Raw genomic sequence first — 57,671 nt, 5'->3', positions numbered from 1 at the left:
TACGAGATAATATTAAGGTAAAGAACGATACTGGCCAGGTGTAACTCCTTCATGTTTCTTAAATACTTTAATAAATGTGTTTGCATTAACGAAGCCAACTTGCTCTGCTATTGCTTGTACGGGCTCTTCCGTACTTCTCAAAACCAATTTCGCTTGTTCGATTCTACGAATATTCACGAAATCCACAAACTTCATCCCAGTTATTTCTTTGAACTTGCTGCTGAGATAAGTCGGTGACATCTTAAGCTCCTTCCCTAATTGGGGAAGCGATAATTCCTGATGATAGTGCTGCTCGACATATTCACGAATGTTGGCAAACAACTTCTCATATTGATTTTCTGTACGGTTTTGAATATAGCTTTGAATAGATTCAAATGCCTTAATTAAAACTTGGCGCTTCTCCTCTACCATACTCCTGCTATCGATAACCTCATATACACTGGAGTCTGAGCCAAGTACTTCCTCCATAGTCGCCCCAATCTCATAAATTGTACGCACTGCAGTTCCAGCCAATGCCCTGAACAATTGTTGAATAAGCTCGGGTGATGATGACTCCTTACCAAGATTATTGAATAAAATACGATCAAGAGATTTACAAGACTCTCCAATATCGGACGTTTTCAATTGATTAATCAACTGCTTCTCCATATCCAGCGAGTAGTTCAAAGTGGTTGGTGGATTGACGGGCACCTCATCTACGAAAATAATTTCTCCTTGGCCTTTTACAACTTTAAAACGCAGTGCGCTCAATGCTTCTAAATACGAATGTGGAATATTAGAATGGGTGTCGTGCGCCCGACCGATGCCTACTGTGAATTTTTTGTAGTACAACCTTTCAAAAGTAGCATTTACATGATTAGCAAACTCAAAAATTTTCTCAGGATCACTCGTCTCTATATCTATATTCACAATGACCACAATCATATTGTTATGTTTGGGAACATAATGAATCGATAAACCTACTGCAGCAAATCTTGAGTAGGCTTCATCAAAAGCTTCCAAAATCGTCTCTCCACTGCTGACAATTTGATCTAACGAGAAATCCGTCGTCTCAAAAACGATGAGTTGAAATGATGTGTAGGGCAAGTCCAGTTGAATGGACGTCATCGTTTCTTCCCATTTCGCCGAGTACGCCCTGCCTTCAATGAGATCGTTCAAGAATTTCTGACGGAGAGCCGGCACCTGCTTATCAAAAGTATTCTTAAGACTTTCGTAGCGGTGATGTACCGTATCTATCAGTTGATTAATAAATACAAATTCATTTTGCTTGTTGCCGCGATTCTGACTGTTTTTACCTCCGACGCCAATTACATTTATGTATTGAATTATGCGATTAATCGGTTCATAAATTCTCCTAGTCAACATGTAAGACACAATAAGGCCACAGACTAGACAAATTAGAACGGCAACAACCGTAATACTTTGAATCCGACGTGATTTCTCAGTAATTGTTGTAATAGGCACCATACTGATATAATTCCAGTCGTTCACTTTAGATGAAGTATACACAACGAGATACTCTTTCCCATTCGCAATATGGGTATGAAGGGTTCCATGATCTTGCTGATTGTCATTCACTATTTTAGTGTTAGTACTTTTCAGTATTTCCTCTAGTTTCTCTTCATCTCTTACCTTGAAACGATTGTTCTTTAGGACAATTTCCCCCAATGAATCGGTTACAAAAATACCAGTATCGTCCCCAAGCATAGAACTATTGATTCCGTTTAAAAACTCAGAAACATCCACGCTTACATATATAACACCTCGAAATACCGTTTCTTCAATCGGAGCTGGTCTACCAAAAAGTAGTTGTTGCTTATCATTAACCCAAACCATCCCCAGATATGTGATACCAAATTGGCTTCGGTTTTGTTTAAACCTATTGATATCAGGTTGGAAGGGAAAAATGCTGCTGTAAAAAAAATTCTTCTCATATTTAGCATCGTTGCTAATTGTGAACAGATCCTTTGTAGGGTCTAGCCAAAGGTTAGCTACAAGTGGATTCGACATTTTCACACTGCTAAGATATTTCACCAATTCCGCATAGAGCGGTTCATTATTCGTTTCTCCTGTGGAGAATTGATAGATCGCCCGACGTGTGTTCGGTTGCAAAGCAATTTGCTGTGTCATGCTTTCCAGAACTAGGATTTCTTTATCTGTGTTATCTCTAGCCTGCTCCAAATAAACACTGCTCGAGTGTTCAGATTCTTCGATAAGCAGCGATGAGGAAGTCAAATAAGAAATGCTACCCACTGTAACAATTGAAATTAAAATAACAACATTCAAAATGAGCAGCCATTTTACAAAAATACTATGTTGACGAAAAAAAGCTAAACTTTTAGGTAACATCTGCAGAACCTCTTTTCTCTTTGATTCAATTATACAGCGGACTGCAACCGATACCCAAAGGAAAAGAAAGGAGAGTGGACTTCTCACTCTCCTGTGAATTACATATAGGTTAATCGATCAATAATGATCGTTTGCTTTGGCTGCATATGAACGACAATGATATTCCCCTCAAGATGAAAGGCTAGTAAGTTTCCTTCTAAATCCGTAATATTAAACTGTTTAACCGAAATGAGGCGAATCAGGCAGTTTCCTTCAATATCCGCTGTAATTGACGCTTTATTAAGCTTTCCTTCCTTCCATTCGATATCAACCTCATATCCGCCTCTAGCCCGTAATCCACGAACAAATCCTTGCTTCCAGCGCGAAGGAAGCGCAGGCAGCAGATGCAGCTCGCCACGATGGCTTTGCAACAGCATCTCAGCAATACCAGCTGTCCCCCCAAAATTGCCGTCGATTTGAAAAGGTGGGTGATTATCAAACAGGTTAGGCAGCGTTGAGTGCCGCAGCAGTTCCTCGAAGTGATGATACGCTTCGTCTCCATCCAAAAGTCTAGCCCAGAAGTTTATGATCCAAGCACGACTCCAGCCTGTATGTCCGCCGCCATTGTGGAGTCTTCGCTCTAATGTTACTTTGGCAGCGGCGGCAAGGTCTGGCGTTGTATTCGGACTGATTTTTGTCCCGGGATGCAAGGCGAATAGATGGGAAATATGCCGATGCCCCGGCTCCGCTTCCTCATAATCTTCGAGCCATTCTTGAATTTGACCGAACTTGCCGATGCGAGTTGTGGGCATCCGATCCATGATTAGATTGAGTTCATCACGAAACGATTCGTCCACGCCAAGTATCTGAGCTGCAGCGACACAACCTTCGAATAGCTCTGTTAAAATTTGAGCATCCATAGCCGGTCCATAGCATAGCGTTCCTGTTTCCCCTCCCGGCAGTATATATCGATTTTCTGGAGACACGGAAGGAGCCGTTACCAGCACACCTTCCGGGGATTCCGTGAGAAAATCCACGAAAAATAGCGCTGCCTCTTTCATTGTTTCATAAGCCTTAGCTAAGAAGGCGCTATCTTGTGTAAACAAATAATGCTCCCATAAATGTAAACATAACCATGCCGCACCCAGTGTCCAATACGTTGACGGAGGATAAATATCCTGTGGAGCGGTATCAGCCCAAATGTCCGTGTTATGATGAGCCATGAAGCCACGGCAGCCATACATGACCGAAGCGGTCCGTCTCCCCGGTTCACGCATTCGCTCGATCAAATCGAACAAAGGTTCGTGGCATTCGGACAGATTGCAAGTTTCCGCGTGCCAATAGTTCATTTGAGTATTGATGTTAATGGTAAATTTGCTGTCCCACGGAGGAAGCATTTCGTCATTCCAAATGCCTTGTAAGTTTGCTGGCAGGCTGCCCTGCCTACTGCAGGCTATCAGCAAATATCGGCCGAACTGAAAATACAATCCCATTAGTGCCAAGTCATCATAGCCTAATTTCATTCGTTCCAATCTTTCAGGTGTAGAAAGAGCAGATATCTCTTCGCTACGCTCATCCTGCAATTGCAGAGATACTCGCTGGAACAGCTTACCGTGATCGGCGGTATGACGAGTCAACAACTCCGAATAGGATAATGGCGAAGCAAGATCCAACAATTGATGACAAGCTTGCTCTGCATTTACATAACGAAACGTTGTTGCGACAGCAACCCTGAATTCCACACTTCCAGCGCCTTTCACAACCAAATGCTCGCCGATGGTTTTCAAAGTTCCTGTATCCGTATGGGCATGAACCATAACCGCATAGTCGTTTCCATCTGTACCGTAACAGCTATTACTCATCACAAGACTGTTATTTCCTCGTTTGGCACTAAAATCTACGTACTTCCCCTTTTTCCTATCGAAACGTACGCGCAGAGACATCCCCTCAGGGCAATCCGTTTCCATCCTAATGACAAGGAGGCCGTCTGGGTAACTGACAAATGCCTCACGTCGATAACGATGACCAGATTGCTCATATGAAGTAACAGCAACTCCGCGCTCCATATCTAGGTGTCTGGAATAATGAGATACTTCACCTTCCTTTTCCCCAATTAGAAGCAAATCACCTGCTGGCATATAATGCCTTTGACTGCATGGCGTGCCAGAGAAAGCGGTTTCAGCCAATTGATGAGCTTCCTTCAATTTACCTTCAAAAAGCAAGCCTCGAATGACGGAAAGATGTGCTAACGCATCCGTATTATTCCTTTCTTGCGGTCCCCCGTACCAAATAGAATCTTCGTTTATTTGAATTCTTTCTTTCAATGGATCCCCAAAAATCATTGCCCCAATTCGACCATTACCGATAGGAATAGCCTCATTCCAATTTGCAGCAGGCTGCTTAAACCATATAAGATTATCCATGTTCGTCTCCATAATATATGATTGATTAATGATTACCTAAGTATAAGCAACATCTGCTACAATCAACAATCGTTGATTTTTACGATCCATCGTCCATTTTTCAGAAACCCTGACAAGCTAAAAGAGCTATCTCCACACTTTATTAATCCTTAAAACAGTAATGGCCTGTGACTAGTAGTTACTTCCCCGAGCCTGACGGCCCCATGATCGCGACAAATTCCCCTTGCTCAATTTCCAAAGACACATCATCCAACGCGCGAATCGTTTCCCCGCCCATCACATATTGCTTACAGACATGATCATCCTTTTCAATTGTGTATTCAATATTAACGACAAATTACTATATTCGTCTTATTTAGGAACTTCGCAAATTATCCATCGAAATATTCTGCAAAGTGATCACATAATCCCGCCCGTTAGGTGAGCAAAGGCTGCCGATTATGCTGGCAACCTTTGATAATGTTGCTTATTGAACAAACGTTCATCCGTTAGTTGAGCGGCTGTTCATAAATCGCCGAGAATTACAGGAAGCTGCTCATTAATTTCGGCTAACCAAGTCATTTCCTCAGCAAATCTTGCCTGAATATCATTATGATGTTACATATTCGCGTTAATCCACCATACTGACTCCAAATACCATAGCATTTTTAAGGAGCTAACTAATTTCCCAGAGGGATATTCTCAACTACAGAGGATTGAAAAAGAAGCCAAAGACGTTTTTGAACGTATCCCCTATTCAGGCAAAAACCTTGCCATTACTGGAATAAGTGCAATTACTCTAGCTGGTGTTTTAGGAGAGTCTGGAGATCTTAGAGGTTATGCGCACGGGAACGCTCTACTCCGTCACGCTGGCCTTAATTTGACCGAAGCAAGCTCAGGTAAATGGAAGGGACAAATGACGCTCAGTAAACGAGGCCCTCCACGCCTGCGTCATTTTCTCTATTTAATTACGATGTGCATGGTCATGAGTAACCAAGAATTTAAAGCCTTACATCACTACAATGTTCAGGTGAAAAAGCTTAAAAAGATTAAGTCTATCATGAAGTTATGTGGAAAGTTAGCTCGACTCTTAGTCGGAATGGCTCGACGTAATGAAGCCTACAACCCAACGAAAATCTTTACATTGGCAGCTTAAAAACGAAACCTGACCTCAAGCAAGTTGGCGTATTCGCAGGATGACAAAGAAAGCACAGAGTATCGGGATACGTTAAACAAAAGGGCTCCAACCCATTCCGTTAGAAAGACCGACCTCCACCCCATTAGAAAGGGCTATGACCCGTTGAGACATGGGAGTGAAAATCGCTAAGGGCGCTGTGGAGAATAAGTGCAGCATTTGGAATGAATTGGGTGATTCAACTCCACCTCTATTCCCGCATGCCTTTTTAACGACACTTCCTAATATATCTCGTTCTCTTTCACTCATCATCGAAATCTAAAGGATGAAATCCTGCGAATAGACGAGCTTGCGTGAGGAAATCAAATCATATCGAGGGAGTTTAAAACCTTCAATAAGATTTTATGCCAAACTTATCCATGAGTATTTCTTTGAATAAGTTTTTGTCAATTTCTTTTTTATCTTCTTTTCCATCAATCCATTCGGTGAACGAGGTATCCGTTAGAATTATGTTTCCTCGTTGATTTTGCCTAGTGATTAATGGTCTCTTATTAAAACGAGATTCTGGATGCTCCGCTATTATCCTCTGTACCTCATTCAGTTCCGAAAGATCCTTAACTACAACTGTGGAATCAAACACATACCCTAGTTTCCAACAATCATGTTTATGTTTCAACCTCATATACAAAAAGTAATCACCGTACTCACTGTCCGCTTTTTCTACTTTAAATTTACCATTATTGGATATAACAATGTCCCCATTTAATGGGACTGGCTTTAACGGTAAGTTCCCTCCAAATCCGGTGTCGACCAAATATTGTTGCCCATCGTAAGTTATGATATTGAGTACATGCGTTCTTCCTGTCGCGCTCCATCGTTGTCCAATATGGTCATAAGTAATACCTCTAACCAGGGTTGAATTAAAGAAATTTTCAATTAAAAATAAATATAAAATAGAATTTAGCTCATAACAAAGCCCTCCCTCATTTCTTTTGATTATTTTGTCGATTAGATTCTCTTTTGTAATGTCAGTGGTTCTATTTTCAATTACGCATAAATTTTCAAATGGGATTTCTATTGCAGTCTTTTCAAGAACAATGTCTAAGTTTTCAAAAGTTATTATTTCGTTTTTTAAGATACCTATTCTATGACGAAATAGCATATCTAACTTGTCCATTAATCATTTACCTCCCAGAGAATTGAAGTAGTCTCATATCACAAAAAGGATCTACTTAGATTATCTTGATCGATACCATTGTACGAATGGTATCTCCGCCGGCTACAAAAGTAAATATTACTACTATAATTACACCTAACAAACTGTGTACGAATAATTTTAACATGAACTGAATAAGACTGCCGTTCATTTTTCGCGGCAGCCTTAGTTTGGAGTTGTTTAGCTTAGCTCAACGGCATTATTTTAACGCTTTTCTCCGTTAGCACAACTTCATCTTTTTCCTTTAATACCTCTGGGTTGTTCTACGAATATCATTACACGCGACACTTGATTACTCTTTTGCGTTAAGGGCTGCTCGTTTCCTCTTTCATCAATCGAGCGTGCCATCACACATTATTCTCCCACAGATCTTGGACACCAGTTTAGGACGAATCGCTACCATTCCATATTCTCGCGCGGTTCAACACTTGCTTCTTCCCAAGTTTCTCCTCCGGCGGGGGCTATGCCGGCCTAACACAGGTTATAGTCATTAACGGCACCAAGAAGAGAGTGATGCTTGCTGACACGGATGAACCGATGAATGTTGGAACAGAACAGAATCCTGCGATTCAAGTGATCGAGCCGACTCTGTATATTTAATAACGCAATCGAACATGACATTTGATAACGACGCAATACGCTATAATTGACAATCTATTTAAAAACACGAATTCTGTCGCAACAAAATATAAAGATGTCTCGGGTAAATTTGATTATAACGCTGCCCTTGCCCCTCACGCTCCAAAACATTCTGCAGAATTAGAAATAATGATAAGGAGTTCGAGTTATCTATAATCGGACTGACTAATTCTTGTCCACTAAAGGAAGAATAAGATAAAAGAGGGCTGCCCCCACTTTACCTCATCGCCTTATTAAATTCATGGTACTTAATACACCAAGCGCCCATCCCTAAACCTCACAACCCGCTTCGCCTGCTCCGCAACCTGCTGATCATGCGTTATCAATATAATCGTCCGCCCCTGCTCGTTCAATCGTCTGAAAATATCCATAATCTCCACGCCCGTCTTCGATTCCAACGCCCCCGTCGGCTCATCTGCCAAGATAATTGGTGGATCTCCCGCAAGCGTCCTCGCTATCGCCACACGCTGTTGCTGTCCACCAGATAGCTCCGATGGTAAGTGCCTTCTGCGATCTAACAGATCAACAGCTTCCAACTCTTTTGAAACCAGAGGCTCCCGCTGTTTTCTCGATAATCCTCGATAAATTAGCGGCAATTCCACATTCTCATAAGCGTTTAATCTCGGTAGCAGGTTAAAGCTTTGGAATACAAATCCGATCTTCGTATTCCGAATTTCCGCTAACTTGGTGTCTTTAAGCGCGTGAATCTGCTTTCCATCTAGCACATAATGGCCTTCGTCCGAAACGTCCAAACAGCCGATGATGTTCATCAGCGTGGACTTTCCAGAACCTGACGGCCCCATTATAGCGACAAATTCTCCTTGCGCGATATCCAGCGTTATATCATCCAACGCCCGAATCGTTTCTCCACCCATATGGTAAAATTTGCTAACATGCTCAATTTGGATTAAGGCTGTCATTGTCTTCGCCCCCCATTATCTGATGCCAAATAAATGAAGTCTGCGATTCATCAACTAGATGACCCTACCTCTTCGCCTTATAAAATTCATGATAGAGCTTCATGAGTGCCCGCTTCTCAATCCGCGAACATACGAACGCGAAATCCCCAACTCCTTTGCAATCTCCCGCTGCGTCCGCTCTTCGCCTCCAAGCTCCAAGCCAAACCTACCTACCACAACTTCCTTCTCGCGGTCATCCAAAATCTCCAGATTCCGATAAATCTTCGACTTCTCGATTTGGTTGTGGTGCAAACCTCTAATTCATGATAACGTATCTGATAATGAAGTCATGGGATGGAGCAAGTTGCTATGGAAACCAAATTGAATTTATTTAAATGGAAGCAGTATGAATCAGCAATCATTTTACTAACAGTGCGATGGTATTTAAAATATAGTTTAAGCTATCGAGACATCGTAGAAATAATGAGCGAGCGGGGATTAGCGATTTCCCATACCACGATCATGAGATGGGGCCATGAATTTGGGCCCGAAATAGACAAACGAATCCGCCCCTATTTAATACCCACAAATGATTCGTACAGAACGGACGAAACATACATCAAAGTCAAAGGTCAATGGAAGTATTTATATAGAGCAGTTGATTCTAAGGGGAATACGATTGATTTTATGCTATCTGAAAATCGAGATATGCCGGCAGCTAAGCGTTTCTTTACCAAAGCATTGACCTCACCACATAATCAATTACCACGTGTGATTACTTTGGACAAAAACCCGGCATATCCACCAGCCATACAAGAATTAATAAATGAAAAAGTCCTGCCAAAAGAAACTTTGGTTAGACAGACAAAGTATTTAAACAACATTGTGGAACAAGATCATCGATTCATAAAGAAAATCACAAAACCAATGCTTGGTTTCAAAACGTTTCACACTGCAGAACAGACGTTGAAGGGAATCGAGGCCATGCATATGATAAGTAAAGGACAGGCGAAAAATAATTCGTCTGTCCTAACTGATGTTGAATGGATCAATAAAATATTTGGTATTGTGGCATAGTTAAATTACAATTTGTTGGGTTTTTGCTATCCATTTTTATTCTTGCACCACAACCATTTTTATCGTAAGGCCGATATCATTCATATTAATGAACCAATCTTCCATCCCGAAATCGCACAACCCGCTTCGCCTGCTCCGCAACCTGCCGGTCATGTGTAATCACAATGATCGTCCTGCCCTGCTCATTCAATCGCCTGAATATAGCCATGATCTCCACACCCGTTTTCGAATCCAGCGCCCCCGTTGGCTCATCTGCCAAAATGATTGGTGGATCTCCTGCCAACGTCCGCGCAATAGCAACACGCTGTTGCTGCCCGCCAGATAATTCTGATGGAAAATGCTTCTTGCGATCCAATAAATCAACCGATTCCAGTGCATAAAAGACGAGCGGTTCTCTTTCCTTTTTGCTCATCCCCCGATAAATCAAAGGCAACTCCACATTCTCATAGGCACTTAATCTCGGTAGCAAATTGAAGCTTTGAAAAACAAAGCCAATCTTCTGATTACGAATCTCAGCAAGCCCAGAATCCTTAAGCACGTTTATTGCTTGACCATCCAGGTAATAGATACCTTTATCTACTATATCTAAACACCCGATGATGTTCATCAGTGTGGACTTGCCGGAACCCGATGGTCCCATAATGGCTACGAACTCTCCTTGATCAATATCTAACGAGACGTCATCTAACGCTTTAATCGTTTCCTCGCCCATCGTATAGTATTTACTGGCTTTCTCGATATGGATTAATGACATAACCTTCACCTCCATTACTTGATAGTGAAGTATGCGATTCATAGCCCTTACCTTTTCGCCTTATAAAACTCATGATAAAGCTTCATCAGCGCCCGCTTCTCAATCCGCGATACGTAGGACCTCGATATCCCCAGCTCCTTCGCAATCTCTCGCTGCGTCCGTTCCTCGCCGCCAAGTTCTAAACCAAACCGACCGACAACAACTTCCTTCTCGCGGTCGTCCAATATCTCTAGATTCCGATAGATTTTGCTCTTCTCAATCTTAAGTTGCACTGCATCCACCACATCGTCCGCCTCGCTGCCGAGTATGTCGATGAGTGTAATTTCGTTCCCCTCTTTGTCCGTTCCAATGGGATCATGAAGTGATACATCTTTACGCGTTTTCTTCAATGAGCGCAGATGCATCAGGATCTCATTCTCAATACAACGTGCTGCAAAAGTCGCCAGCTTTGTCCCTTTGTTTGGAGAGAAAGATTCGATAGCTTTGATCAAACCGATCGTCCCTATCGAAATTAAATCTTCTAAATCTTCCCCCGTATTGTCGAATTTTTTGAGGTTGTGGACACGAAGCAACGTAGATTCCGATATAAGAACTTCCTTTAAAACACATCGTTACCCGTTAGCGCAATGATCTAGCTTTTCTATATGATACGGTTCTCCTCGCTGTCAATAACAGCAAGTTTTTAAGACCATCCTTTTGAGATGACCCTTTCTTATTAGATGATTAACCTGCATTCAACCCAGTGTATATCCGGTGAGGCATGGTTATACTTGGACATAACACAAGACAGTTCCCAGGCAAGTACCAGAAAATCGTCCTGTGTCACATTTTAGTGGATATGTTTCATTTCTCAGATATGCTTCATAATAAATCGGGGCATGATATCACACGCTCTATCTGTCTCCGGTCCTGGATTCAGTGTAAAGCCATGAGGGAGGTTGGGGAAAATCATGAAACTCAACCGAAACACCGGCTTGTCTTAGCATTTCAACATAACGCCCCCCTTCATCGTGGAGCGAATCCCCTCCAGCTACAATCACAAGCGCCGATGAAAGTTGATCAAGCTGCTCTTTTGTATCAAATACAGGAGATAACAGAGGATTCAGTGCGCGCCACCTTAACTGAAACCGAACCTTTCGGCTAGGTAGGTTAATTCCTCTGCGTCTATAGCTTTTCTTTAATAGATGAATATAAACCTAAACACCTAGCTGATCATGCTGATATCCAGGTGTTACTATTTAGAAGGTTTTTAAAAATATCACTCTAAACATCCCTCCTTTTTTATACGTATTTAAAACATTGATTTCCTTGTCAATTCGCATGAATTATCTTTATTTTCATAGTGAAATCAAGTATCATATTTATATGCCAAATGAATTGATTTATTTTAAAATACGAGCTTTTGAGGTGTATATATGAAACCACAAATTCTTCATTTCATAGCTCCACCTATTCCTTATTTCCTTGATTGCGGAAGCGCTTTCTATCAAGTTGGAGAACGTCATATAAATCGCAATAATATCGGTACATTTGATCTTATTGTTGTAAAACAAGGAGCCATTTTCATAGGTGAAGGATCCAATGAATGGCATGTTAAGCAACACGAAGCCATCATTCTGAGACCCGATCTTAATCACTATGGAACAATACCCTGTGAAAAAGAAACCGAGATTATCTGGATCCATTTTCATACTTATGGTGCTTGGGAAGAATACATGGATATGAGCTCTTGCCTAGAAAATCAAGCATCCTTAATTGAGAATCACAAAAAAAGCGCTTTTCTGAATCATGCTGAGGTGAACTCAATCTTCATACCAAAGTACATAAAACTTACGAGTAAAGGATTAGAAATTTTAGAATATTTTTTTGAATTAGAACAGGAGTCTCGTTCACAGCGCAACTGGCGAAAGCAGAACACCTTTCAGCTATTCATGCAGCACATAAATCGAGAATTAATTTCTACAACTGATGTGACGGCCTTTCATTTAGCTGAAAAAGTTGAATTATTTATTCGTCAAAACTACACAAAAAAAATTTCTAATACCATGCTGCAGGAACATCTTAATTATCATCCTAATTATATTGCTAAATGTATGTTAAAAGTATTTGGCATGACACCCAATGACTATCTTCTCTATTATCGGATTGAGCAATCCAAAAAACTCTTGATTCAAACGAATTGGTCGATGACGAGAGTAGCGGAAGAAAGCGGCTTTCAGCATGCCTCTTATTTTTCTTATTGTTTTTCTAATAAGGAAGGCATTTCACCGCTAAATTTCCGAAAAAACTTCACAGGGTTCTCCTAAAGAAACAGCAAAGATCCTATGACCTGCACTTGCAGGTCATAGGATCTCTGTTAACTACTAGGAATTTCTTACTTTAACCCAAACCATCATTTCCCCTATTCCTCGGTTCCCCCAAGCGTAATAAGGAATGAAAGTTGAATTCGCCGGTTTCAAGTTCCACTGTTTGTTTCTATAATACAATGATTCTTCACCATTGGAACTTCGGCGCGTAAGGCAGACGCGGTAATTATATGCATTCCACCCAATAATTCCATATCATATTCCACATCGAACGCACCATCACTATGAATATTCAACAAATGAAGGTTACTCCCATTATCGATTTCTTCCATACAATAGATAAAAGGCCCTCGCTGTAAAGCAATTTTCCCGGCATTTTGACGAATTAATGGGTGTCCGTGAATAGGTTTAACCGGCATATCCAAGCTTAGTTCGATAATATCGCCTACTCGCCATGTACGCGTGATCTTGCCATATCCGTCCAAGATGACATCAAAGGCAACCACATCGCCATTCAGTGCACAGGCCACCTGCTCACACCATTCAGGAACTCTGAAAGCCAGCGTAAATGTAACAGGTTCCGCCCCTGACCGGACTTCAAAAGTAACTTTTCCATCCATCGTGTACTCGGATTTTTGCACTACCTTCACCGATTGTCCATCGAGAACAAAATCGACTTCTCCGCCTATATACAGATGGGTGTACAGCGTCTTATCCTTAAAGGTATATACATATTGATTTAGGGAGGCAATCAAACGAGCGATATTCGATGGACAACAAGAGCACCCAAACCATTGCTGACGCTGCAATTTAACATGTTCATAAATCTTGTTCGTCTGATTGGCTTTAGGATAGACTTATAGAGGGTTTACGTAAAAAAAGCGTTTCCCATTTTTTGCCATACCACTAATGACCGTATTGTACAACGCTCTCTCCAACACATCGGCATATTCGCTCTTCGGCTCAATTTCCAACATGCGATGTGCGAAAAATATCAGCCCGATAGAAGCACGAGTTTCTCCATAAAAGGTACCATTTGGCAAATTATAGTCAGATGTAAACGCCTCACCATAAGCCATCGCACCAATTGCTCCAGTGACATAAATCTTGCGTGACCGCGGCGACGTGTGCCATCCCTGTACACATATACACGACTCGCACTGCGTGTCCAACAGCTACAGCTTGTTTACGCACTGGCAAATGAGCTTGACTGTACACAAGGTCATGGGCAATATCAAGTTCCGGAAAATGAACCTTTTTCTCACGTCGATCATACTCCTTCTAATGATCCTGTCCCCCCTTATTCAAAGTTAGCCTTAGTTTCATATGAATGCTGCAATGGGTGTTCTTACAAACCTATCATATATAAATTAGTTGCCTTTTACTTTAAGATTCACAGCATATTTTTTAAAAATATTAACCAAGCCTAACATCCATTTACAGCATGCAGACAGCTCAGAAAAAAAACCCAAGACAAGTCTAATGGAATCATCACTTACCTACATATTGGAAGAATTATTGTAATCTCCGTACCGGGTTCCGACCAAGATTGAATACTTACCCCGTAGGATTCACCATAAAGCAGCTTGATTCGAGTCTGTACATTCATGATACCAACACCCTTGGTACACGCTTGCAAGATCGCTGCTACAGTTCTTTCGTCCATATCTAGTCCATTATCCCGAATGTGAATCAAGTCATTAACGTAATTCTAATCAATAATACTGTGAATATTTACGACCGCAAAAGAACTGAAGGAAAGCCTAGTAGCTTGTGCAAATAAGCGCAAAGAAATGCTTCAAATTTATATTAGCTGGATAAAAAATAGCCTAAAATCGTCTGATTTTAGGCTAAGAATTGATTCAAGCTGTGGCAAAGACTTCAAGTACATTGTTCAGTGCTTTCCACAAAAAAGGAATCGTTTCCAGGACGATCCGCGGGAACGAGCGCGATCGGATCCCATCTTCGCATTGCTTCCTCAATTAACAGGCATCCGGACTAACTTTTCATTCCGGTCATCGTGATTCCCTCTACAAAATACTTTTGACCAATCAGGTAGAAAATGACGCCTGGAGCAAAGGACAGGCACGTGGCTGCCATCGTCAACGACCAATCTTGCTTTAATTGACCTTTAAAATTGGTAAGCCCCAACGCTATAGTGAATTTATCGCTCGAATTAATGTAAATCATCTGTTGGAGCAGGTCATTCCATAAACCGATGAAAATAAACAATGCAACGACAATCATAGCGGGTTTGATCGCCGGCATAATAATGCTGAACAAAATGCGGAAGTACCCGGCGCCGTCAATTGTTGCCGCTTGGTCGAGTTCTCTCGGTATGGAAAGAATGAACTGTCGAATCAAAAAGATATTAAAAGCGCCGCCGCCGCAAAAATATGGCAGAATCAATGGCAGATAGCTGTCATGGAGCCCCAGCCCCCGTGTCCATCCAATATATAGGGGAATGAGCGTAACCATGGCAGGCAAGAGCATAGAACCGACGCATAGGATCCAGATCAATTGTTTGCCCCTAAACCGCAACCTCGCAAAGGCATATCCGCACAAGGTGGCCGTGAACGTTCCCCCCAAGCAGGAAGGAACGATAATTACCATCGTATTCCACAAATATTTCCAAAATTTAAATATATTCAATGTTTTTTCATAATTGGAAAACAACCAATTTTTCGGTAAGAGAGACGGCGGATATTTGTAGATTTCGGGATTCGTCATCAGAGACGTACGGAATATCCACCAGATCGGGAAGAGCACGATGAGGGCAAATACAATCACAACTATAAGCGTAAGCACGTTCATCATTCGTTCACTGCGTTTCTTGCTTTTAAATCTGGAATATGCGACTTCGCTCATTTATCGTCGTCTCCTTCGGAAAAGATCCACCGTTTCGACGTCTTGAACAAAACGGCAGTAAAAGCGGCAAGAATGGCGAAAATAATAAAGGTCGTCGCGCAGGCATAGCCCAGCTTGTAATTGACAAAAGCCTGATCATACATCAGATAAGTCATGAAACGGGAAGAGTTGCCCGGACCGCCATTGGTCAGAGCAAGGGCCGGCGTAACGACTTGAAGATTGGCAATCAGGCTCAGCAACAAGTTGTAAAAGATGATCGGCGTCATACAAGGCAAGGTGATATGCAGGAAGCGATTCCATCCGTTTGCGCCATCCATTTCAGCTGCTTCATGATAAACGTTCGGAACACTTTGAAGCCCAGCCAAAAAAATAACGATTAAGTTCCCTGACAGCCAGACTGCAATCAATGAAAGAGATGGGACTACGTAATTAGAATCCGCGATAAAGAGAACTTTGTTCAATCCGATTTCGGAGAGGAGAAAGTTGAAGAACCCAAAATTTGCCTCGTAAAGCCAGGACCATCCTACGTATATAGCAGCAGCAGGCAAAACGAAAGGCACATAGAATACAGCTCTGAAAAAACCTCTTGCTGGAATTTTACGGTTCAACAGCATCGCGATGAAAAGTGAATAAATCATGCTTCCAGCTACGGATAAAAATGCGAAGTAGAGCGTCGCTATAATTGAATCTTTAATATAAGGATCGGTGGTAAATACCGTGATATAATTGCTGAAGCCGATGAATTCAGGGTTTTTTAGCCCAGTCCAATTCGTCATACTGATTCCCAATACGCCAAGAAGAGGCAGATAGGTAAGGAAGATCAGTCCAAGTATTGCTGGAATCAAGCATATATAAGCAACGCTTGCCTCGCTTGAATGAAGGCGGGAACGGCGTTGCTGGGGTTTATTAAAGGTTTCCATATCTTACTCCCCACCTCATATTTGAAGGATGACCGCCGCTTGCTTGTTCTTGGCGGTCATCCTTCCTATACGCTATTTTTTGCCTTTATTGGCTGCTTTCAAAGCTTCGAGATTTTTGGAAATGGCATCCTTGGCGGTAGCCTTTCCGGTCCATACATCCCCCAAAGTCGATCCCAGCAAGGTGTTAAAGTCCGTCGTATGATTCGTATAGAACCAGGAAGCGGGTCTCGCAGCTGAGGATTGCGCATAATCGACTACAGCGGACTTGTATTCGTTATACGGAGGGAAATTTTTATTGTCGACCCATTTATGAGTCAGAGTTTCGTCCGTATACCACTTTTTCAAAGTTGGCATCCAAATGCCCGATGAGATGAGTCCCCAGTTGTTTTCTTCGGCAGTGTACCATTTGAGCCATTCCATTGCTTCTTTCGGATGCTTTGTCTGGGAGAACACGACATTGGCACCACCCGTGTTGAGAGTAACCTTTTCCTTAAAGTACGGTAATACGGCAACGCCATATTTCAGTCCTGCATCCTTCGCCGCATTCAAGCTGGTTCCTACGTTCCACGCGCCGTTCGTGGCCATGGCGACCGTTCCTGCGATTATGGTACGCTGAATGCCATCATCGGTCTGTCCAACAGATAACGGGGCAACATGGTCTTTCAAGTACAGATCCGCGACTTTCTGAATCGCTTCCATACTGGCGTCTTCCCCAATTCTCACCGCTGTACCGTCACCCGAATAGAAACCACCGCCATTGCTAAGCGCCCAGGCTTCCAACTGCCATGCCAGATTTTCGACGGATGCGCCATACTGAACGATGCTCTGCGGATTAAAGCCAGCCTCGTCAGGATGTTTGCCATTCTTGTCGACCGTCAGCTTCTTAGCCGATGCTACGAATTCGTCCCATGTCCATGCTTTATCCAGCGCAGATGGAGGATAAGGTACCTTTGCTTTGTCGAACATGTCTTTGTTGTAATAAAGAAGGAGGATTTCATTGGCAGCGGCATAGGCTACGGTTTTGCCTTGATATTTGTAGGCCAAGCTATCCAGGGGCTTGCTGTCACTTCCCGAGTACATAGCACTTACATCACTCAGCATGCCATCGGAGGACCACTGGATGACGCCATCCTCCTTTAAAATCCCCGTATCCGGCAATTGACCTGCCGTTGCCTGCGTATTCAGTTTGGTCATGTAGTTTTCCCAAGGAATCGCTTGCACTTTTACTTCAATTTTGTTTTGGGAAGCATTAAATTTGTCCGCCGCTTCCTGGGTTTTGTTTCCTTCAGCCTCGCTTCCCCACATCGAATAGGTAATCTTAACCCTTTCCGTGGAAGGAGTCGTCGTCGTCACCGGTGCTTTTGAAGCCGCTTCTCCCGTTGGCGATGCGCTTGGTTTATCGTTATTCGTGGAGCATCCAGCCATCATGCTTAAGATTAAGACCATAGACACGCTAAACATGAATCCTTTTTTCATTGTTTTCATATTAACCCCTCCATCATATATATTTCATTCTCATCCCTTATTTCCTCCCGCGTTGGCGGGGAATATTTCATCTGTCTATAAGACGGTTATCCTGTCGCTTGCTCCCTTCCCTCCTTGACCAGAGTCAACAATCGTTATTTATCCTTGCACCTCATGAGGGTAAAACCGTATTCTCTCTGATCCATACTCTCATCTCGCCGCTTCCCCGGTTCGCCCACGCAAAGTAAGGGATGAATCGGGCGGTCGTAGCTTCTAAGTGATCCTCGTCTTTTACGCGGTACAGTCGATCCTTCCAGCCCTCGTCTTGGATCCGATAGGCGGTCAAGTCGATGGTAAGTAATCCACCTAACAAATTTGCATCGAAACTAACTTGATCTTCGAAGCCAGGATGAATGATCAACTTATGCAGCCCTTTGCCATTGTCGGCTTCCTCCAGACAGTACACCATCGGCCCTCGCTGGATGGCGACCATGCCTACGGTCTCCCGAATTTCCGGATTGCCTTTCATCGGACTAACGTTCATCGGTAGTACCAAATGGACGTTATCGCCGGCTTTCCATTCCCGTTCAATATGAAGATAACCGTTAAACAGACGCATAGCGGATTCCGCTACTGGTTGCCCGTTAACCCTGACATCCCAAGACCCACACCAGCTTGGTATCCGAAGAGCCAGGGAGAAGATTTTGGGTTGATCCATCATCAGCTCGAATCTGATGTTACCGTTCCAAGGGAGCTCGGAATGCTGGATGAGCCCAACGAAGCTGCCATCCACCTCCACCGTGACTTGACTCCCAATATATAAGTGAGCATAAAGGGTTTGCCCATGGAACGAGTAGATATAGCTGCCGAGAGAGGCGAGCAGTCTAGCGATATTAGGCGGGCAACAAGCGCAACCGAACCATCGCTGCCTTCCCGTCTTCACGTGATCGAAATTCCGATTCTTACCGCTCGCTTCAGGCCAAGCTTCCAACGGATTCACATAGAAGAAGTGCTGTCCGTCGCGAGACATTCCGCCGATAACGGTGTTATAGAGCGCTCTCTCCATGACGTCCGCGTATTCGCTTCTCGGCTCGATCTGAAGCATGCGTTGGGCGAAGAAAATGAGACCGATCGATGCGCACGTCTCGGCGTAAGCCGTATCGTTCGGCAAATCGTAATCGAGTGTGAATGACTCGCCGTAAGACATCGAGCCGATCGATCCCGTAATGTACATCCGCTTGTTCACGATGTTATTCCAGAGCGCCTTGCATGCCTTCAACAACTCCTCGTCTCCGGTCGATGCCGCAACGTCGGCCATACCCGTGCACATATATACGACCCGCACCGCGTGACCTTCAGCCGTCTCCTGCTTTCGAATCGGGACGTGCGCTTGGCTGTAAGATTTGTCTTTGGCTATATTTAGCGCTTGGAAATGAATCTCGCCATTCCGGCGATCAAACTCCAAGTCGTAGAAGTGAGGACTCTGCCCTCTCTCGTCCAAGAAGAACTTCGCCAGTTTCATATATCGATCGTTCGAGGTGGCTCTGTAGAGCTTCATTAGCGCCAGCTCGACTTCTTGGTGCCCGTCATAACCTTTGAGCTTTCCATCCTCTGGCCCGAACGTCGCATCGATGCAGTCGGCCAGCTTGCAAGCCACTTCCAGAATCTTGCCCTTCCCCGTTGCCTTCTCATAGGCGACCGCCGCTTCGATCAGATGACCCGCGCAGTAGAGCTCATGGCACTCCGCGAGGTTCGTCCATCTGCCTGCCACTTCTTTGAGCGTAAAATAAGTATTCAAGTATCCGTCCGCATGCTGCGCCTGAGCGATCAGATCAACGACTTCGTCCGCTACCTTTTCCAGATCGGGATCAGGCATTTGCTCCAAAAGATAACCGACGGCTTCGAGCCACTTGGCCACGTCGCTATCTTGGAACACCATGCCGTAGAAGTCGCCCTGCTCCAATCCAGCAGCGATCTTGAAATTCTGGATGGCGTGACTCGGCTCGTTACCTTCGATTCGGTCATTAAGCGCCTCCCACTGGTAAGGTACGACAACATCGCGAATTAATGAAATATAAGGGGACCAGAAGTCATCCTTGATTAATACGTTCTTCAATTGAATTTGTGTAGAGATGGATAGATTACTCATCAAGTATGCTCCTTTATTTAAAAATTCCGCCTTTTAATGAAAGCGCTATTAATTATAATACATGTGATACCGTGGTATTAATTATGGATTTACAACCACTTTTTTAAAAATTACAACCAATAGAAAATATCCCAAATGAGCTCTCCGATCGGTTGTGGCGCAAAGCTCTAATTCATGATAACGTAATTGAAATTGAAGTCATGGGATGGAGTAAACATGTCGAACGCCTGTTTCGCCAGCGATAGTCAGACCATAGAGGTATGGGCGTCCGATAAATACCATTTTTGCCCCTAAGGCCAGAACTTTAAAGATATCCCCCTGTACCGGATCCCGCTGTCGAACATAACGGGAACGCGTGCCCCAACCACATCCACAATGGAAGGTAGTACCTCCAATGCTGCGATGGCTCCGTCCATATGTCGTCCACCATGGTTGGAAACGATAATTCCGTCGGTACCGTAATTTATCAACATTTTGGCGTCCTCCGAATGAAGGACCCCTTTCACAATAATTAGAAGTCTCGTTGTCATGTATTGGATTGTTTGAGATGTTAATGAGTGGCCGTATTTCTGCCTTACGATCGGGTCCGAGATGAAATTTCCAAGCCCGTAATGGAACATAAATGGGGAAACGCACAACGATAAATTCCAGGCTCTCCACCCTTCCTCCAGCCGGTCAAGCGAGGGGGTCAATGGCGGAAAACCTGGCTCTTTCCGCGCGCAGTGGACTGAACGTCGCTGATGAACAAAAAAATACTCCCCAAGACAGTGTCGCCTTAGGGAGTCTGTCATTGTTACGCCCACTTTGATACTCGCTCCTGATCGTTAAAGGTTTTTAAGTGATCGGATGTACTCTTTATCGACTTTCCTTTTTTATACTCATATGCTTTAACCATCAAAACAGCCATCTGCTCACGTGTGATTGCCTCGTCAGGTGCGAAGTTGTTTGCCGTAACACCGTTAATGATGTGTGGTCACACGGTTATTTTCTTTTGCTTTTGTGTCAAAACCCTCTGCTGTGAACCTGTCTTTCAGTTTCCGGTACTCTTCTTTAGGGATTCGTGATTCTCCAGACACTTACTTCTTATTTATTAGAGCTTGAGCATCTCGAAGCAGGTACGTTACAGCTTCACTTGAGACATGTTTACCTGCTTGCGCCTGTACCTCGTTCACAAAACTCTCCACATTGCCTTTATCCAATTTCTTTTGCAAGCTATTGGCAATTCCGGCATTATCAATCCAGTTATTCTTGGCAAAGCGAGTGATCAGTGCCTTTAAAGCGTCAATGCTTGTCGTCGTCTGAAACGTCACTGTTACGCTAGTCGCGTTCCCAGCCAAGTCGCTCGAAGCCACAATAAATGTATGCGAACCAAGCGGCAGCGTATAAAGCGGGATGGGCGTTCCTATCTGGAAAGAATAAGTATCCAGCGTTACAGTAGTCCTACTGCTGTCAACCCCCGACATGCCATCGTTCAGTAAAAACATAGGCGAGATATCCCCAGCATCGCTAAGATTACTATTTCCCACTAATCCAGAAATGCTGATTGTTGGTGCAACTACATCCAAGTTAAAGCTGACTGTCTTCGCGACTTCTACGTTGCCGACATTGTCTGACGAACGGTAGCTCACATTATATTTACCGTCCTGATTCATAGTAACGGGGGCCATATATGTTTGCCATGTTCCGCCACCATCTAGTTTGTACTCCGTCAGTAGTACACCAGACTGATTGTCGACAATAAGGTTTACCGTAACCGGATGTACGTACCATCCGTTCCGTCCATCCGGCTGAGTCGGTGTTAGAACGGCTCTAGTTGTAGGTATAAGGCTAGTGACCGTTACATTCGCTACGGCTTTCATTGATGTTCCATCCACTTTGCCATATACCTGAAATTCAACGGTTTGTGCATATTGCGATGGATCAATTGCATCCCAACTGACATCTGCTGTTCCCTGTCCTGCGTTTTCGTAGATGACCGAAACGGTACCAGGCAGCGTCGGAGCCGTGCCGATTGTAGTTGAAACCGCAACAGGCTGAACGCTTTGCACATCTTTACCGTCGTACAGCGCCTTTACTTGTTTAGCCGTCATCGTTCCGTTATAAATGCGGAAATCGTCTAACGTTGCGTTTAGCTGCGCTCCATTACCATATCCGGATACACCGATTTTCTTAATATCGGATGTAGCTGTTATGGAATTGAGATCACCATCGGTATCAATTTCTTGGGCGATACCGTTCTTATAAATCGCCGCTGTCTTAGATGCTGAATCGAAGGTGAAAACGACATTCGTCCATTCGTTCAGAGGAAGGAAATCATCCGGCCTTGCTTTTACAAAGAAGTTACCCGTACCATCAACCATTACCAAACTGGAGACATCACCATTATAAGTGACGAAAAATCCTTTAGCCGCATAGTCGTTCTCCGGTTTGAACCATAGTAATATGTTCTCATTGTCATTCATGCTTGTCGTCCGCTTGATCCAATAAGAGAGTGTAATCTTGCTCGGCTGCAAATCTCCGCTCCTGCCTAAGTCTACGTAATTTCCACTTGTGCCGCTAAAGGTTAAAGCACCATTCTGATGGCCACTCGGTTCCCAGGCCAGCGATCCTTTCGTCGTTCCATCATGTCCGTTACCTGAAGTGTCGGCAACGCTGCTGCCGCCTATTTCATCAAATTTGTACCGAGTAACCAATGAAGGGAACGGATCCAATAGGACTCCCGTTACAACAATATTCGCTTTTGTCTTCAAAGTCGTTGATCCGACCACACTGCCCGCTACTGTGAAAGAATTGCCTTTTGAAGCATACCGGGCAGGATCGATAGCATCCCATGTGACTGGAACATCAATAGTGCTGGCATTTTTCAAATGTGCGGTTACGGTTTGCGGTAGTTTCGGCGCCACTTTCTCCTGTGTAGTAAGATTGACTTCATCCAATGACATAATTTCATCAAAAGGCGGAGCCGCGAGTGAAGCGATTTCCGCCGCACTAAGCGCACTGCTGTAGATTCGGAAGTCATCCACAATGCCATCCAAATAAGGATCGGCGAATTGTGATTTTCCGATGTAATTATTGACCGTTTTCCCTAAGCTCGATGGATTCAGAGTCATGTTTGTGTTAATTCCAACTTGCACACCATCGACATAGAGAATCCCGGTTGTTCCGGAAAGGGTGAACGCCACATGTTTCCATACGCCTGTAGGAAGAACTGGTGCATTGATAACCTGTTCTTGCCCTGCCCCATTTCCTGTCGTTGTAATTCCAAATTTCATACCTCCTCCGCCTACTTTCGGCGATAGGTACATATACGTATTCGTTCCGCTTCCGAAGTCGAATATTCTTGAGTAATTGCCCAAGTTGTTTGCTTTCACCCAAGTCGCAATCGTAATATCATGCACGCGACTTAGGATGCTCGCAGGCAGTTTCACGTAACTATCCGTACCGTTTAATTGCAATCCGTTGTCTTGCTTGCCTTGAACCCACGTGGCCGAGCCTTTCAGAGCTCCGTCCATTCCATTGCCCGCTGAATCGGAGGCTGTGATTCCACTTGTTTCGTTAAATGAATAGTGTACGATGACCGGAGGCAAGGGTGGTGCAGGCGCTACCGTCACTTTAACAGTGTCTTCAGAAGAAAGTTCCGAGTCACTTACTTGCAGCTTGAATATATATTCCCCAGCAGTGGATACGGTTGCCGACGTATTCAATGAATCCGTGTAAGCAAACGTTGCCGTACCTGGTCCACTTACCAAGCTCCATGTTGCACTTAACGTGCCACCCGGAAGATCATCGTCACTAGCCGTTCCTTTTAAGCTAACATCATCCGGCAAAGTAATCGAACTATCTTCTCCAGCATTTACGATAGGAGCTTTATTCGCATCCTTTATTCCTTCTTGTAGCTCAACTGTATAAGCTGCGGCCGATCCAGCATTAATCGTAAGCGTTGCTTTAGAGCCATAGGCATTCAATTTCCCTTGAATCACACCATCAACTAAGATATCATAGGTTGCTTTTTTAAGACCCGTGAACGCAATTTTTGTTTGATGCTGCGTACCGGGCGTTACGTTTTTCATACTCAGCTGAACGTAGTTCTTGCTCTTCGCGATTGTGGCATTCATAAACTGATCTCGATCCAATTCTAAGTTAAGCTTTTCGGTGATCAGATTTATACGCTTGAACACACCGTCTTTTGGTGTAATGACGTAGTTCAAGCCGTTATCCGTTACATCTGCGCCATATCCCGTTAACCCGAAAATCGGATCAATGGCTACATCACTGCTCAGAATCTTGATCGCTCCGAATAACCCTAAATCGGACTCACCCGTCATCCCTCTCCATCCGTTAAAAAGGGGGCCGCCATCTAGACCCATTGCTCCGTAGTTTCCTTTTTCCGCTTGATACGTCCATGAAGACGCACCGATGTTCGCAGGGTCTGAGCTAATTTGTCCAGAGTTAATAGCACCGATATTGGCAATTTTGGCAGCGTAGGATAGGCGCTGTTCAACCTCAGGCGCTGCAGAATGATTGCGAATCCAGTCATCCATCGTATAACCAGCGAGTGAAGTCGAGTACTGAAAGTTCCACCAGTTCTCTCCCGTAATCGTCACCGGATCTGCATAATAATACCAGATCGGCATTTGCCCGCGATCGGCTCTTGTTTTTGCAATAATTTTGCTCATCATCGTCGTATTGTTGTTCATTTTAGCTAACGTATAGACCGCTTCTTCGCCGGTATTGTCATAGCTGTATTCAGAGCCATACGGATATGTCGTGTTTTTAAAATTGTTATACTTAGTAGCCATCTTAGCGATGAGATCACTCGCCTCAGCTGTGAACCCCTCATCCTGCAGGGCTTTGATTATATCAGGTGTTGTCAGCTCTCCCATAAGACCTGTCTCCCAATTATACGCAACCGGACCATCATATAAGGCTTTGAAAATATTATACGTCCGCAGAAGATACTCTTCTTTTGTGTGCTTATATGGGACAATATCCGGATACATTTTGGCAATCTTATACATGCTGAAGTACGTATTATAAATATGAGGGTAAGCGTAGCCACGATACGTCGGCGTTGTATTTGGCTGATTCATTAAGAAATCCGGAACCAGATAATCCTCATGATGCCCATTCATCAGATTGGTCCAAATGGCCGTCTCCAGATAGTCATCCACCGCTTTAACTTCCGACGCAATCGGGACCTGCGAGTTCTTTTCGGCCAAAAATTGTCCATGCGTTAATCCCCAGTCATCGCCCCATCCCCAATAACCATTGAATCGGTTTCTAGTCGTTTTATTTTGCATCATCCAATCGTCAAAAACCTTATCTCTAATGGTTCCCAGATCATTGTATTGCGTCTTTTCTACCATAAAAGTGGAATGTCTCTGCAATGCGGCATCAATAGGCTCAATCGCATAAAATTGCAGGACGGTTTTTTCCCCGTTTCCATATTGAACGGTAAGATCATTCTGTCCCAGATGGCCCAGTGTGAGCTCGTAAATCTTATGGTTGGCAGGGGCCGTATTCAGAAAAGTGATCATTGTCTCAGAAGGATATTGTGCGGTAACGGAAGTTATGTCTTTGAACGTATGCAAATCAATCTTGGCCTTCATATTGGTTGCAAAAATCATCCCCGGCACCACGGTGACATCAACGAGGCCTTCGTCATATAGCTTGGCTTTCACATCGTTATCATCAGCTGTTCTAAAAAACTTAAAAGCATAGCTCTTGCTCTCATTCGGAGCGAGAATCAGGCTTGTATTCGGGAGGTACCCCTTGTTGGTACTCTTGATCACGTTAGAATGGATATAGTAAACATTCAGTCCTTCCACCCAGCCTGCCGAATCATTCGTCCAGTTGCTGCTCGGATGTTCCTCACGCTTCCAGCGGTCTTGATATTCAAAGCCGGCGCCGGTAGCTGCATCAGGAACCAAAAGCACGGAAGGACCGATGCCGCTTGGTCTTTGAATCGTGATATACGAGCTGTTATTACCAACAAACGAATGATTCAAAACTCTAGTTTCATAAATACGGTCATTCGGTGCCTGCCATAGTTCATTAAACGGCAAAGGTAGGCCAAGGTCCCCGATCTCTAGTGTCTGGTTGCTCGTATTTTCAATAGCAATCGTCCATTTGACATAGTCATCCACTAAAGTATATTTTTCAATGACCTTAAAATTCCGGATCCCCTCAGGGTTTGAAGCGTTCTCATAAGTGACTGTAATTTCATTCCCACTCTTCGATATCGTTCTACCGTCATCTGACTTGCTTGTCCAAGCCTTCGTCCATTCACCGTTTCCAAGCTTGTATGTAAACATCAGTTCCCCGACCCATTGATGGTCGGGCGTATTCTGGTTTGGCGCGTTAGTGGGATTCATCACATATTCCGTCGGGAATACATCCCCTTTTAACTTCAAAGAAGTGATTTCACCATGGGTTCCTGTCTGTATCTCAAAAATTTCATTGGACATACTGTGCGCAAGAGATTCGGCAGATACGGCCATCGGCAGGAGACATAAGAAGATAATGACAGCAAAAACAAGCTCAAATTTATACCGAACCGATCTCTTGATTTCCGTTACTTCCATCTGGTTACCTCCAATTCTAATTATGCAATCCCTTACATTAACTTCATGGCCTATGGGTCTACGCCCCCTCCTCTCCAAATATGAACCAAAAAGTAATATTTATAAACCATAAAGAAAGCGCTTATAAATTATATCGCGATTATCGTGGCATGAATTAAAGAATCACAATCACTTTTTTAGAAATTTCACACTCATTTGAGTTTTAGCCAATATACGAAGACATCTCGAAAACAGAGGAAATCAGGGGATATTTCGCTTTATTTTCAGATCCGATGGTGGATTTATTGGCGTTGCCGATCATGAAACGAAAAAGTGTCAATGCGTTCCCCCATGTGAACGGTCGGGACTCATTGACACTTTTTTAGATTACAGCCCGTTAACCTTCCACGATTCTATTCCCGTCAAAAATGCCGCCTTTGCCGTGATATTAAGGCGAATCTTGTTTGTAGAAATGGGTGTAAAGGTTGTCGTGTTATATTGATTGGCCAATGGAAGAATTCTTATATCACTATTACGAAGAATCAACGAGTCCCTTTCGTAATTTATCTGATCTAGAAGCGGATGAAGCTGAACGAGTTCTCAACATCACCGGTTCATAAAGAAAATTACAAAACCATCAAATCGTTTCTTACAGCGGATCAGACGTTAAAGGGAAATTGAGGCTTTACATATGATAAGGAAAGGGCAGGCCAATGATAATTCGACTGTCCTCACTGCTGTTGAATGGCTAAACAACCAATCCTAAGCCTGCTGGCTTAGGACCTCTACTTCGGCTACAGCACTTTAAAGGGTAAAGTAATTACCGAGTGGATTGAACCAATTAGATTGTGCGACTGTGAGGCGCACAAACAAACCGGACCCCCTTATTAGGAGTTCCGGTCTTATAAACACTAAACAACTTCATTCAACCGCCCATCCCGAAACCGCACAATCCGCTTCGCCTGCTGAGCAATCAATGAGTCATGCGTAATCAAAATAATCGTCCTTCCCTGCTTATTCAATCTTTTGAAAATATCCAATATCTCTGCGCCTGTCTGGGAGTCCAGCGCCCCCGTCGACTCATCTGCCAGAATAATCGCCGGATCTCCAGCCAACGTTCGCGTAATAGCAACCCGCTGCTGCTGTCCACCAGATAGCTCTGAAGGGAAGTGCTTCCTTCGATCCAGCAAGTTCACCGCTTCCAGTGCATGTAAAACGAGAGGCTCTCTTTCCTTTTTGCTCATTCCCCGATAGATCAAAGGCAACTCCACATTCTCATAGGCACTCAATCTCGGCAGCAAGTTGAAACTCTGAAAAACGAAGCCAATCTTCTGATTGCGAATCTCAGCAAGCTGAGAATCCTTAAGCACGTTTATCGCTTCACCATCTAGGTCATAAATACCTTTATCTACAATATCCAAACACCCGATGATGTTCATCAGTGTGGATTTGCCGGAACCTGAGGGTCCCATGATGGCCACGAACTCTCCATGATCAATATCTAACGAGACATCATCTAATGCTTTAATCGTTTCCCCCATCGTATAGTATTTACTGGCATTCTCGATATGGATTAACGTCATAACCTTCACCTCCATTACTTGCATATCGTCCCAAATAATTGAAGTATCTGATTCATAGTCCTTACCGCTTCGCCTTATAAAACTCATGATACAGCTTCATCAGCACCCGCTTCTCAATCCTCGAAACATAGGAACGGCTAATGCCCAATTCCTTCGCAATCTCCCGCTGCGTCCGCTCTTCCCCGCCAAGCTCCAACCCAAACCGACCAACGACGACTTCCTTTTCGCGATCGTCCAATATCTCCAGATTGCGGTAAATTTTACTCTTCTCTATCTTCAACTTCACCTTATCCACGACATCATCCGCTTCTGTCCCGAGGATGTCGATCAATGTAATTTCATTCCCCTCTTTGTCCGTTCCGATGGGATCATGCAAGGACACATCCTTGCGCGTTTTCTTCAACGAGCGAAGATGCATTAGTATTTCATTTTCGATACAACGCGCTGCGAAAGTCGCCACCTTCGTCCCTTTGTTTGGCGAGAACGATTCGATGGCTTTGATCAATCCGATCGTACCGATCGAGATTAAATCTTCGAGATCTTCCCCTGTGTTATCGAATTTTGTGAACACGAAGCAACGTAAATCAATCTCGTTCTCGATACGCGTACTGCAAATGTCGCCAGCTTCGTCTCTTTGTTATGTGAAAAGGATTCGATTGCTTTGATCAGACCGATCGTCCCGATCGCGATCAAACCTTCCAAATCTTCGTCCTTATTGTAACTTAACCCATAAGTTTGCCGCTTTGGAAAGCTTATGCTTCCAAATTACCATGGCAAACTTATGCTTCCTAATACAAAAAGCCCTTGAAAATCAAGGACCTTTGATTAAGCAAAATCTGTATTACATCATAAATGGGTTCGTTTTAAGGGCTGTTATTCACAAAGCAAAGCAAATGGCTAGCGATAATAAGATTCCGATAAAAAAGGTGTAAAGACTTGTGTTATCATTGATATTCTTATACAACTTTTATTTCGCATATCTGTGCGTTACTCTAATAAAGCAAAGAGGAGCTGCAATAAGCAAGCTTCAATATCAGGATGCCAAATGGAAATTTAGCTGGCCTTTGCCATGTATTTCGAGCGGACCGGGGACCTGGTGTTTGTCCAACAACAATGGACGAATATCAAAACGAATACCCATTATATTGAATCTGATTGATCAGGCCCTTGCGGGATCATGAAAAGCACGAACGATATCGATTCTAACGGGTATTGGACCGTTGACAATTATTCGGCACTGCTCGACGGCACCCTGATCATTGGCCGTGGTATACCGAATGAGTGGGTGACTACAGCCCAAGTCGTTGATTTCACGAATTTTGCCATTAAAAATAATCATCGGCTAGGCGTGCATATTGCGTAGCCGCATCATTTTCAAGGACGTACATGCGGTGCCCCCATTTTTCGTTTCCTCCTCATCCGATCCGCCTGCGGCAAAATAGATGTGCCATTTTCCGTCGATATAATGGATTTCCGGCGCCCAAATATGCGCACACAATCTTCCCTTCGCGTGTTTTCTCCAAATGATGGACGGTTTAGCGGTCCCAAGCTCCTGAATCGATCTAGCTCTTCTAAGCTCGATGCAATAATAAGCGGGAACAGAAGCGGTAAAATAATAGTAACCGTCTGTATGTTTATAATCCAGGGGTCAGCCCGCTGATCGACGAGTGGGCTAGGGAATTGACGTTTGGCTTGAAATTGTTTCTTTTATATGCATAATAGACTCCTTATTTAACCCTCAATATTGTAATAGAATGTTTGGGAAAATCGTAATGAATACTGCTCCCTTCCGTACTGAATTCCTTCTGTTTCGGTAACACCCGCGCAGGCGACGCAAATGTATTTTCATCATCCAGTTCATGGCCTGACAGTTCGTATACTTCAACAGTCAAAGTCGCTTTGTGCAAATCCGCCAAAGCAATCTGTGCACTAACGATTTTTTCCTGCACATTGATAACCTTGACTATGACATCACCTGTTGAACGCTCGTAACTTGCGGAATAATACAGGGGTTCTATCACCGGAAGCTTGTCTTCAATGTCATGGAACAGCACGCCATCGATCCAGGCACGGATCTGTCTTCCCGATACTTCTAATTTTAACGCATATTCAATATCAGGTTCGACGTTAAATATACTTTGGGTCAGGCAAGAAGTTCTTCCATCCACACTGGAACTCAGCGCGGAATCCTGATTCTGCCATCCACCAAAGTCCCAGATCAGTTGATTGCTATCGTCTCGTTTGCCGAAATAAAGATTGAACCCTTTAGGTCCGCTGATTTTTTGGGCTTTCAGACTCAGCGTATAATTCTCCCAATCCGTTTCTCCCAGATCCAGTGTTCGTGTTGACGTCCCGCCCAGCCGGTCTTCATCCGTATCCGACAGCTCGGCAGACAAGCCATACAATTCTCTCATTTCTCCGGTATCGTTGTTAACCAGCCACATGTCCCAAAAGCGGAAGGAACAACGGTCTGTCCCGAGTGCAAACGCTCCGTTAATCGGCTTCATTGTGTTTTCCTGTTTTTCCTCAAACCCGTTTGCTTCAATTTGTAAGAGTTGATCTCCTTGGTGGTGCATAAACAGCTTCTGCACATAATAGTTTACCGTTCCGAATACTTCATGATTGTTGAACCAGATCATGTCCGGTTTCCAATTGACATAATCGACATTGCACAGCATCGGCGCATAACAGGCCAGTCCTACTGCATGAGCATTTTTTTCCAAGCCCGTCATAAAAGCAGCTTCTACAAGGGCGTTATAATAAGTGTTTCCCCATGAAGCGTATTCGCCCAAAAACACCTTTGGTTCATCTGCTTTGAAATCGTCGTAACGGTGGTAATGGGCCAGAAACCATTCCGGCGACTGATAGTAGTGCTCGTCCACAAGATCCGATTTATTTTCTTTTCCGGAGTTCCAGCCGCGTTCATATTCGCCGCCGGCCGCAAACGGACCTGCGGAGTTGATGATCTTGATATCCGGATATTTCTCCTTAATCGCTCTATGGAAATAGGGATAGCGTTCAAAAAACGGTTCCCCGACTTCTTCGTTTCCGATGCCGATATACTCCAAGCCAAACGGCTCAGGGTGACCGAGCTTCGTCCGTATGGCCCCCCATTCGGTTGAAGGATCGCCGTTGGCAAATTCAATCAAATCAAGGGCGTCCTGGATCCAGGGCGACAACTCCTCAATTGGAACGGATCGTTTATGGTGCGGGTCAACTCCGCCCGGCAGGATCGGTATCGGCTTGGCGCCAATATCCTCGCAGAACAGAAAGTATTCATAATAACCCAAACCGAGAGTTTGATTGTAGCTCCAATTATTCCGTCTGGCCGGTCTTTGCGCTATATCGCCTAACGTGTTTTTCCAACGGTACATCGAGTTTCGGTCATCGGGATTCAAAGAACCGTCGTGTATTAGGCAGCCTCCCGGAAACCGCATAAACTTGGGCTTCAAATCCGCGAGCAAGGCGGCAATGTCCTCCCTCATGCCGTTCGGCCGATTGCGAAAGGTCTTTTCCGGAAAAAGGGATACCATATCGAGATACAGCTTTCCTTTTCCTTTCGTAACAATCACTAGGCGGCTGCTGCTATCGGTGGCATCCGCCGTAATGGTTACTTCATATTTGGCCCATTCGGATGAATTCGCTACAATCGTTGCCTCACCATGAACGGTACCGTCCGTCCCTTCAATCGTTACGACAATTGGCTCTTCAAAGCTGGCATCCCGCCGTGCATAAACCGAAAACAGATAGGTTTCTCCCTGTTTGACGGGAATGCCGCTGTTAAAACCAAGGTTCATAATCCCGACGCCTTCGCCCTCCGATATAATTTCAATGGCAACATAATGCGGGTTGCGCGTGTTTAAGGGATAGCTCTCTTCTACGGTGATTTCTGACTTACCGCCGCCTCTTTCGATTTTTTCCCAGGCTGTTAACGCATGGTATTCCGCACGATCGATCGGATCAAATTCAAAGGAGCGGTTCTGAACGAGCTCTGCGTAAAGCCCGCCGTCCGCCGCGTGATTCAAATCCTCGAAAAAAATGCCGAACAAGTCGCCTAATTCCGCACCCCGTTCTTGTGTATATATAGTTAATATTGGTTGTGCTCTCATCACGATTTCGTCCCCTTTGCTCTTTTCTTTCGATTTTAAGCGCTTGTTCATCCTTAAACAATTCATTATAATGGTTAAAAACTGACCTATCGTGCTTTTAAGGAGATACAGAATGATTAGAATGATTAATTGCGGTTATAATTTTATTCATAAAGACGGGATTACCATTAATCGCCCGGCCGGGGCCGGAAATTACGCGTTTGTTTTGTTCAAAAGCAATTCGGAGGTGGTTCTGGACGGAAGGCCTCTAGTGGCGGAAAAGAATTCGTATATCCTGTTTCGCCCTTCAACCCCCCATCTTTACCGGGAATTGGATAAGCCGTTCATCAACGACTGGTTCCATTGCGATGGCAATGAAATCTTGGAATTTCTCACTCAGTTGAAGCTTCCGCTCGACACGCTTGTTATGGCTACAGATCCTCTTTTGATAACCCGATGCATCCGGGAATTGCAAAGTACCAGCAGACTGGGCGGTATGCTGCGCGATCGGATCATGGACTCCGATATTAGAAGCCTTTTTATGAAGCTGAGCAACCAGCTTGAAAGAGCCCCCCTGCCTAATACAACGAACCGATATTTCCGCCAGCTTTCCGAGCTGCGGGACGAGCTGTACAGTGCGCCTCATATACATATGCCGGTTGAACAGATTGCTTCTCGCGTCAATTTGAGTAAGTCGTATTTCCAACACATCTATAAGGAGCTTTTCGGGTGTTCGGTTGTTTCTGACATCATCAACAGCAGGCTGGAATATGCCAAGTATCTTTTGGAGAACAGCTCATTATCCATAGCTGCCATTTCGAAGATGTGCGGGTACGAAAACGACACCCACTTTATGCGCCAGTTTAAACGCTTCGTAGGCGTTACGCCGAGCCAATTCAGGTCGAAACGATAATCGGGAAAGAAGCGGACATCTCGAACCCATGATGACGCCCAGATCACTTCCGTGCACCCAAGCAACATTCGAGCCTTAGTTGCACGCCGGCTCATATAGATCATCCACCATTCCTTCATTTGTCTGTTCCATACAAGAACGGGATACGTAGCTCCGTCATAGATCGGATCGCGGTACAGCGGTGCATTCATCTCATAATTCCTCGTCGATTTTATGGAAGCTGACTCCCAGGGCATATTCATTGATAACAAATTTCCCCTGCTCCGTTCGTAAGATTAATTCTCGGTTAATACGGAGATTCTCGAATCGGATATTGTCCGCTGCCCGTTCCTCATCATATCCGTAGATGCGGTTAGGATTCGTGTTGGCCCCGTAATAGGTATGACAGCACCAACTGCCCAGGTTCGAATTCCTCCACCCGGATATCATCGAATGCATGACGGATCGTATTCAAATCCCCCGCATTAATGGCCATCGCTCCCCTTTACCACCTTTGCGCGAATCGTGGGTGTAACTATCGAGCATATCCTTAATCCCGTGCCTGGCTAACTTCTCGCCTATAAAAATAGTGCTGCGATGGTCGGTAAACAACCTGCGGGATGGTTTTTTTTGAAGCTTCTGGATCACTTCAGAGACATTTTTTCCGGCTGCCGAGATAACGAAAAACTTTTCTTGCAGGACTGCTCCCACATTAATTGGACTTCCAAGACCGCTCGTAGGGATAGCAATCTGGGCAGACCCTAATATTTTCCCGTCGTCTGTCAAGTCGAGGGCTGTCCCCATTATGAAGGCAAGGTCATTCATCTCCGTTCGATCCCAGCAACAGCTTGTCATCAATACTATGAAAAGCAAGCCCATGCACATGAACGGTTTCATTCCGAAGTTCCTTTACATTTCCTTAGTATACTCAAGCGGCTGCTTTGCCTGACTCGGACTTGGTTTCTGATCTTGTGGCTCGCGGACCGGATTGTCGACTCCTATGATCTGGGGACGCCACGTTTTATTCCAATTCGGCGCAGCCGATTAGCGGGATCTTGCTCCAATCCTGGACATCGGGGGCATGGATACCACGGTCATCTGCTTCTTTCTTTTTAACGATGATGGAAAATGGAAAATTCGAAGGGAATTCTCGTAAAACATTTATATTGGTTTGATGCTTCATAACATTCGAATGGTAACTTTCTACTTCTCGGTAGTAAACTATCATATATATTGGACGGCTTATACGTTGTTTTAATGTGTTTATTTGTGTGCTGTAATCAAACAAAAAGCCAGTCAAAACACAAAACTAATGTGTTAGACTGGCTTTTGTTTATTGTCTGTTTACCACGCTGGAGGGTCACTTTCCTGTTACCTTTTTTAGGCATTCTGTTGAACGATATTTTCAGGATAGGACTAATGATTTTAACTATTATGATTCATTACCTCAAAGGTTAGTAGGCATTCTTGAAATCCTTCAAGCGGTCTCCACAGGAGGGCGGTCACTTATAGAACAATAATCGATTGGCAGTTGCATTGCGGAAGCCGGTTGGCGTAAGATTCGTCATCTGCTTGAACGATTTCATGAAATGCTGGCTGTCATGGAAACTGAGCTGCAACGCGATTTCATTGACAGTCATATTCGTGTCGGTTAACAGGAAGGAAGCGGCTTCAATCTTCTGCTGCAAAATATACCGTTTGAGCGGTACCCCGGCAATCTTGGAAAAAAGGTGCGATAAATATTTGGCATTGTAGCCGAAGCGTTCTGCAATATGTGACGTCTTAAGCTGTTCACCACGGTTCCACTTGATGTAGTCAACAATGTCGTTATATAGCTGCTGCTGTTTCAACTTTGGCTGAGAGGCTTTTCTGGTTCTAAAAGTTTGATTGCTTAGCTCGCACAGAATACTCGTTACCAAATAGTTATTCAGCGTCGGGTCTTGATAACTTCGAATCGAATCTTGCAGTTGTTTCATCATGACAATGATCTTATCCGCGTTGCTTAATGTGCCCTTGCTTGGAATCGCGATGAATCCGGAGGGGCATTCATAAGCTTCTTCCAATTGTGACATGATCGCTTGTTGTTCTGTCATAAAATGAAGCCAATAAAAACTGCAGTCAGATGCACGGTAGCCGTACTGCTTGGTCCGAGGAGGCATGAGTATATAATCGCCTTCGTGCAAGATGTGCATCTCCTGCTCATCCGCGATATACAAAATCCCCTTGGTCTGCACGAAAAGCTCGTAATCTATCAGCATTCTTCTCATGTGCATCCAATCGGGGGAGGGAGCAACGAACTTACCCGTCATGACCAGCTGCAGCGGCTTCTCTACTTGAAAAGTATGAACCATCAAAGGTTGTTCACCACCATTGGCATGAAAAGCTACCTCTAAAGCCGAGCCTCTTCTTCGCATAGGCTTCGATAGTTGCTTTTCTTACCTTTTGACACCTGAATGAGGTGCACTTGTTCTAATCATAACAAGGTATTTACACGATAACAAGCTATTGTTATGAATTACACTGTTAACATAGATCTGACATTTTTACACTAAATCGATCATTTTGCCATTTACCAACCCAGTCGTTTGAAGGTAATCTTAAGAGTGTATGATGCCGTGATCACACCGGTTGCAGAAACAGGAATCAATATGAAGGAGACATAAATAATGAAAACAATGCTAAATGTAAACCTGCTGGATGGAATCTATAAAGCATCGCAGGAGAAAGGGAACGAGTATCTGCTTTATCTGGATATCGACAGGCTTGTTGCACCTTGCTATGAAGCCGTTTCCCAAACCCCGAAGAAGCCACGCTATGGAGGTTGGGAATCCCGGGGAATTTCCGGTCATTCCACTGGGCACTGGCTGTCGGCCGTTTCCGCGATGTATGCGGTTACTCGAGACGGGAAGCTGCTGGAAAAGCTTGAATATGCGGTAAATGAACTTGCTCATATCCAGTCCTACGATCCGGACGGCTATGTCAGCGGTTTCCCCCGTGAGTGCTTCAATAAGACGTTTACGGGAGATTTTGAAGTCGCACACTTCAATCTTGGGGGTCAGTGGGTACCATGGTACAGTATCCACAAGATCTATGCGGGATTAATCGATGCTTATCTTCTGGCCGGGAACAGGAAAGCCCTTGAGGTTGTGATCAAGCTGTCAGACTGGGCGAAGAAGGGCACGGACAAGCTGAACGATGAGCAATTTCAACGGATGCTTATCTGCGAGCACGGCGGCATGAACGAAGCGATGGCCGATCTCTATCTCATAACGGGCAATAAGGACTATTTGGAGCTTGCGATCCGATTCTGCCATCAGGCCATACTTGAGCCACTGGCCAGAGGAGTGGATGAGCTTGAGGGCAAACACGCCAACACGCAAATTCCGAAGGTAATCGGGGCGGCCAAGCTTTACGAGATTACCGGGGATGAAACTTATAAAAAAATGGCGGTTTTCTTCTGGAACGAAGTCACGAGAAACCGTTCTTACATCATCGGCGGCAACAGCAACAACGAACATTTCGGACCGGTCAATTCGGAGAAACTCGGTGTCGAGACGCTGGAAACGTGCAACACTTATAACATGTTAAAGCTTAGCGAGCATTTATTCCGTTGGTCTCACGAGGCTGAATATATGGATTTCTATGAGAATGCACTGTACAATCACATATTGGCCTCCCAAGATCCGGATAGCGGGATGAAAACCTACTTTATGGCAACGGAGCCAGGACATTTCAAGGTGTACTGCACGCCGGATCAATCCTTCTGGTGCTGTACCGGCACTGGGATGGAGAATCCCGCCCGTTATACAAGACAGATTTATTACCGGGAGCAGGACGAATTGTACGTGAATCTGTTCATCGCTTCTGAAATCCGGCTTGAGGACAAACATATCAAGCTCAGGCAGGAGACCGATTTTCCGCGGACGGACCGAACGAAGCTTATTTTTGAAGAAGCGGACAAGGCTGTCGTAACGCTCCACATCCGCATTCCTTATTGGGTATCGGGAGCAGTCACGGCTATCGTAAACGGCAAGGAAACGTATTTCCGATCCGAGAGCGGCTATTTATCCATTGAACGGGCTTGGACTGCCGGCGATGTCATTGAGATTGCGCTTCCGATGGAGCTTCACGTCTATACCTCCAAGGACGATCACTGCAAAGTCGGGTTTAGGTACGGTCCCATTGCATTGGCAGGAGCGCTCGGAACGGAGAATTTTCCGGAAACCGACATTCTTGATGACCATATGAAGCTGCATCACCATCCACTCATCGAGGTCCCTACCCTCGTCGCTGCCAAGGAAGACGTCAAGCAATGGATCAAACCGGTAGAAGGCTCACCGTTGACATTTGAAACCGATGCGGTGGGACAACCGGGCAATGTCAAGATAACCCTAATCCCGTATTATGAGCTGCACCATCAGCGTTACACGTTATATTGGAAATTGATGGATGAGAAATCCTACAAGACCTACAGGGACAAGGAAAAGGAAGAGCTTGATAGACTTAGAGCGATTACGGTCGACTTCGTTCAGCCAAACGAACAACAGCCGGAGGTCGAGCATAAGCTCCGTACGGAGAATTCGAACTCCGGATATTTCTACGGCGCGAGCAGAGGCTGGCGCGAATGTATTGGCGACGGCTTCTTCAGCTATGAAATGGCCGTGGAGCCGAATAAACCGATGTATTTGCAGATTACTTATTTTGGCAGTGATAAAGAATTTGACTTTGATGGAATTGGGTACGAACGGGAATTTGCGATTCTGATCGATGAAACGGTGATCGCGAACCAGCAGCTGCAGGCAGATACGCCGGATCAACTTTTCGAGGTTTACTACGATATTCCGATGGTCTTGACGGAAGGAAAACGAAAGGTGGAAGTGAAGTTTGCTTCAGTCCAAGGTAAATCCGCCGGCAGAATCTTCGGTGTCAGGATCGTCAATCAAAAATAGCGAAACGAAACAGAGGCTATCCGCGGGTTGAACCGTGATAGCCTCTTTCATTTTGTACTTATTTCACTCTAAATACAGTAACTATATGCTTCGGAAAATCGTACGAGAAGCTGCTGTCTTCCGCATGAAACTTCTTCTGTTTGGGTGACACTTTCACAGATGCAGCGAAGCTGTTTTCGATCAGCTTTTATTACCCACTAGCCATCTCAAGCATCGAATTTATAAGAAAATCCCGGGAGATGGTTTTCCAGTATTCAACGAGGGGGAGGCGTTTCTCCCCCTCGTTCAAGCAAATCCTTTAAAGCTGCACCTTCTTCATCAGCCCATCTTCGCCGAAGGTGAGCGGGTCTATGCAGACTTCGCGATGATAGCCTTTTCCTTGTGTAAACCTGGTCAGCGGCGTGACAAACCGGTGATACGCAATCCAATACTTATCAGCGCCCGGCTCCTGTAGAATCGAATGATGAGCGGTGCCGAGCATATCCTTTTCCTTATTTTTGACAAGAACCGGGTAGCGGTAAGTTACCGGCCCGTAAAGATGCTCCGCCGTGCCATAGTTCACGTGGTAATCCTCGCTGCCGGTGTCGTCGCAAGACCACGTGAAGTGATACTGCCCGCCGCGCCTTAGAACGGTGACCGCCTCCCGGAAGTCGTGCAGTCCGGCAAGATTCTTCATCGTATCCTCAATGACGCTTATCATATCTTCGCCGAGCTGTACGATTGCAGGGTGTGCATTTCCAAACAGTAGGTAAGCCGTACCGTCATCCTCAATAAAGACGGATGGGTCAATGGCCTGGCCCATGGCGATTCCCAGACGCTTCATCTGTTCCATGGTAATAAGCGGCTCCGGTTGCGCGCGAAACGGCCCTGCCGGAGTTTCAGCAACCGCAACACCTATGGCGCTCACTTCGCTTTCCATTTTGCCGCAGAAATAATAGTAATATTTACCGTTTTTGCTGGCAATGGCCGGAGCCCATGCGCTGCCGACAGCCCAGGGTACATCTTCCGTCGCAAGATCCAAAATCACGCCTTCGTCTTTCCAAATCCGCATGTCAGCTGAAGAAAACGCATGAAATTGCGTGCCCGACCAGCCCGTGAAGCCGTCGGTTGTGGGATAAAGGTAATAGCGGTCGCCGAACTTCACAAGATCCGGGTCAGCGAATTGTCCGGGCAGCACCTGATGGCCATCGCCGAACGCCGCCAGGAGGCGGTTGCATTCATCATCGGTAATCGGGAGGACACCGCCATGGCGTTTCTTGGTTTTCCCCAAATCGAACGACCCTTCCGGCAGAACCTGGAATTCACCGCTTTCAAGGTCGGAGGTCAGCAAGGGGAGGTAGCCCTTTCCTTCCGCAAAGCGATCCACAATAAGGCACCACTCCTCGCGGTCGCCCAGCTTATAAATTTGCGGGCCTTCCACTCCTAACAATTCTTCCAAAACCGGAGCATTCAGACTGGTGAATGAGTCTTTATCCAGTGATGTGCCTTTTTCGACCCGGATATTCTTCGTCGTTTCATCCTTGGAAAAACGGTAGTAGGCACCATTGTGGGCAATTATTGTGGTGTCAATGATATGGTTCTCCCGTTCAATATACTTTTCAGTCGCTGTAAAGCTGCGAAAATCTCTGGTGCGAGCGCTATAGATTTTATGTTTCCGCTCTTTTTCATGCGGTTCCTGCGTCGCAGAAGCCCAAAACACCAAGAAATCGTCCGAGGCTTCGTCATAAATAGCCTCCGGCGCCCAAACGCAGCCGGCATCCGGTACGCCAAGCGTGACTGCCCATGGTGAAGACCAATGCACCAGGTCGGCGGATTCCCATATGATCACGTCGCGGCTTCCGGCATCCACTGCAGCGGACCAGCCCTTTCCGTTTGCAATGCGGAGATCCGTGGCAATCAGATAAAACTTGTCCTCCTTGGGCGAGCGCACTAAAAACGGATCCCTCACGCCTTTTTCCCCCAGTTCGGAACGCAGAACCGGCAAGCCCGCGTTCAGGTCTTTCCAATGCAGGCCGTCCTCACTGTAGGAGAAATAGACCTGCTCGCCGTCACGCTGTTCCCCGATAAAATGCACCAAAAGATAACCTGTATAGTTGCTATTATGTACTGACAAAATAAAGCCCTCCTTGCTGCGACTAAGACGCATAAATTCATGTATTTTGAAGTCTGATTTTATCATATTATCATATATCGTAACTGCTCAGCACCGCTGTATGAGATGACCACGGAACTTTTCCGATAGTTAAACAACCGAATAGCGAATTCTACTCGTTCATCACTGCCAATACTTCCGACGCGGATAAAGCACGATTATAAATGCGGAAGCCATCCACCAGTCCATTCAGATATGGATCTGTGGAGAATTCGGAGCGACCGATCCAATTCTGTGTAGTGGCACCGAGCATGGTAGGTGTTATGGTCATGGCGGTATTGGTGCCTACCTGCATGCCATCGACGTAAAGGGTTCCCGTCGAACCATTCAGGGTAACTGCCACATGGTGCCATCCGCTCGCAGCCAGCCCCACAGTTCCGTCGATAACTTGCTCCGTGGATGAACTGGATTTGATCGCAAAGCGAACTTTGCCGGCGGTCCCGTTTTTCGGCGTCAGGAACATGTAATTGGACGTTCCGGTACCGAAATCGAATATCCTTGTCCAGTTGGTTACAGTATTCAGATTGACCCAGGCCGTAACGGTCATCGTGTCAGCACTGGAAACAACACCGATTGGCAATGCGACATATTGATTCGTTCCGCTCAGGTTCACTGCGTTGCCGCTTCTGCCTGCCACCCAACTTGCACCGTTAGCCAATCTGCCGTCCCAGCCGTTGCCGGTAACATCGGTTACCGTCGTTCCGGCTGTTCCGTCAAAAGGAAGCTCCGCGATCGGGAACACGGATTGCCCACTCTTCAAATGCATGATTTCTGAAGCGGTTAAAGCACGATTATAGATACGGAAGTCGTCAACTCGCCCGTCGAGATAAGGATCGGCGTATTGGGAGCGGCCGATCCAGTTTTGCGTGGTGGCTCCTAAATCGGATGGTTTCAGCGTCATCGCGGTATTGATTCCTACTTGAGAGCCATCAACGTAGAGGGTACCTGTTGAGCCGTTTAAGGTGACAGCTACATGATGCCAGCCTCCTGTCGGCAGCGCCGCTTGCCCGTCAATTCTTTGTTCACTTGAGTTATTGACCTTGATCGCAAAGCGGATTTTACCGCTGGAATTTTTCGGCGTGAGGAACATATTGGTAGACGCTCCGGAACCGAAATCAAAAATCCGCGAATAGTTGCTTGCAGAATCCAGATACACCCAAGCCGAAATGGTAGCCGTACTGGCTTTGGAGACAACGCCGGTCGGAAGAGAAACGTACCCGTTCGTTCCATCCAAATCAACTGCGTTGCCGCTATTACCGGCTACAAAACTAGTGCCGCCTACCAATGTGCCGTTCCAACCGTTGCCGGTCATATCGTTTGCCGTCGTTCCGCTTGTCTCGTCAAACGGAAGTTGTGCCACTGGTAGGGTTTCGACTGTGTCTCCAAATACCTTAAAATCGGAAATGCCGGCATTAATTCCGCTTGGCAACCCGGTCGCGGTAACACGGACATAACGGGCGGTGCCGGTAAAGAAATTGTTGTAGAGCTGAGCATCGTTCATATTGTTAGTTCGGTCAATCACAGTAGTCCAATTCGTATTATCAGTTGATGTTTCAATCGTATAGGAATAAATTGAACTAGGTTGTTGCCACATCACCTGGGCGCCACCGGTAATAGTCTTGCTTGAGCCAAGGTCTATCATCCACCAATGGCCAGTAAGTCCGTCATTCGCAATCCAGCTGGTTGCAGTATTACCATCGTTACCATTGCTGGCCGGATTCGTTGTCTGAAAACTATCGCTACTTGCGGTCTTGTTCAATGCAAGATTAGTTGGATCTCCAAATACCTTGAAATCGTAGAAGCTGGCATTAGAACCGCTTGGCAATCCGGTCACGGTAATACGGACATAATGGGCGATTCCGGTAAAGTAATCGTTTTGAACCTGGTCCGTGCTTGTATTGGCGGTCTTGTCAATGACTGTAGTCCAGTTTGAATTATCCGTTGATGTTTCAATCTTATACGGATAAACTCCACTCTTTTCCCACGCTACCTGGGTACCATTGGTGATATTCATGCTTTGACCAAGGTTTACCGTCCACGAATGGCCGGTATTTCCATCATTCGCAATCCAACGGGTTGCAGCATTGCCGTCAGCCCCAAAGGAAGCCGGGTTGGAAGTCTGAGAGCTATCGCTGCTTGCGGTCTTGTTCAACGCAAGGTTGGCTTGATCTCCAAACACGTTAAACTCGTAGAAACTGGCATTAGCACCGCTTGGCAGTCCGGTCACGGTAATACGGACATAACGGGCGGTATCGTAGAAGACATCGGATTGAACCTGATCCGTGCTGGTATTAGCCGTCTTGTCAACCTTTAATTTCCAGCTGATATTGTCATTCGAGGTATCAATCTTATACTGATATCCTCCGCCTGCGTTTTGCCACTTAACCTGAGTGCCGCGGGTGATATTCATGCTGGATCCAAGGTCTACCGTCCACGAATGGCCGGTATTTCCATCATTCGCAGACCAGCGGGTCGTATCGTTACCATCGTTCCCGCTAGCAGCCGGATTGCCTGCCTGCGAACTATCCGCGCTGGCGGTCCTTTTCAAGGCCAGATTGATTGGAACATAATGCGGAATCGGTGTCGTTGACGGCAGAGTAGCACCGGAAGCTATGAAATTAATGCTGTTGGCATAGTTTCCGATTGAAAAATTCCCAGCACTGGCACTCAGAACTGGGTTCCCGTTTACTGTCAAATTTTCAAATGTAACGTTCTGAGTTAATTGGTTGGAACTATTGCCGAAAATATCGTTCGTGTTGCTATTAGCGCCGGTATAGGAAATATTCTTGAAATAGACATTATTAATTCCACGCCCAACTCCAAGACCATAACCCGGATTTTTAAAAGTTTTGATATCTATGAACTTATTTACAACGGCATCGTCTATCCGAATATCCGAGAAATTGGCATCGGTTATTAGACTGCCATCGCTGGCGGTGAAGGACATTTGTAATGGGAAACCGGCACTTAACGGGTTATAAGTCAAGATGTCCAGATTCGAAAAGTTGAGCGTATCAATCATATCTCCGCCGCCAGCAGCACCCGGATTGCCATGGGTACCTATATTGATCGGATGGGCTTTGCCCGGCATGAGAATCGAGTTGGTGACACTGAGATTGGTCGTATTTCCTGAGAACCCCCAACGAGAAGCGTATACAGAAATGGAATCATCGCCGGAGCGAACAAATACGTCATTGATGGAAACATTGGAAACGCAGTAACTATCAATACCATCGGACCATCTCTGGAAAGCTAATACTTTAACATTATTTACTGTGACATTGGTCGAATTCCCGATAAGAATACCGTTGCCGCCGCTGTTCGCGTTATTGTAGTCATTAAGTATGATACCATCAACTGTGATATTGTTGGCAAAATTGAGATCTACGGCAGTTGATGCGGGATGATCCAGAACCCCACGCCCAAGAACCCTGGCATTCGTGGCATTGTTGAAATTCACTTGGCCTTTGATGACCGCTCCGCCTGCGACGTAAAGAGTCTTGCCGCTAGGCACGGTGTAGTTCTGATTATAAACACCTGGACCCAGGTAAATGACATTGGGGTCAGTAGGACTTGGCGGATTAACTTCTACCGGATTGGCAAAAATCATCAGGTCATTGTCAACATTGCCATTAACATCAAATACAAGCTTCTGGGGACCGGAAATGCTAAAGGTCATTGTATTGCCGTTGATGGCAGGAGTAATACCAAGATTGTTAGGCTTGACTGAAGCAGATGTTACCGTTCCGGCATTATAGGTAACAGATAGATCCACCGGACCGTTAGTATCAAAATAAACAAATGATGCATAGGTGGCTCGAGTTGGCGCCCCAATTCTCGTTTGATATTCATCCAGATTCTGCCAAGCTCCACCCGGTACACGCACTTGTACCGTAAAGGTGGTGTCCAATGTGACACCCGATGGGGCCGCATATGTCTTTAATGTAGTAGCCGCTTGAACATTTGTCGGCAAGGTGAACGTCATTGGAAAGAAACATACTAAAAATGCAAGCAAAATAGAAAACACTGTAGACCTTTTTTTACTTCTGTTAAAAAACATAATTTCACTCCCTCAATAAATGAATGTTCTCTCCGTTTTTTCCTCAAAGGAAAACGCTTTCTATTTTGCGCAGCGTAGCATTTATCTTAGACAATCCTCTATACAGCTCATATGCAAACACTTTCTTGGAGAAAAAACCGAAGTTGATATGCAACTTCGGTCTGAACTACTAGGTGATAAACCGTGTAAAAGCCTATTTTATACCCAATTCCTTAGCCTTCGCGTTCACTTCGGCAATGGCCTCTGGCAGTCCCTTGGCATCATAGCTTTTAATCGCATCCTGCCACATCTTTACAGGATCGTCTTTCCCGAGCATGACTTTGATGAGATCGTCCTTAGCCCCTGAGTAAAATGCTCCGAGTTTGTCTTTCGCCGGTGTGGACATTAACATCACATCGAAGTTGATTGGCGCCGGTTTGTCTTCTTTCTTGAATTTCACAAAAGTATCATGATCATAGGCCACCCAAGCAGCCACATCCGGATTGGAATTGACGACATTTTTACCAGATTTATTGAATGCGCCGCGCCATGATGCCAGTGCACCCATTCCGATTGTGATCGGGTATTTCTTTTGGAGGGTCTCGTCGCTCTTAAGCAGCGATATAGCTTTATCTCCCTCAATCTTGTAATCTACACCTTGAATACCGTTTACCGCTAAAGCATCATATTCCTCTGAGACCATATAATCAATCAATTGAAGCGCTCTGTTGAATTTGGCGTCATCCATCTTGTTACTGAAGTAAGTCTCGGACCAGTAAGGCGTTTCGACGAACGTATATCGATTCCCATCCGCTGCAGGCGTGTAGTTCATAAATCCAACCGCATCTGCAATCTTTACACCAGGATTTGCCTTTTTAAATGTATCGACATTAGGAACGCTGTTAAAACTTCCTCCCATGGAGATAAAAGCTTGGCCGTTAAAAAATTTGTTGTCGCCGTCTCTTTCTTTTTGGATCGCGAAGTCCTTATCCAGCAGCCCCTCCGAATAAAGCTGTCTCAACTGTTTGATTCCGTCATATGCTTTGGGTGAGGCAAAGGAAGGTATCCATTTTCCGCCATCATTCGTCCAAGATTTTCCGTTCGATAGTTCAGGGAAGCTTGAAAGAAATAGCGTTTGCAAATAATCCTTGTTTGTAATCGCAATTCCGGCAATGCCGGGATGCTGCTTTTGGACTGCCTTGATCATAGCGACCAATTCATCAAAGCTTTTCGGATCGGATGTGAAGCCCGCTTGCGCCGCCCAATCCTTACGATAAATAATTGATCTGTCCATAACCCAATCGCTTGAATCGCTATACGTCATTCTCGGAATCATATAGAATTTTCCATCGACCTTCAGCGCTTGAACGGCAGGAAGCTTCATGATTTTGGCAATATTCGGATATTTGCTTAAATCGTCCGGAAGCGCTTTAATAACACCTTGTTTAGCCCACGAAGCATACAAGCTGGGATTGTCTACCGCAATAGCGTTCGGGAAAATGTCAGGCAGTTGTCCGGAAGCCGCCCATACCTTCGCTTTTTCCTGCCAATCGTTCCAGGTGATCTGTACCGGATTAACCGTAATATTGAATTTTTTCTGCACATCATTGAATATCGTATCATTCTTGGCGCTTGGGTCGTCAAATCCATTTTTAATATCCATCCAGGAAATGTTGAGCTCCAAAGGCTTCACGTTTGCTTTGGCTGCCGATTCGGTTGCGCTCGGCGTGGTTGAAAAGGACGTTGACTGGTCTTTCTTTGCATTATTGCTGCAGCCTACGGCTACCATGGCCAGCACAACGAACATCACGGCCGGCGCCATCGCTTTTTTGCTTTTTTTCATACAAACTCTCCCTTTTATCGTTCTATTTATAATAATAGCATTCGCTAGTATTATTAACCTTTAACTGATCCAAGCAAGATTCCTTTGGCAAAATACTTCTGGATAAACGGATAAACCATTAAAATGGGGACTGCAGATATCACAATCATGGCGGATCTGACCGAATCTCCGTAAATATTCTGTGTTCCCTTTGCCAATTGAGCGCCCGTTGCGTTGCTAATAATTGCGGTTATGTTCGTCAAGGCATTTCGCAACACCAATTGAAGCGGATACAATTTCGTGTCGTTAATAAAAAGCGTAGGCAACCACCATTCATTCCAACGGTCTACGGCATAAAACAAGATCATCGTCGCAATGATCGGCATAGATACGGGCACTATAATCCGTACCAGAATCGTAATATCATGGGCGCCATCGATTTTGGCCGATTCCTCCAGCGATGGCTCGATCGTATTGAAAAAGTTTTTCATCAGAATAAGATAAAAGGTATTGACGGCAAGAGGTATGATCATCACAAGCAGACTATTTTGCAAATGAAGCTTTTGCAAGGTTAGAAAGTACGGGATCAACCCTCCAGAAAAGAATATCGTAAAGATAATGCAATTAAAGATGATGTTTCTTCCGGGTAATGACTTTTTGGACAAAGCATAGGCTCCGGCGGTAGATACGATCAGACTGAAAGCGGTTCCTGTTATGGTTACGATTACGGATACGAATAACCCTCGAATGACCTTCCCATCGATAATTAAATACGTATAGGATGACAAATCAAACGTTGACGGATACAAGAACAATCTGCTCGAACCGACATCGGTTACAGTCGAGAACGACAGCATCAACGTCTGATAGAAAGGAAACAAAGCAAGAAGAGCAAAGATAGCTAGGAAAAGAGTAATGATAAGATTGGTTGGATTCATTCTAGTTTTCACTTACAAGCCCTCCTCCTTACCAATAGTTTTGACGAGGTAGTTGGCGCCGAATAACAAAGCAAAATTGATTACAGACTTCAAAAGGCCAACAGTCGTAGCAAAACCGAATCCGGTCGAATCCGTGAATGCACTGCGATACACGTAAGTGTCCAGAATATCCGAATATTTATAAACGGCAGGGTTGTACAAGTTAAAGATCTGATCGAAACCGCCGTTCATAGTTTGACCTACGGCCAAAATCAAGAGAATAGCCGCGGCTGATCTCACAACCGGCCAAGTAATCGCCCTCATTTGTTGGAAACGATTGGCGCCATCAACAGCTGCCGCTTCATACAGCTCCGGATTTATTCCTGCGATAGCTGCCAAATAAAGAATGCACGACCAACCTGCCTCTTTCCATATATTCGACAGGAACAAAACGGCCGTAAAACTGGGACCATCCGTCAATACGGACTTTTTTTCAAGTCCAATTACCGTAAGGATTTGATTGTACAAGCCTTGATCGCTAAATATCCCAACAATAATTCCGCTTAGAACAACCCAGCTGATAAAATGTGGAAAGGTGAAGACGGTTTGATAAATGCGTGTCATTCGGCCTTTCGAAATTTCATTGAGCAGCAAGGCCAGAACGATTGGAATCGGAAACTCAATGATTAACCTGCCCAAGCTGATCAGAATCGTATTCCGAAAGGCGGCCCAAAAATCTGGATTTCCGAATACTTCGCTAAAGTTATGAAAATGATTCCATGGACTTCCGAGTATTCCTTTGGAGTAGTCGAATTCTTTGAAAGCGAGTACAATTCCGTACATGGGAATGTAGGAGAAAATAATATAAAAAATAATGAGTGGCGCCACAAGAACATAAAGGTACTTATGTTTTACGATTTCTTTCCACAATTGTTTGATTGACGGGCGCAAGGCTATGCTGCTTTGTAGTTCGAGTGACTCCTGCTTCTCCAATCCGTTTCACCTCTGTCTTTTTCTTTTACAAGTCAATCATAAGAGAATTTTGTCGAAAGGAACATTCACACATCTTAGACAAAGTTGCACAATACGAATGAAATCTTAACCATTTATTTCGAAGGGATGCTAAGAAATAGCTATGTACATCTAAGTACCGTCCATAAATAACAGAAAATCCCGGCTTGAGAGCCGGGATTTTCCGTTATTGTCCAGCCCGATAGGCGCTGGGCGTTTTCCCTTTCATTCTTTTAAAAACCCGACTAAAGTAGAAGTAATCGTCATACCCCGCTTTTTCGGCTATCTCGTTCATCGGTAAATCTGTGGTCGTCAGCAATTGACATGCGTAGTCGACGCGGAGCTTTGCCAAATATTCCGTAAACGTCGTCCCGACTTCCTTCTTGAACAACTGGCTTACATAGTTTGCATTCACATTAAATTGTTTGGAAATGCTTGGAATCGATATATCGTTACAATAGTTTTCGTTGATATACTTAAATATGGCGTTGAATGTTCGATTTCTCGCATGAAGCGGTCTCCATTCATTATTCGTTTTGAGCTTTTCAGTTAATAGCCCTTTCAGGAACAACAGCATGTCCGAAGCGGTGCCGAACAAGCTTGCCAATTGGTCATAGGAATAAATGAAATCTTCGTATTGTTCTTCTCCGCTGTTATGGGCGAATGACATGATATGATTGTACGTGATCAGGGCATGCTTCATATTCAAGTGCCCGTTAACAAATAAGGCCCCCATTTCGTCTAGCAAATCACAAAGCGCAACCATATCACTTTTCCAAGTGGCTTCAATCAGTTTATTGATGGAATAATCTTTCTCCGGGAGGTCGACTGCTTCATCCGAAAACCTGTATTCTTTACCTTTTGTAAAGTAGAGGTACGCTTTGATTTCAGCCGCATGGATGGCTGCTTTGATCTGATCGACCTTATGGATAACGCTGCTGGCTCCGATCCCCTTGATTCCGTTCGTTTCAGCTTCCAGCGAATCGACGTATAAGCGATTTTCAAGGCTATCTTGAATAAGATATACATACTTGCCAAAGCCTATTCTCAAGGTGATGCAGCCTCGCAAACCATCAAGCTTTAGCTTTTTTCTTCCGATCGAAACGACGGCCTTCATCCCATTCGCCGATTCCATATCGATTCCCGAAGAGATAAGCGCCTTACGTAAGCCTTCCCTGCCATGTTCATTATTTTCCTCAATGAAATCCAAAATATCTGTTGCCATGGATGTTTCGCGGTCCTCGAGAATCACCTTGGCTTTTTTTAAGTAACCAATAATCTCATCATCATCGAACGGCTTCAGACAATAACCAAAGGCGCCGTAATTAATCGCTTTTTGTGCGAACGCAAATTCAGCGTAACCGCTCACAACGATGAACAGAGCACGACTGAACGTATCCTTTAAATTTTTAATGAGTTCAAGGCCGCTCATGCCGGGCATCCGGATATCCGTAAACACGACATCCGGTTTGATGTCCGCTATCCCTTCGAACGCTTCCGTACCACTCAAAGCATAGCCTGCAACCTCAAACCCGTATTCGTTCCAATTTACGCTTGCTTTTAAACTCTTGATCACCAGTTCTTCATCGTCCACAAAGTAGACTTTAAACATCTGAGCCACTCCCATACGGTATCATGATGACGACTTCTGTTCCCATACCGCTCTCGCTGTTGATCATAATGCCATACTCGTTCCCGTAGTTCAACTTAATCCGATTATTAACGTTTGTCATGCCAATATTGACGGTCCGATCGAGGTTTTTGCCTATTAGCCCCTGATTAGCAGACAAGCTTTCCTTAATCAAACGAAGTTTTTTAGCTTCTATGCCCATTCCATTATCTTTAACGGATAGGAAGATTATATTCCCTGAAATCTCTCCTTTAAGCTGCAGCAAGCCTTCTCCGATTCTAGGTTCAATCCCGTGAAAAATTGCATTTTCCACAATCGGTTGCAGGATCATTTTCGGTACCTTGCACTCCAAAATCGCTTCGGGAAAATGATATTTCACTTCAAATCGGTTCCCAAAACGAATTTTTTGAATAAAGATAAAACTTTTGATAATCGTAAGTTCCTCGCGAAGTGGGACCATATCCGTTCCTTTGATGCTATATCGAAAAACAAGGGCAAGAGCTTTTGTCATGTTATAAATCTTATCAACCCCTTCATCTGCTGCAATTCCTTTGATAGATTCCAGCGTGTTGTATAAAAAGTGCGGGTTGATTTGACTTTGCAAATACGCCAATTCGGACTGCTTTTTGACCAATTCTGCCTCGTACAGTCTTGTATTGCTTTCCAACAGCCGATGAGTTAACTCGTCAACTTCATCCAGCATCTCGTTAAACTCGTTTGCCATTACAATAATTTCTGCATATCCCTGCAAATTGATTCGCTTTTGAAGGCTCTTCGGTTTTCCTAATTTGATTTCATTCATTAAACGCATTAACTTCTTCAAAGGCTGGAGTATGTTATTGATCACTAGAAAAAAAGGAACGGCCAATAATAACAAAGAGATAATGAAGATCATAAATGATTGCTTGCGAATATCTTCGATACCACTCAGAAGCTCGCGCTGTGGCAGTTTATAAATGATTTCCCCCCCGACATCAGGAATCGTGCCTTTCTGAACGATATACGTCCTATCCTTTTCCAAAGACAAAATGTCAGAATAAGCACTCCCGGGCTTTACTGAGTCATCATTGGTATAAAAAACGTTGCCATTACGATCCACCATGTATATCTTACCTCCGCTCGGACGCATCACTTTATTTGAGGAACCTAATAAAGCGTTTGCATCCAAAACAATCATGAGTGTGCCGATTTCTTTGGTGTTTTCAAAGTTAAAGTTCTCGATGGAATAGATTTGAGCTCCTGCAATAAACACATTTTTGTTCTCGTTATTGAAAGGGAGGATTTTCAGTCCTGAAAAATAGTGAAGCTGTTTTTTCGGTATTTCGTCCTTTAGCGGGGAGAGGTTATTGATATCACCGTTGACGTTGAATTTCGTACCGTCGCTTCCGATCAGAGCGATATCCAAAATACCATCTTTCATGCTGATCATATCTGAAATATAGCTTTTCAGTTGTGTATATTCCTCATATTTAGCTGTTTGATCAGTCTCGTTCAAGTATTGTTGAACAATGGGTGAATTATAAGAAATATTTTGAACGATCCTCTTCACAACATCGCTGTTGGATGATATGGTTTGATTCATTTGAGAGATCAATTCCGTAAAATATTCATTATTTTTCTTTTCTACGATTTTAGCCGCTTTAAAGTAATTGGTAAAAATAATAAAAATAACGATAACGATAATTAGAATGACCAATACGGATAACTGGACTCTTATCGGCAATTTTTTGAGATATCCCATATTCTCACGACCTCTAAATGATGTTGGCAATGGGTCAAATACTTTCGGGCCACTTGAGGAAATGACCTTCATATCCGGAAATTTTCCTTTGATCGCATTGTGGAAATAAGGATACCATTCAAAAAATCCCATGTCTACTTCTTAATTGCCAATACCGATTATGCTCCAAATTGGAGGGTTCCCCGCACCAGTTCTAATCTTCCGGGCGCAGCGCAATCTCGAAAACTTCGTCCCTATTGCACACTAAAACGCCATCCATTATATCAAGTCGTGCCACTTGAATCGACGAGCGCCGCATGGCATAAGACTTGATCTGGTCCCAGTCGCCTTTGCGTTCCGGATGCGTGAAAAAAAGATATAAGCTTCGTCATCCTGTACCAAGACATCAGCGTGGTAGCCGATTGTACCGTCGTCTTTACGGCTACCAGGTCCATCGAGTATGAGGACCGTTCCGCTCCCAATGCTCTAAATCATCAGAGCGGTACACAGGTACACAGCTTGTCCTTGCCATTCGTCGATGATCATCCAATAGTAACCTTTAAGGCGGAATACGTTCGGTCCCTCATGCTCGCGATGTGTCAGGATGGGACCGACTACCTGCCTGTCATAAAGATTCGAGCTGTCTACGGCATAGGTTACCGAGCCGTTTCCCTCGTCCTTGTACCACATCCGGAAGCGACCATCCGGCATCTGGAATATGCAAGCGTCGATAACATGTTCCGAGCTGAGCTTAATCGCGGAGCGGTATGTCCATGCTAGCAGATCGGGACTCGTATAGTGAAGCATACTGCGCTTATTGACGGCCCAGCGATCTGGTACACCTTGAATATAGCTGACATACATGTGATAGTTACCGTCGTGCCATATAATTTCTGGTGCCCATTAACGCGAAACTATTGAAAATATAGATTTTTTCTTATTTAAAAATAGACAATTTGATTAAAAACGGATGAATATTACTGTATTGTCACCATTGCTCTTACCTTGCGATCGGTCGGATCTAGCACCCATCCCGGCTTGCCGAAGAACGGCATGCCGTCCGGCTTCCAGAATAATCGCTGAACGCGAGAATGACGATTGGGATCGTAAAGCGGATCGCCGATGATCTCTTTATAGGGACGAGCATGATACACGATAAGATCGGCGGAGCCATCCTCGGACACCGTGAAGCTATTATGCCCTGGACCGTACTCGGAAGTGGCATCGTTGCTGACGAATACCGGCTCCTTCGATTTGGTCCATGAAGCAGGATCGAGCAAATCGCTCGTTTCGGCCGCCATTAACAAGCCCATACAATAACGGTCATCCGTACCGCTGGCGGAAAAGGCCATATACAAGTGTCCGTTCCGCTTCAGCACGGCTGGGCCTTCATTCACGCGGTGCCGCTGGATTTCCCAGTCGTGTTCTGGGGATGAGAGCTTTACCGGTTGACCTGAAATCGACCACGGCTTATCCATAAGTGCGATGTAGAGACAGGATTCCTCGAAAATCTGGGCCCATACCAAATACCTACCCCCCTTATGCTCAAAGGTTGTCGCGTCCAGAGAGAAGCTCTCGACCGGGAGCTCGATTTTCCCCTTCTCCACCCAATTCCCTGTAAGTGGATTCTCATCTGCACATTCAAGCACGTACATATGGATGTCCCATTTGTTTTCCGCAGTGCCAGCTGCGAAGTAGATGTACCATTTTTCGTCGATCCTATGAAGCTCCGGCGCCCAGATATGGTTGCCCATCTCTCCTTCTTCGTGCTTGGTCCAGATGACAGTCTCCTCAGCGGTCGAAAGACCGTCGACGGTTCGAGATCTCCGCAGCACTAGCCGGTCATACTCTGGTACGGACCCGGTAAAATAATAATATCCGTCCGTATGCCTCAGCACATAAGGATCAGCACGATTCGGAACCAGCGGGTTCGGATAATTGTCCCCCTCCACGGTCCCCGCTACGATAATGCTTCCCGACATCTCCAAAAGCGAAGGGTCCACAGGCTCCCAGCTGACCGGAAATCTTTCGACCATTCCGCCCTCCAGCTCGACCTCGACTAGTTGCGGCAGGTTCAGAGGTTCGCCGGCAGCCATTTTGATATTCGTTTCCTTTACACCCACTATCTTCACGCCTTGTCGCCTTCCTTTCTCTAATGGAATTGTATTTCTACCAAAACAGCTCCCGATTTCACATTATGGAAGACAATCTGGAATTGATCATAATGTCATCCTCTTACCTCCAAGTGCTGAAATAGAGAGAACGAGTTGTTCTCCTATATCCCGGTATTATTTATCGTTATAATTCCGATCTAATAGCTGGATGAAAAAAGTATAGATGGTTGTTCCTTCGCATTCAATGAACTATAATAGTCAAAAACTAACCTATCGTGCTCTTGGGAGTGTTCGTATGCTTGAGTTGATTACTTGCGGGTATCATTTCGTTCACCATGACGGTATCATGATTAACCAACCGAATGGCTCGGGAAATTACGCCTTTGTATTCTTTAAAAGCAGTGCCGAGGTGAATCTGCACCGCAGCTCTTTTACCGTGATAAAAACTCGTTCATCTTATTTCAGCCCGTTTCGTCCTATTACTACCGTGATTTTGAAAACCCGTTTATCAATGACTGGTTTCATTGCAAGGGAGACGACATACAAGAATTTCTTCTACAATTGAATCTCCCCATGGACACACCGATTAAAGCTCCTGATCCACTGCTGATCTCCAAATGCATAATGGACTTGCAGAGTACCTTACCTCTAGGCGTACCGCTGCGCGACAGGATTATCAACTGCGATCTACGATCCTTTTTTATGAAGCTGAGCGATTTGCGGGAACGAACCGCTCATCCCGACAAACTAAACCGGTATTACTCCCAGTTCTCCGAGTTGCGCAACGAATTGTACAGTTCTCCCAATAAGAACGTTGCCTGAGCTGGCTTCCCACTATGAGCTCTATTTTTTCACCTTTGTCATTGTATATTTTCATCAAATCTTCAAATTTCTCACCGTTATCCAATCTATTCTTTGCTTCCTGAATGAGTATTTCCGCAGCTTTCTTTTTAGTCTCATCCACAAGTTTCATATTTTCCTTAAAGTTAATCTGAATCATCTGGAGCTTAACACTTTGGTACTTTGGAAACTTGTCTTTGTTTATATCAAAATATTGCTTTAAATGGGTAGTATCCAATTGAATCTCTTTGTCCTTTAAGCATATCTTTCAATGCTTTGGCATAATTCCAAAGCGTATATATTAAGAAACTTTCTTGATCATACTGTTTGACACCCATTACAACTTGATTGTTTTCAATGGCATGTAAGCCATAGCTGTGCGGATGTTGTTTACTTTCATAGATTGGTTCTAGAATACTACGTATTACGTACTAAGCCACCCGATCAACAAGTGTTGGTATACCGAGCGGGCGTTTTTCATTTGGCTTGTGCGGTTTCGGAATGTAAATCCGTCGTACAGGTAAAGACATGCCATTTATCAAGGTGGCCTTTACCTGGTTCCGCAGGTTCCACTTTTCCTTCGGCGTAGAGTAGTCACTTCTAGTTTTGCCATCCACTCCCGGGGTCTTGGAACCCGAATTGCGTAATACCCTTGTAATAGAAAGGTCGATTAAAACGTTCCATCGAAGAAGTTGATGTAACCGGGAAAACTTTTGGTTTTGTATGACTCGTTGCGCTAGGCGTGTTTGGGTTTCGAATCTCTATCCTTCATAGAAGGATAGAGCGAAGGTAGACATCGCAATCGCCCCCCTTTTAAAGATTTGGTAGGGCTCTACTTTGCAAATACTCACTCACTTTAGACTGGATTCCTTCGCCATGTAATAGGCTTTCCCTGTCTCCGACTACTACGAATTCTCCGTCCCCCTCCTTTCACATTAACGTCAGCTGTCCAGTCCCAGAAGGACGGAAAGGAGGGGTTCCCACGTTCACTTTAAGTCGTCTCGCTGCTTTAGGTCGTCACTAAACGCGGGGAAGATTTGCAGGATTGTACCTCTGTATCCTTGCAGCCACCGATAATTTTGATTCGGGTCGATTTGCCAAGTTCAAGGACAAGTCGCTCATTCCAACCACTCGTATCATCCATTCGTTTCGAGTGTTAAACGTGACCGCGCTTCGTACATGACTTTGCTTTCGTTGACCATGGCAGGTCATAGAGGCTAGCCCTGCTTCTTGGAAAGATGAATTTTCCTCACAGGTACATTGTTAGATGGGCTTCACACCCCGGATTTGCTCGAATCCGACGGATGCCATCCTAGCCTGATAGGGGATGAGGTACCCCTTCGCTTCTATCTGAAGCATCTATTTACAGCGCCTCGTGGCGCACTGAACTATCGTTCTCCGTTAGGTTAATGAGTTACCTGAACACCGGTTTACTTAACTGCATGTATCGAAAGCCATTGAGGAAGGGCTGCCATGGGATTTAATTTCCAGCTACACAAGTCATCTAGTTCTTGTTTTGAGAGCGATTTCCCTTCATCTTTTGACTCATCGATCCAAAATGAGCCATCCTCTGCATACATTTCTTCGATATGCTTAACACATAGACCTGATGAAATAATAGCATTCGCTATATCCTGCATACGCCAATGAAGTCTTGGAACATCATCTATAAGAAAAGGTCCAATTGAGTCATATGGCTTTACTACAGTTATTTTCTCTTTTTCTATAGCAAAAGGGCGACTAAATGGGTGAATATCAAACATGATATACGCACCATTGCTTTTAAGAATTCTTCTTATATTGTTGTACATGGAGTTTAAATCATTAATCCATACATGGACTCCATTCGATGTATATACAAAATCATATTCATCACTTTTAATGTTACTTAGTTGCATTGTATCATCGCATATAAATTCAATGTCCCATCCATTTTTCCGAGCCAAGTTCGAGCTGTTTTCTATTTGTCTTTCCGATATGTCGCACGATGTAACCCTTGCCCCCATTAAATGAAAAGCGAAGACTGCATGGTTATCTCCACTTGAAGGAACACATACTTTCTTTCCATCCAAATTCAGCAAGGCCTTATTAATCATTGAATATGTTGTGCGATGAAATGCCGATTCAGGGGTTTGTATGATTTTTGCTATCGCCTTATCTGTTCTATACCTTTGATACCATGTTTCGGACCATTCATTCCATATTCCTTTTACATTATCCATTTAGGTACCCACCTTCAATAATTTGTTAATAAGATTATAGCAAGGTCGGATCTTTTTGAATGTTTAATAATCAACTATAAAATAAATTTTACACAAAAAGTCGCACCCGGATCCGATGCGACTTCTAGTATCCATTATTTTTTAGAGTAAATGATTTTTCTTATACTATGGCAAGAAAGACAGAATGTATCTGATAATTCATCAATGGAAGAACCGTTTAAATACCCTTCGCGGATTTCTTCATTGCGATCATCCAAATATTTTCTACTCCCTGAATTTTGCCCCCACTTCTTATGCGTTTCCTCGGGGGAGGGAATATATATTATTCCACCTTTTACATACTTCTGTATTTCCTTTAGTAATTCTTCTGGAAAGACGGTAACTGCATTCGCATATTTCATTTTAGCTCTGCTCCTTAAAATTTTGGTTTTAAGGGGCAAAGTCTATACTATAAACAAATGAGAATCATTTCACTATGGCGGCAAATTATTTCCAGCTCCATACAAACAACCGCCGTTGTTCATAGTTTAGACTTTGCACGGAGCCATTTCTTATCGTTTAGATTTTGAACGAAGCCAATCATTATCGTCATACACCATACCTCCTTTTACGTGATTAAAAGCTGAACTTCTCTTAACTCTTTATTACTTAATTATTTCGTTAGTATTGCTCAACTATCCTGCCCGTTAGCTTAATCCCGATGCCTAAGTGTAAAAAAAAAACAAACCGGCACTCCAACGGAGTCCCGGTCCTTACATCCACCTATCTAACCTCACTCAATCGCCCATCCCGAAAATACACAACCCGCTTCGCCTTCTGCGCAATCCCCAGGTCGTGCGTAATCAAGACGATCATCCTGCATTGTTCATTCAATCTCTTGAAAATGTCCAAAATTTCTATACCTGTCTTTGAATCCAGCGCACCCGTCGGCTCATCCGCCAGAATGATTGCCGGATCTCCGGCCAACGTCCG

General features: G+C 44.5%; 41 protein-coding genes and 9 pseudogenes. 7 read left to right on the top strand and 43 right to left on the bottom strand.

Features of this window, described 5'->3' with window-relative positions:
• Positions 1-12 precede the first annotated feature (12 nt).
• From AC58U0_RS32020 to AC58U0_RS32010, 3 genes and pseudogenes are all read right to left on the bottom strand, one after another.
• Positions 13-2,349, bottom strand: coding sequence for a helix-turn-helix domain-containing protein (locus tag AC58U0_RS32020; protein ID WP_497382814.1), 2,337 nt, complete (start codon positions 2,347-2,349; stop codon positions 13-15).
• A gap of 98 nt (positions 2,350-2,447) precedes the next feature.
• On the bottom strand, positions 2,448-4,751 hold the full coding sequence (locus AC58U0_RS32015) for a glycoside hydrolase family 95 protein (RefSeq protein WP_497382813.1): 2,304 nt from the start codon (positions 4,749-4,751) through the stop codon (positions 2,448-2,450).
• A 181-nt stretch (positions 4,752-4,932) separates the two neighbouring features.
• Positions 4,933-5,028, bottom strand: a pseudogene (locus AC58U0_RS32010) (ATP-binding cassette domain-containing protein); the annotation flags it as partial.
• A gap of 405 nt (positions 5,029-5,433) precedes the next feature.
• On the opposite strand from AC58U0_RS32010, the pseudogene AC58U0_RS32005 reads away from it, so the two are divergent.
• Positions 5,434-5,886: pseudogene (locus AC58U0_RS32005) on the top strand (transposase); the annotation flags it as partial.
• A gap of 370 nt (positions 5,887-6,256) precedes the next feature.
• On the opposite strand, the gene AC58U0_RS32000 reads toward AC58U0_RS32005, so the two are convergent.
• The 3 genes and pseudogenes from AC58U0_RS32000 to AC58U0_RS31990 all read right to left on the bottom strand — a co-directional run.
• Positions 6,257-7,042, bottom strand: coding sequence for an arylamine N-acetyltransferase family protein (locus AC58U0_RS32000; protein WP_497382812.1), 786 nt, complete (start codon positions 7,040-7,042; stop codon positions 6,257-6,259).
• Between the two features lie 926 nt (positions 7,043-7,968).
• On the bottom strand, positions 7,969-8,640 hold the full coding sequence (locus tag AC58U0_RS31995; protein WP_497382811.1) for an ABC transporter ATP-binding protein: 672 nt from the start codon (positions 8,638-8,640) through the stop codon (positions 7,969-7,971).
• A 64-nt stretch (positions 8,641-8,704) separates the two neighbouring features.
• A pseudogene (locus AC58U0_RS31990) lies at positions 8,705-8,919 on the bottom strand (sigma factor-like helix-turn-helix DNA-binding protein); the annotation flags it as partial.
• A gap of 69 nt (positions 8,920-8,988) precedes the next feature.
• Between AC58U0_RS31990 and AC58U0_RS31985 the strand changes: the two are divergent.
• Complete coding sequence (locus AC58U0_RS31985; RefSeq protein ID WP_497382810.1) at positions 8,989-9,696, top strand: IS6 family transposase; 708 nt, start codon at positions 8,989-8,991, stop codon at positions 9,694-9,696.
• Between the two features lie 85 nt (positions 9,697-9,781).
• On the opposite strand, the gene AC58U0_RS31980 is transcribed toward AC58U0_RS31985, so the two are convergent.
• From AC58U0_RS31980 to AC58U0_RS31970, 3 genes are all read right to left on the bottom strand, one after another.
• Positions 9,782-10,450 carry an ABC transporter ATP-binding protein gene (locus AC58U0_RS31980; protein ID WP_497382809.1) on the bottom strand — a complete coding sequence of 223 codons (669 nt, stop codon included), beginning with the start codon at positions 10,448-10,450 and terminating at the stop codon, positions 9,782-9,784.
• Positions 10,451-10,497: 47 nt separating this feature from the next.
• Positions 10,498-11,037: an RNA polymerase sporulation sigma factor SigK gene (gene sigK / locus AC58U0_RS31975; protein WP_497382840.1), complete on the bottom strand. Its 540-nt coding sequence runs from the start codon at positions 11,035-11,037 to the stop codon at positions 10,498-10,500.
• A gap of 306 nt (positions 11,038-11,343) precedes the next feature.
• A complete protein-coding gene (locus AC58U0_RS31970; RefSeq protein WP_497382839.1) occupies positions 11,344-11,547 on the bottom strand; it encodes an alpha/beta hydrolase fold domain-containing protein in 204 nt (67 codons plus the stop codon).
• Positions 11,548-11,865: 318 nt separating this feature from the next.
• Here AC58U0_RS31970 and AC58U0_RS31965 point away from each other — a divergent pair, with 318 nt between their 5' ends.
• Positions 11,866-12,756 (top strand): helix-turn-helix transcriptional regulator, encoded by an 891-nt coding sequence (locus AC58U0_RS31965; protein WP_497382808.1) that lies wholly within the window; start codon positions 11,866-11,868, stop codon positions 12,754-12,756.
• A 57-nt stretch (positions 12,757-12,813) separates the two neighbouring features.
• Here the strand turns inward: AC58U0_RS31965 and AC58U0_RS31960 are convergent, their stop codons facing one another.
• From AC58U0_RS31960 to AC58U0_RS31885, 16 genes and pseudogenes are all read right to left on the bottom strand, one after another.
• On the bottom strand, positions 12,814-12,909 hold the full coding sequence (locus AC58U0_RS31960; protein ID WP_497382838.1) for a hypothetical protein: 96 nt from the start codon (positions 12,907-12,909) through the stop codon (positions 12,814-12,816).
• Complete coding sequence (locus tag AC58U0_RS31955; protein WP_497382807.1) at positions 12,906-13,565, bottom strand: hypothetical protein; 660 nt, start codon at positions 13,563-13,565, stop codon at positions 12,906-12,908. The genes AC58U0_RS31960 and AC58U0_RS31955 overlap by 4 nt, the downstream gene beginning before the upstream one ends.
• Positions 13,566-13,613: 48 nt before the next feature.
• A pseudogene (locus AC58U0_RS31950) lies at positions 13,614-13,908 on the bottom strand (beta-L-arabinofuranosidase domain-containing protein).
• A gap of 846 nt (positions 13,909-14,754) precedes the next feature.
• Positions 14,755-15,624 (bottom strand): carbohydrate ABC transporter permease, encoded by an 870-nt coding sequence (locus AC58U0_RS31945; RefSeq protein WP_497382806.1) that lies wholly within the window; start codon positions 15,622-15,624, stop codon positions 14,755-14,757.
• Positions 15,621-16,544 (bottom strand): carbohydrate ABC transporter permease, encoded by a 924-nt coding sequence (locus AC58U0_RS31940; protein ID WP_497382805.1) that lies wholly within the window; start codon positions 16,542-16,544, stop codon positions 15,621-15,623. Before AC58U0_RS31940 ends, AC58U0_RS31945 begins: the two co-directional genes overlap by 4 nt.
• Positions 16,545-16,616: 72 nt before the next feature.
• Positions 16,617-18,029, bottom strand: coding sequence for an ABC transporter substrate-binding protein (locus AC58U0_RS31935; RefSeq protein ID WP_497382804.1), 1,413 nt, complete (start codon positions 18,027-18,029; stop codon positions 16,617-16,619).
• 151 nt (positions 18,030-18,180) lie between these two features.
• Positions 18,181-20,157 (bottom strand): glycoside hydrolase family 127 protein, encoded by a 1,977-nt coding sequence (locus tag AC58U0_RS31930; RefSeq protein WP_497382803.1) that lies wholly within the window; start codon positions 20,155-20,157, stop codon positions 18,181-18,183.
• A 198-nt stretch (positions 20,158-20,355) separates the two neighbouring features.
• On the bottom strand, positions 20,356-20,439 hold the full coding sequence (locus tag AC58U0_RS31925; protein WP_497382837.1) for an alpha-hydroxy-acid oxidizing protein: 84 nt from the start codon (positions 20,437-20,439) through the stop codon (positions 20,356-20,358).
• A gap of 8 nt (positions 20,440-20,447) precedes the next feature.
• Positions 20,448-20,777 (bottom strand): alpha-hydroxy-acid oxidizing protein, encoded by a 330-nt coding sequence (locus AC58U0_RS31920; protein ID WP_497382836.1) that lies wholly within the window; start codon positions 20,775-20,777, stop codon positions 20,448-20,450.
• A gap of 173 nt (positions 20,778-20,950) precedes the next feature.
• Positions 20,951-21,121: an S-layer homology domain-containing protein gene (locus AC58U0_RS31915; RefSeq protein ID WP_497382835.1), complete on the bottom strand. Its 171-nt coding sequence runs from the start codon at positions 21,119-21,121 to the stop codon at positions 20,951-20,953.
• 112 nt (positions 21,122-21,233) lie between these two features.
• Entirely contained in the window at positions 21,234-22,016 is a 783-nt protein-coding gene (locus tag AC58U0_RS31910; protein WP_497382834.1) for an OmpL47-type beta-barrel domain-containing protein, read from the bottom strand.
• A 15-nt stretch (positions 22,017-22,031) separates the two neighbouring features.
• Positions 22,032-22,694 (bottom strand): annotated as a pseudogene (locus AC58U0_RS31905) (LamG-like jellyroll fold domain-containing protein); the annotation flags it as partial.
• 186 nt (positions 22,695-22,880) lie between these two features.
• Positions 22,881-26,657: pseudogene (locus tag AC58U0_RS31900) on the bottom strand (DUF5695 domain-containing protein); the annotation flags it as partial.
• Positions 26,658-27,631: 974 nt separating this feature from the next.
• Entirely contained in the window at positions 27,632-28,303 is a 672-nt protein-coding gene (locus tag AC58U0_RS31895) for an ABC transporter ATP-binding protein (RefSeq protein WP_497382802.1), read from the bottom strand.
• 61 nt (positions 28,304-28,364) lie between these two features.
• Positions 28,365-28,940 (bottom strand): annotated as a pseudogene (gene sigK, locus AC58U0_RS31890) (RNA polymerase sporulation sigma factor SigK); the annotation flags it as partial.
• 5 nt (positions 28,941-28,945) lie between these two features.
• A pseudogene (locus AC58U0_RS31885) lies at positions 28,946-28,996 on the bottom strand (hypothetical protein); the annotation flags it as partial.
• A 484-nt stretch (positions 28,997-29,480) separates the two neighbouring features.
• Here AC58U0_RS31885 and AC58U0_RS31880 point away from each other — a divergent pair.
• On the top strand, positions 29,481-29,666 hold the full coding sequence (locus AC58U0_RS31880; protein WP_497382801.1) for a hypothetical protein: 186 nt from the start codon (positions 29,481-29,483) through the stop codon (positions 29,664-29,666).
• Here AC58U0_RS31880 and AC58U0_RS31875 read toward each other — a convergent pair.
• Together AC58U0_RS31875 and AC58U0_RS31870 are read right to left on the bottom strand one after the other, a co-directional pair.
• Entirely contained in the window at positions 29,646-29,885 is a 240-nt protein-coding gene (locus tag AC58U0_RS31875) for a family 43 glycosylhydrolase (RefSeq protein WP_497382833.1), read from the bottom strand. The two genes, AC58U0_RS31880 and AC58U0_RS31875, sit on opposite strands and share 21 nt — an antisense overlap.
• 145 nt (positions 29,886-30,030) lie before the next feature.
• Positions 30,031-32,412: an alpha-L-arabinofuranosidase family protein gene (locus AC58U0_RS31870; RefSeq protein ID WP_497382800.1), complete on the bottom strand. Its 2,382-nt coding sequence runs from the start codon at positions 32,410-32,412 to the stop codon at positions 30,031-30,033.
• Between the two features lie 112 nt (positions 32,413-32,524).
• On the opposite strand from AC58U0_RS31870, the gene AC58U0_RS31865 reads away from it, so the two are divergent.
• Positions 32,525-33,304: a helix-turn-helix domain-containing protein gene (locus tag AC58U0_RS31865; RefSeq protein ID WP_497382799.1), complete on the top strand. Its 780-nt coding sequence runs from the start codon at positions 32,525-32,527 to the stop codon at positions 33,302-33,304.
• Positions 33,305-33,496: 192 nt separating this feature from the next.
• Here AC58U0_RS31865 and AC58U0_RS31860 read toward each other — a convergent pair whose 3' ends face one another.
• The 3 genes from AC58U0_RS31860 to AC58U0_RS31850 form a co-directional block, all read right to left on the bottom strand.
• On the bottom strand, positions 33,497-33,742 hold the full coding sequence (locus tag AC58U0_RS31860) for a hypothetical protein (RefSeq protein WP_497382798.1): 246 nt from the start codon (positions 33,740-33,742) through the stop codon (positions 33,497-33,499).
• 12 nt (positions 33,743-33,754) lie between these two features.
• Complete coding sequence (locus tag AC58U0_RS31855; RefSeq protein ID WP_497382797.1) at positions 33,755-34,108, bottom strand: Ger(x)C family spore germination protein; 354 nt, start codon at positions 34,106-34,108, stop codon at positions 33,755-33,757.
• A 677-nt stretch (positions 34,109-34,785) separates the two neighbouring features.
• A complete protein-coding gene (locus AC58U0_RS31850; RefSeq protein WP_497382832.1) occupies positions 34,786-35,634 on the bottom strand; it encodes an AraC family transcriptional regulator in 849 nt (282 codons plus the stop codon).
• A gap of 324 nt (positions 35,635-35,958) precedes the next feature.
• Here AC58U0_RS31850 and AC58U0_RS31845 point away from each other — a divergent pair, with 324 nt between their 5' ends.
• A complete protein-coding gene (locus AC58U0_RS31845) occupies positions 35,959-38,232 on the top strand; it encodes a beta-L-arabinofuranosidase domain-containing protein (protein ID WP_497382831.1) in 2,274 nt (757 codons plus the stop codon).
• Positions 38,233-38,530: 298 nt separating this feature from the next.
• Here the strand turns inward: AC58U0_RS31845 and AC58U0_RS31840 are convergent, their stop codons facing one another.
• The 9 genes from AC58U0_RS31840 to AC58U0_RS31800 all read right to left on the bottom strand — a co-directional run bounded on the left by AC58U0_RS31840 (position 38,531) and on the right by AC58U0_RS31800 (position 53,655).
• Positions 38,531-40,345 carry a glycoside hydrolase family 43 protein gene (locus AC58U0_RS31840; protein ID WP_497382796.1) on the bottom strand — a complete coding sequence of 605 codons (1,815 nt, stop codon included), beginning with the start codon at positions 40,343-40,345 and terminating at the stop codon, positions 38,531-38,533.
• Positions 40,346-40,496: 151 nt separating this feature from the next.
• Positions 40,497-44,444: a LamG-like jellyroll fold domain-containing protein gene (locus AC58U0_RS31835; RefSeq protein WP_497382795.1), complete on the bottom strand. Its 3,948-nt coding sequence runs from the start codon at positions 44,442-44,444 to the stop codon at positions 40,497-40,499.
• Positions 44,445-44,637: 193 nt separating this feature from the next.
• Positions 44,638-46,266, bottom strand: coding sequence for an extracellular solute-binding protein (locus AC58U0_RS31830; protein WP_497382794.1), 1,629 nt, complete (start codon positions 46,264-46,266; stop codon positions 44,638-44,640).
• Positions 46,267-46,319: 53 nt separating this feature from the next.
• Positions 46,320-47,195: a carbohydrate ABC transporter permease gene (locus AC58U0_RS31825; protein WP_497382793.1), complete on the bottom strand. Its 876-nt coding sequence runs from the start codon at positions 47,193-47,195 to the stop codon at positions 46,320-46,322.
• On the bottom strand, positions 47,196-48,155 hold the full coding sequence (locus AC58U0_RS31820) for an ABC transporter permease (protein ID WP_497382792.1): 960 nt from the start codon (positions 48,153-48,155) through the stop codon (positions 47,196-47,198).
• A gap of 205 nt (positions 48,156-48,360) precedes the next feature.
• On the bottom strand, positions 48,361-49,785 hold the full coding sequence (locus tag AC58U0_RS31815) for a response regulator transcription factor (RefSeq protein WP_497382791.1): 1,425 nt from the start codon (positions 49,783-49,785) through the stop codon (positions 48,361-48,363).
• Positions 49,778-51,676, bottom strand: coding sequence for a sensor histidine kinase (locus tag AC58U0_RS31810; protein WP_497382790.1), 1,899 nt, complete (start codon positions 51,674-51,676; stop codon positions 49,778-49,780). The genes AC58U0_RS31815 and AC58U0_RS31810 overlap by 8 nt, the downstream gene beginning before the upstream one ends.
• Positions 51,677-52,009: 333 nt before the next feature.
• On the bottom strand, positions 52,010-52,387 hold the full coding sequence (locus AC58U0_RS31805) for a glycoside hydrolase family protein (protein ID WP_497382789.1): 378 nt from the start codon (positions 52,385-52,387) through the stop codon (positions 52,010-52,012).
• A 113-nt stretch (positions 52,388-52,500) separates the two neighbouring features.
• Positions 52,501-53,655, bottom strand: a complete 1,155-nt coding sequence (locus AC58U0_RS31800; protein WP_497382788.1) for a family 43 glycosylhydrolase — start codon at positions 53,653-53,655, stop codon at positions 52,501-52,503.
• 277 nt (positions 53,656-53,932) lie between these two features.
• Between AC58U0_RS31800 and AC58U0_RS31795 the strand changes: the two genes are divergently transcribed.
• The gene (locus tag AC58U0_RS31795; RefSeq protein ID WP_497382787.1) at positions 53,933-54,202 is read left to right on the top strand and encodes a hypothetical protein; all 270 of its coding nucleotides are present in this window, start codon (positions 53,933-53,935) and stop codon (positions 54,200-54,202) included.
• A gap of 135 nt (positions 54,203-54,337) precedes the next feature.
• Here the strand turns inward: AC58U0_RS31795 and AC58U0_RS31790 are convergent, their stop codons facing one another.
• The 4 genes and pseudogenes from AC58U0_RS31790 to AC58U0_RS31775 form a co-directional block, all read right to left on the bottom strand.
• Positions 54,338-54,715, bottom strand: a complete 378-nt coding sequence (locus AC58U0_RS31790) for a hypothetical protein (protein ID WP_497382786.1) — start codon at positions 54,713-54,715, stop codon at positions 54,338-54,340.
• Positions 54,716-55,907: 1,192 nt separating this feature from the next.
• Complete coding sequence (locus tag AC58U0_RS31785) at positions 55,908-56,699, bottom strand: class I SAM-dependent methyltransferase (RefSeq protein WP_497382785.1); 792 nt, start codon at positions 56,697-56,699, stop codon at positions 55,908-55,910.
• Positions 56,700-56,833: 134 nt separating this feature from the next.
• Positions 56,834-57,100: a CD3324 family protein gene (locus tag AC58U0_RS31780; protein ID WP_436236275.1), complete on the bottom strand. Its 267-nt coding sequence runs from the start codon at positions 57,098-57,100 to the stop codon at positions 56,834-56,836.
• Between the two features lie 361 nt (positions 57,101-57,461).
• Positions 57,462-57,671 (bottom strand): annotated as a pseudogene (locus AC58U0_RS31775) (macrolide ABC transporter ATP-binding protein); the annotation flags it as partial.

The sequence above is a fragment of the Paenibacillus sp. J31P190 genome, from assembly GCF_059692075.1.
This window is presented reverse-complemented; position numbering and strand designations above follow the sequence as displayed.

Bases quoted from the DNA above. Each gene is read 5' to 3' on its own strand.
- AC58U0_RS32020 (WP_497382814.1), bottom strand. From the start codon at position 2,349: ATGTTACCTAAAAGTTTAGCTTTTTTTCGTCAACATAGTATTTTTGTA.
- AC58U0_RS32015 (WP_497382813.1), bottom strand. From the start codon at position 4,751: ATGGATAATCTTATATGGTTTAAGCAGCCTGCTGCAAATTGGAATGAG.
- AC58U0_RS32000 (WP_497382812.1), bottom strand. From the start codon at position 7,042: ATGGACAAGTTAGATATGCTATTTCGTCATAGAATAGGTATCTTAAAA.
- AC58U0_RS31995 (WP_497382811.1), bottom strand. From the start codon at position 8,640: ATGACAGCCTTAATCCAAATTGAGCATGTTAGCAAATTTTACCATATG.
- AC58U0_RS31985 (WP_497382810.1), top strand. From the start codon at position 8,989: ATGGAAACCAAATTGAATTTATTTAAATGGAAGCAGTATGAATCAGCA.
- AC58U0_RS31980 (WP_497382809.1), bottom strand. From the start codon at position 10,450: ATGTCATTAATCCATATCGAGAAAGCCAGTAAATACTATACGATGGGC.
- AC58U0_RS31965 (WP_497382808.1), top strand. From the start codon at position 11,866: ATGAAACCACAAATTCTTCATTTCATAGCTCCACCTATTCCTTATTTC.
- AC58U0_RS31945 (WP_497382806.1), bottom strand. From the start codon at position 15,624: ATGAGCGAAGTCGCATATTCCAGATTTAAAAGCAAGAAACGCAGTGAA.
- AC58U0_RS31940 (WP_497382805.1), bottom strand. From the start codon at position 16,544: ATGGAAACCTTTAATAAACCCCAGCAACGCCGTTCCCGCCTTCATTCA.
- AC58U0_RS31935 (WP_497382804.1), bottom strand. From the start codon at position 18,029: ATGAAAACAATGAAAAAAGGATTCATGTTTAGCGTGTCTATGGTCTTA.
- AC58U0_RS31930 (WP_497382803.1), bottom strand. From the start codon at position 20,157: ATGAGTAATCTATCCATCTCTACACAAATTCAATTGAAGAACGTATTA.
- AC58U0_RS31925 (WP_497382837.1), bottom strand. From the start codon at position 20,439: ATGGTATTTATCGGACGCCCATACCTCTATGGTCTGACTATCGCTGGC.
- AC58U0_RS31920 (WP_497382836.1), bottom strand. From the start codon at position 20,777: ATGTTCCATTACGGGCTTGGAAATTTCATCTCGGACCCGATCGTAAGG.
- AC58U0_RS31910 (WP_497382834.1), bottom strand. From the start codon at position 22,016: ATGAAAGCCGTAGCGAATGTAACGGTCACTAGCCTTATACCTACAACT.
- AC58U0_RS31895 (WP_497382802.1), bottom strand. From the start codon at position 28,303: ATGACGTTAATCCATATCGAGAATGCCAGTAAATACTATACGATGGGG.
- AC58U0_RS31880 (WP_497382801.1), top strand. From the start codon at position 29,481: ATGAAAAGCACGAACGATATCGATTCTAACGGGTATTGGACCGTTGAC.
- AC58U0_RS31870 (WP_497382800.1), bottom strand. From the start codon at position 32,412: ATGAGAGCACAACCAATATTAACTATATATACACAAGAACGGGGTGCG.
- AC58U0_RS31865 (WP_497382799.1), top strand. From the start codon at position 32,525: ATGATTAGAATGATTAATTGCGGTTATAATTTTATTCATAAAGACGGG.
- AC58U0_RS31860 (WP_497382798.1), bottom strand. From the start codon at position 33,742: ATGCATTCGATGATATCCGGGTGGAGGAATTCGAACCTGGGCAGTTGG.
- AC58U0_RS31855 (WP_497382797.1), bottom strand. From the start codon at position 34,108: ATGAATGACCTTGCCTTCATAATGGGGACAGCCCTCGACTTGACAGAC.
- AC58U0_RS31850 (WP_497382832.1), bottom strand. From the start codon at position 35,634: ATGGTTCATACTTTTCAAGTAGAGAAGCCGCTGCAGCTGGTCATGACG.
- AC58U0_RS31845 (WP_497382831.1), top strand. From the start codon at position 35,959: ATGCTAAATGTAAACCTGCTGGATGGAATCTATAAAGCATCGCAGGAG.
- AC58U0_RS31835 (WP_497382795.1), bottom strand. From the start codon at position 44,444: ATGTTTTTTAACAGAAGTAAAAAAAGGTCTACAGTGTTTTCTATTTTG.
- AC58U0_RS31830 (WP_497382794.1), bottom strand. From the start codon at position 46,266: ATGAAAAAAAGCAAAAAAGCGATGGCGCCGGCCGTGATGTTCGTTGTG.
- AC58U0_RS31815 (WP_497382791.1), bottom strand. From the start codon at position 49,785: ATGTTTAAAGTCTACTTTGTGGACGATGAAGAACTGGTGATCAAGAGT.
- AC58U0_RS31810 (WP_497382790.1), bottom strand. From the start codon at position 51,676: ATGGGATTTTTTGAATGGTATCCTTATTTCCACAATGCGATCAAAGGA.
- AC58U0_RS31805 (WP_497382789.1), bottom strand. From the start codon at position 52,387: ATGTATGTCAGCTATATTCAAGGTGTACCAGATCGCTGGGCCGTCAAT.
- AC58U0_RS31795 (WP_497382787.1), top strand. From the start codon at position 53,933: ATGCTTGAGTTGATTACTTGCGGGTATCATTTCGTTCACCATGACGGT.
- AC58U0_RS31785 (WP_497382785.1), bottom strand. From the start codon at position 56,699: ATGGATAATGTAAAAGGAATATGGAATGAATGGTCCGAAACATGGTAT.
- AC58U0_RS31780 (WP_436236275.1), bottom strand. From the start codon at position 57,100: ATGAAATATGCGAATGCAGTTACCGTCTTTCCAGAAGAATTACTAAAG.